We start from the raw sequence: 57,671 nt of genomic DNA, 5'->3' as shown, positions 1-57,671 counted from the left end.
CTGCTGGTTCGGGCTCAGGGAAATCAAGCCGCCGACGCCGTCCGTGCTGGTGGCGTACTGGCCGTAGAACGAAGTGTCCGGTGTCAGCGCAAACACCAACCCGGCCTTCCAGTTGTTGCCGGTCAGGGTCTTGTCGCTTTGGCTGCCGTCCACCAGATTGTCGCGATCCACGTGCACGTAATCGCGACGCACACCGGTCACCAACGACCAGCGCTCGCTCAGTTGCGTGCGGTTTTCCGCGAACACAGACATTTGTTTGGTCGTGGACTGGAACTGACTGCGATACGGGTCGGCACTTTCAAAGCGCCCCGGTTGCGGGTGATACAGGTCCAGCGGTTGCCCGTTCGGCAGTACGTCGTTGAACGGCGAGTTGCTGTCGAGCTGGAAGCGGATGCGGTTGTAATCGACGCCGGTCACGGTCTGGCTGTCGAGGCCGAACAGAGTGTGCTTGAAGGTGAAGGTCTGGCGATCACCGATCTGTTCCTGGGTGTGGTCGATGCCGAAATAACCGCTGCGGCTGAGTTGCTGGGTGTCGCGGTTGAAGTTGTAGTTCTCGGCGTTCTGCCAGCGGCGCTGGGCCTTGAGGTAATACAGCTCGTTGCTCGAACTGACGTTGTCGGAGATCTGCCAGTCGCTGGTCAGGCGCGTCCACTGGTCGTTGTAGTGCTGCTTGTCGTTGCTGACGTTGTAGTTCTTATCCCGCAGGCTGTCCTTGAAGTGGCCATTGATCAGCGGTGTGCCGAAATAATTCATCGGCTTTTGATCGCCGTAATCGTGAGCCAGGGTGAACGCCAGATCATCGGTCGCCTGCCAGCGCAGGGCAGCGCTGATGAAGTCGCTGGCGGAATCGCCGCGATCCACCCAGCCATTGCTGCGCAGGCGATTGAGGTTCAAGCGATAGCTCAGCGTGTCGGTCAGCGAACCGCCGCTGTCGAAGGCTTGCTGCTGACTGTCGTAGGAACCGTAGCCGACGCGCAGGTGGTTTTCGATCTCGCCGTCGAAGGGCTTTTTCGGGATCACGTTGACCACCGCACCGGTCGCGCCCTCGCCGTACAACACCGACGCCGGGCCGCGCAGCACATCGACGCGCTCCGCCGACCAGGTGTCCACCGGGAACGTCGCCGTGCCCATGCCGGTGTACATGCGATTGCCGTCAAACAACTGCATCACCGAACCCTGCCCGGTAAACCCCCGCGCCGACAACGACGTGCCGCCATCGCCGGGCGAGCCAGTGCGGCTGATTCCGGTGCTGCGCGATACCGCGTCCTGCACGCCGCGATCACCACGGGCGCGAATCTGTTCCCCAGTCAGGCTTTCGACACTGGCCGGGGTTTCCATCGCTGTGAGGTTCAGGCGCGAACCGGCGGTGGTCGGCGTATTCAGGCTGACGATTTCATCGTCAACGGCGGTTGCGGTGATGGTGCCGGTGGGCAAGGTCAGCGCTTGCGCCTGGGCATTGTTGTTCAAGGCGAGCAGGCAAAGGCTGGACAAGAGGTACTTGTTCATCGGGGCGGTGAATCACTTCTGCAAAGAAAACCCGCAACATTCCTGTTGCGGGCAGGGCGGCTCATTCGCGTTATACAGTAACACTAAAAATGACCGGGAGATAAGCGCGCGAAGTCTACAGATCCCTCTAATGCGCGCATCTCGCCTGATTCATGATGAAGGTGAGGCGGATTCAGCTTGTCGGTTGAAACGCGACAGCAGCAGCCGATCCAGCACCCACATGACAATCAGCGAAGCCCCCACCAACGGAAAAATCACCGCCAGCGCGAGCATGATTGCCACCCCGGTTTTCCATTTCGGCAGGTCATGGCGCAGCGGCGGAACGCCGAACTTGCCCTGCGGACGACGCTTCCACCAGATCACCACGCCACTCACGGCACTGAGCAAAATCATCAGGCAAATCAGCAGCACCACAATCTGATTGAACGCTCCAAACATCTTGCCTTCATGCAGCATCACGCCGATTTCCGTGGCGCGGGCGACGCTGCCGTATTGCTCGAAACGCACATCGGCGAGGACATCGCCCGTGTACTGATCGACGTGCAGAGTCGCGTCGTTGCGCGGGTCATCGGCGAACACCGCGATGGTGAACACGCCGGTGGCAGTGGTCGGCAAGGTGATGCTGTAGCCCGGTTCGACCTTGCGTTGCGTGGCGATGTTTTGCACGTCTTGCAGGCTGATGGTCGGCGCGGCGGGACCGGCCGGTGCGGCGCCGTGGGCCATGTGTTCGGCGTGGTCGCCGGACATCGGCATCGGCGTGTTTTCCATCGCCCAAGGCACGGTCTGGCGCGTGGCAGTGTTGAGGCTGCGGGCCTCGACGTCGGACTTCGGCACGTTGTCCCACATCGCTGCCGGGAAGGTGTTCCAGACCTCGGCGTATTGTTTGCCCCAGAACCCGGTCCAAGTCATGCCGCTGAGTAGCATCACCAGCAGAAATGCCGCGCCCCAGAACCCGGTGACCGCGTGCAAATCACGCCACAGCACACGACCACGACTGTTCAAGCGCGGCCATAGCACGCCGGCAAACTGACCCCGCGGCCACCACAGGAACACGCCGGACACCACCAGCACCACGCCCCAGCCAGCTGCGAGTTCCACCAGCCGATCACCGACGGTGCCGATCATCAACTCGCCATGGATCGCCCGGGCAAGGGCTTGCAGGTTTTTCTTGGCGTCTTGCTCGCCGAGGATGTCGCCGTGGTACGGGTCGATGAAGACGTTGAGCTCGTGACCGGCATTGATCACGACAAACTGCGCGCTGCGTTCGGCGTTGAGCGGTGGCAGGTACTGTTTGATCTGGCCCTGTGGATACGCCGCTTTCACCCGCTTGAGCAGGTCATCGGCGGACACCGCGTGATGCCCGGCCGGAACGTTCATCAGGCTGCCGTACATCAACGGATCGAGTTGTGGTTTGAACAGGTAAATCAGGCCGGTCAGGGCCAACATCACCATGAATGGCGCGACGAATAACCCGGCATAGAAATGCCAGCGCCAGGCCAGGTTGTAGAAATTCGGTTTGGGCTGTTTCATCGGTTGTGCTCCGCTTTGGCATGGATCTGTTTTAGTTGTTGATGTGCGGTTCCTTCGCAACCTATCGCGAGCAGCTCACTCCTCCAGGTATTGCGCTGTCCCTGTGGGAGCGAGCCTGCTCGCGAAGCTTTTAAAAACTCATATCCACCTTGGTCCAGAGCGTGCGCCCCGGTTCGTTGATGGCTTGTGGATCATTGGCCGGGTAGCCGAAACCGGCGTTCCCCGCCAGGTTCAAGTGCTCGGCGTAAGCTTTGCCGAACAAATTGTCGACGCCCGTGCTGACCTTCCAGTTCTTGTTGATGCGGTACGCGCCGTTCAGCGAGAACACGCCGAAACCCGAACTCTTGTCGAAGTCCTTGCCGACCACGTTGCCCTTGTTCTGGTCGATGCGGTTTTGCGCCGCGACCACGCGCCACAACGCCCCGGCGCTCCAGTTGTCTTCGCTGTAGGTCAGGCCGAAACGCGCATCCAGCGGCGGCATCTGCGGCAGTGCCTTGCCGTCGCTGCTGTTCTTGCCCCAGGCGTAGGCCAGGGTCGCGTCGGCTTTCCAGTTGGAGGTCAATTTGTAAGCAGCACCGAGTTCACCGCCCATGATTCGTGCGTCGATGTTCTGCGCTTGCGAAGTGGTGCCCATCATTCCAGGCGTGTAGTTGAACAGGATGTAATCGCGCACCTGGCCGACGTAACCCGAGGCCCAGGCTTCGAGGTCTTCGGTCTTGTATTGCAGGCCGAAGTCGAGCTGAGTGGTTTTTTCAGGCTTGATCGAATCGAAGGCATTCACCGAACCGGCGGGCCCTGCATCGGGTGAAAACAACTCCCAGTAATCCGGGAAACGCTGGGCATGACCGAGGCCGGCGTAGAGCGTGGTCGCGCTGTCGGCCAGGTCGTGCTCGTAGCGCACGAAGCCGCTGGGTAAGGTGTCCGCGCGGGTGTTGTCGGCGGTCGGGTTCGGCATACTCATCATGCCGACGTCGACGGTCTGCCGATAATCCTTGGCCGAGGCGCGGTCCACCCGCGCACCGGTGATCACCCGATCACGGTCGGCGGCGTACCAGGTCAATTCGCTGAACACGCCGTAGTTATGGAAGTCGGCGTCCTTGGTGTACGGCAGGTCTTTATAAGTGTCGATGCCCATGCTGCTGCGCTGGCGGTGTTCGTTGGTCTGCGCGTCGAGGCCACTGATCAACTGCACATCGGCCCAGCGCCACGTGGCCTTGATCCGCGCGCCGAGTGTGCGGCGGTCGACGTTGGAGGCCATCGGCCCCGCCATCATCCCGGTGCCGGACGGCGTGCGCAGGGTGTAGTTGTCCATCACGTGGTCGGCGTAGTTGTAGTAGACCTGCGCCTCGACCTTATCCAGCACGTCGCCGATGTTGGACTTCTCGAAGCGCAACCCGAGGCTTTCGCGCTTGAACTGCGAACCGTCCATGCCACGCCCCGCGTAACGTGCTTCACCATCGCCCTTGCCGGCGGTCAGTTCCAGCAACGTGTCGGCGTCCGGGGTCCAGCCGACCGCGACATCGCCGTTCCACTTGTCGTAGCGCGACGCCACGGTGTCGTTGTTGCCGTCCTTGTAGTCGTCGGAATGCGCGGTGTTGCCGATCACCCGCACATAGCCCAAAGTCCCGCCCGCAGCGGCGTCCACCACTTTGTCGAAGCGACCGTTGGAACCGGCCAGGACGCTGGCGTTGACCCGGGTGCCGAGTTCGCCGAAGTGCTCCGGTTCGCGATCGAACAGGATCGTGCCGGCGGACGCGCCCGGTCCCCAGAGTACGGTTTGCGGGCCTTTGATCACGGTGAGTTTGTCGTAGGTTTCCGGGGAAATGTACGAAGTCGGCGCGTCCATCCGGCCGGGGCAAGCGCCGAGCATCATGCTGCCGTTGGTGAGGATATTCAGGCGCGAACCGAACATGCCGCGCAGCACCGGATCGCCGTTGGTGCCGCCATTGCGCACCAGGGCGAAGCCGGGAATGGTCTTCAGATAATCGCCACCGTCACTGGCCGGCACCGGTTGGCGCGGGTCCTTGGGGTTGGTGAAGATGGTCAACGGCGAACTCGGGGCGATGGCGGTGATCACCGTCGGGCTCAGTTCTTCGGTGTGCCCGGCTTGTTCATCGGCCAGCACCATCGGGGACAGCAAAATTCCGCACAGGACAGCGGTGGTATGGGTACAACTCAAGCGTGTGTCAGCAGAAAACCTGGACATGACAATTTCCATCGAACAGTCGTAAACGACACGGCCGACAGCCCCCCTGTGGGAGCGGGCTTGCTCGCGAAGGCGTCGTGTCAGGCGATATGGATGCTGACTGACACTCCCTCTTCGCGAGCAAGCCCGCTCCCACAGGTTGCGAGGGCTATCTTCTAAACCGTGTGAAATCGGGGAGGGTGTTTACGAAACGATGGGCGGAGCGCGGGTTCGAGCCCCGGGGAAGAACGCTTGCCGGGCATGGCCCAAGCGCGGGGAGGGGGTGGTGAAGGTGCTGGTGGGCGGTGTATCGAAGGCGACGAAAGTCTGCCCGCCGGTGAGCGCCGGGCAGTTGAACAGCAAGCTGCAATAGCCGCATTTTTCCCAGAGCGCGTGGTGTTCTGCTTGCGGTGGGCAGTGTTCTTTGGCCTGTTCGCCATGCCCGTCCATGCTCATGTCCATCGACATGCTCATGCTCATGGACATCGAGGCGCGTTGATCCATCGGCATCGACTGAGAAATCAGCGGACCGATAAAGATCATCAGCATGGCGAACAGGCTGATCCAGCTGCCGCGGGTCAGTCTCTGGGACGGACGGCGGGGCCTGGATGACCTGGCGCTAAGCGGGCGCATGGCGGTTGCGGCTCAGGTAATTACTGGGCGTGGGCGTGCATCTGCATGTCTTCCGGCGGCTTTTTCTGCACCGAGACTTCAACTGTCACGTCGCCGGATTTTTCGAAATGCATCGTCAGCGGGAAACGCTTGCCGTCGCTCAACAGGCTGCGGTCCTTCAGGTTCAGCAGCATCACGTGATAAGCCATCGGCGCAAATGTGACGTTGCCGCCGGCCGGAATGTCGACGCTCGCCACCTGCTGCATTTTCATCAGGTCGTTCTGCATGACGTGCTCATGCAACTGGGCGAGTTCCGAAATCGGCGAGTCGACACTCAGCAACCGGTCAGCGGTTTTACCGTTATTTTGAATCACGAAGTAAGCCGCCACGGTGGGCGCGTTGGGTGGCAACTCTTGCGACCACGGATGGGCGATTTCCAGCTCCCCGGCCTTGTATTCGTGGGCATTGGCAAAGCAGGCAGGCAGCAGCAACGCGGCCAGGACGATGAGTTTGTTCAACATGGCAGTTCTCCAGAACGATTCAAAACGCAGGTCAATTGCGAGAAGGAATCACACCAGAGGGGAAGCGCGGGGGTTGAGGCTCGGCCATTGCTGGCGCGGCGTGGGTGTATCGAGAGACGCGGCGGGCAGGCTGTGATTGGCCTCGAACCGCGCGAAATACAGCTGCGGCACATGCCCCGGCAACGCCACCAGGGGCGCGGAACCCGAGCAACACCAGCAATGCTGCATGTTGGAATGATCGTCGTTCTGCGGGGCTTTCTGCTCAATTTTGCCCAGGGAAATCGCCACCATCTTCGTGCCGCTGGACGTGCAGAAAGAGCCCCACAACAACTGTTCGGCAGGTGACTTCGCCGACTGCGCCATCGCACCGGTCATCGGCATGGCGAGCATATTGAACAGCACTGCAAAGCAGGCGATCCAGGCAAATGCGAGCCGTTGTCGGGACATGGGACAGATCCGGTTGGGTGGGCGATCAGGCGCGGCTATTTAGCCTGATCAGGGCCGATAAGTAAAAAAGCGGCGTGCGGTGTGGTGTCGCAGTGCCTCAATCAATAGAAGCAACAACCTGCGAGCAGTTTCCGGCTCACCGTTATGAAAGAGTGTAGCGACTTCAATTTGGAGTGCCTGGGCAAATTGCGGGTCACTTTGGATTCTTGCCTGGATGGTTTGTGTGACGTCCTTGACCGCTGCACGATTGAGGCTCCCATCGCCTGGGTCTTCGTCTTCACAGGCCTTGATGTAATTGCATAGATCGGCAGGTGTCTGGAGAAATTCGGTGATATCGAAACGAGTGAATTTTTCTGACATTTAGCTCTCTGGGAAGGTTGCTCTGGGTGCTCAGGAACATAGAACAGGGCCTGAAATACTACCAGTCAGTCGATTAGGACGATTTTGTGTATAAGGTCCGATAGAGAGGTAGGGCGTTTCGCATCCCTGTAGCAGCTGCCGAAGGCTGCGTTCGGCTGCGCAGCAGTCGCCAATCCTGTCGCTGAGGTTTACCTGAACACCGCGTTGCCAGAATTACGACTGCTGCGCAGCCGAACGCAGGCTTCGCCAGCTGCTACAGATATGGGGGGGACTCGACTCTGAGGGCAGTCAGTACCGCCGCCACCGACCCAAACTCCCGCCCAACCTTTGCCAACACCGGCCGCTTCAACACCAACACCGGCACCCCGCGCTCCCGCGCCACTTCCAGTTTCGGTTCAGTCGCGGTGCTGCCGCTGTTTTTGCTGATCAGTACGTCGATCTGCCGACGTTCGAACAGCTCACGTTCATCCTCGATCACGAACGGCCCGCGTGCGCCGATGACTTCGCAGCGTTGGTTGCCGGGGTAAACATCGAGGGCGCGCAGGGTCCAGAATTGCTCGGGCGGGATTTCGTGCAGGTGTTGCAGTGGCTCGCGGCCGAGGGTGAACAGCGGTCGGTGGAACGGTTTCAGGGCTTCGATCAGTTCCGCCCAATCGCTGACTTCGCGCCAGTCATCCTCAGGCTGTGGTTGCCAGGCCGGGCGTCGCAGGGCCCAGCACGGGATGCCGCACAACTGCGCGGCAGTAGCGGCGTTCTGGCTGATTTGCGCGGCATAGGGGTGGGTCGCGTCGAGCAACAGTTCAATGCCTTCATCGCGAATGAACTGCGCCAGGCCTTCCGCGCCGCCATAACCGCCGACACGCACCTGACAGGTCAAATCCGTCGGCACGCGACCGACGCCGGCCAGGCTGTAAATGTGTTCCGGCCCCAGCGTCCGGGCGATGGCCAGGGCTTCGGTCACACCACCGAGCAGCAACACGCGCTTCATTGAAAAGCTCCCGCATGACCAACAATCCCGCCCTGGCGATCAATCGCAAACACTTCGACCTGAACCTGCGCCGGCACTACGCTGCGGGCGAACTCCAGCGCATGCCGACACACTTCATCCCCCAACGCGATGCCGGCCGCACTGGCCATGGCCAGCGCCTGCTGACTGGTATTGGCCTCGCGAATCGATTGCTGCAACGCCACATCAGCGCCGATCGCTGCTGCCCATTCCGCCAGTTGCGGCAGGTCGATACTCGAATGCCGACTGTGCAGATCCATGTGCCCGGCCGCCAGTTTGCTGATTTTGCCGAAGCCGCCGCACAGGCTGAGTTTATCCACAGGCACTCGGCGCAAATGCTTGAGCACCGCGCCGACGAAATCGCCCATTTCGATCAGGGCGATTTCCGGCAGGTCGTAGACCCGGCGCATGGTGTCTTCACTGGCGTTGCCGGTGCAGGCGGCGATGTGCAGGTAGCCGTTGGTTTTGGCGACGTCGATGCCTTGGTGGATCGAGGCGATGTACGCCGCGCAGGAAAACGGCCGGACGATGCCGCTGGTGCCGAGGATCGACAAGCCGCCGAGAATCCCCAGGCGCGGGTTCATGGTTTTCAGCGCCAGGGCTTCGCCACCCTCGACGTTGACCGTGACTTCGAAACCGCCGCTGTAGCGCAGCTCTTCGGCGAGCAAGGTCAGGTGATCGCTGATCATCTTGCGCGGTACTGGATTGATCGCCGGTTCGCCGACGCCCAGCACCAGACCCGGCCGGGTGACGGTGCCAACGCCTCGGCCAGCAACAAATCGAACCCCCGGCTCGGCGCCCAGGCGCACGCGGGAATAAAGTAACGCACCGTGGGTCACGTCCGGGTCGTCACCGGCGTCCTTGATCGTCCCGGCCTCAGCGCCATCGTCGAGCAAACGGCAAAACTCCAAGCGCATCTGCACCCGTTTACCTTTGGGCAGGACGATTTCCACTGCGTCCGCCGAGATGCCGCTAAGCAACAGGCGTGCAGCGGCGAGGCTGGTGGCCGTGGCGCAGCTGCCGGTGGTCAGGCCGCTGCGCAATGGCGCAGGTTGTTCAGCGGTTTCGTCACGCATCGAACGGTTTCGTCACATCGAGCAAGGTAATCGGCAGCGCCTGGCGCCAGGTATCGAACTCGCCCAACGGTTGCGCCTGGGCAATGTGGATGCGGGTCAACTCACCGCCGTGTTGTTCGCGCCAGGCCATCAGGGTCATTTCGCTTTGCAGGGTCACGGCGTTGGCGATCAAGCGGCCACCGGGTTTCAGCGCAGCCCAGCAAGCATCGAGTACGCCGACGCGGGTGACGCCGCCGCCGATAAAAATTGCGTCTGGACGTTCGAGACCGGCCAAGGCGTGCGGCGCGCTGCCACGAATCAGTTGCAGTCCCGGAACGCCCAGGGCATCGCGGTTGTGTTCGATCAACAACTGCCGACCGTCATCCGCCTCGATGGCCAGCGCCCGGCAGCTCGGGTGCGCGCGCATCCATTCGATGCCGATCGAACCGCTGCCCGCGCCGACATCCCACAACAGTTCGCCGGGTGTCGGCGCGAGGCGGGCGAGGGTGATGGCGCGTACGTCGCGTTTGGTCAGTTGGCCGTCGTGCTGGAAGGCGGAATCGGGCAAACCGGCCAATCGAGACAGGCGCGGTGTGTGCGGTTCGGCGACGCATTCGATGGCGACCAGATTCAAGTCAGCGATTTCGACCGGGTTCCAATCACTGGCAACGCCTTCGATTCGCCGTTCTGCTTCGCCGCCCAAGTGTTCCAGGACGGTCAGCCGGCTCGGCCCAAAACCCCGCTCACACAGCAACGCTGCGATGGCCGCCGGACTCTGCCCGTCATTGCTCAAGACCAACAAGCGCACGCCGCTGAACAGGTGCGCATTAAGTGCAGCCACGGGGCGAGCCACCACGGAAAGCGTCACCACGTCCTGCAACGGCCAGCCCATGCGCGCCGCCGCGAGGGAACAGGAGGAAGGGGCGGGCAAGACCAGCATCTGCTCCGCAGGCACTTGCCGCGCGAGGCTGGCGCCGACGCCAAAGAACATCGGATCGCCGCTGGCCAGCACACACACCGGCTCGCCATGGCGCTCAAGCACCGGGGCCAGGGAAAACGGGCTTGGCCACAACTGCCGCTCGCCACGAATACACACCGGCAGCAAATCCAGTTGGCGCTGGCCGCCAATGATCCGCGAAGCGCCCAGCAGCGCCCGTCGGGCGTTTTTGCCCAGGCCCTTGAAGCCGTCTTCACCGATACCTACTACTGTCAGCCAGGGTGACATCTACCGTCCTCAAAAAAAGTCCGCAAACGGACTGTTCCGACGGGCAGGCTTTTCATGCCGTCGAACAAAGCAGGCATAATACCGCGCCTTCGCCCGCGAAGCGCCTTTCCCACATTGCCGGTCGCCCCCCTTGAACGAACACCCGATGTCCAACGCCTTACGCCCCTCGGCCTGCCCGGGGTTGCTGCGTATTGTCCAGGCGCTGGATGGCGGGATCTGCCGGATCAAGTTGAATGGCGGATCGATCAGTGCCGAACAGGCCGAAGCGGTGGCCGATGCTGCCGAGCGCTACGCCGGTGGGGTGATCGAGGCGACCAACCGCGCCAACCTGCAGATTCGCGGGATTGGCAGCGAAGAGTCGGCATTGATCGAGAGCCTGTTGGCCGCCGGATTGGGGCCGCGCACCGCTGCGGGCGACGATGTGCGCAACCTGATGCTCAGCCCGAGCGCCGGGATCGATTCGCGGATGCTGCTCGATACACGCCCGTTGGCCGAACAGATCCTCACCAGTCTGCAAAGCCACGGACGTTTCCACGAATTGAGCGCCAAGTTCGCCGTGCAACTCGATGGCGGCGAAGCGCTGGCGATGCTCGAACATCATCATGACCTGTGGTTGAGCGCCGTTGAGCGAGATGGCGAATGCTTGTTGGCTTTCGGTCTGGCCGGTTGTCCGACGGAGACACCGATCGGTGCGGTGCGGCTGGAACACGGTCACGCACTGGTGATCGCGGTGCTTGAATTGTTCCTCGACCTGGCGCGTCCCGAGCAGACGCGCATGCGTCATCTGCTGGCCGAGCAACCGGTGGCCGGGTTTGTTGTGCAACTGGCCGAGCGTGTGCCGCTATTACCCATCACCAGCGTGCCGCGTGACTCAAGCATGCCGCCGATCGGTGCTTATCCACAGCGTGAATCCGACCGGGTCTACGTTGGCGCAGTTCCGCCATTGGGCCGACTCGACGCCGCCATGCTCCGGGGCGCCGCCAAACTCGCCCGTTTACACGGCGATGGCAGCCTGCGCTTCACGCCATGGCAAAACCTGCTGCTGCCCAATATCCACGAAGACGATGCCGCTCAAGTTATCCACAACCTGGAAAACCTGGGCCTGCGCTGTTCGGCGGACGATGCCCTGGCGCATCTGATTGCCTGCACCGGTTCCGCTGGTTGCGGCAAAGGCCTGGCCGACACCAAGGGCGATGCGCTGCAACTGGCGGCGCTGCTGCAACGTCACGGTCAAATTCAGAATGTGCACCTGTCCGGTTGCTCGCGTTCCTGCGCGGCGGCGCACGTTGCGCCAGTCACGTTGCTGGCAGTGTCACCCGGTCACTACGACCTCTATTTTCGCGATGCAGCCCAGCCCGGTTTCGGCGCGCTGCACGCACGCAACCTTACTATTGAAGCGGTCGCGACCCTGCTCGACGCCCGCTCACGGAGCCCCCTAGATGCTTGATTACATCCGCGACGGTCAGGAGATCTATCGCAACTCCTTCGCGATCATTCGCGCCGAGGCCAACCTCTCGCGCATCCCGGCCGACCTGGAAAAACTCGCCGTGCGGGTGATCCACGCCTGCGGCATGGTCGAGGCCATCGACGGTCTGCAATTCTCTGAAGGCGCCGGCAAGGCCGGGCGCGATGCACTGGCGGCCGGTGCGTCGATCCTGTGCGACGCGCGGATGGTCAGCGAAGGCGTGACCCGCGCGCGCCTCCCCGCGAACAATCAGGTGATCTGCACCCTGCGCGATGAAAGCGTTCCGGAGCTGGCCCGCGAGCTGGGCAACACCCGCTCCGCCGCCGCGCTGGAACTGTGGCGCCCGTACCTGGAAGGTAGCGTCGTGGTGATCGGCAACGCACCGACCGCGCTGTTTTACCTGCTGGAGATGATCGACGCCGGCGCCCCGAAACCGGCGCTGATCCTTGGCTTCCCGGTGGGCTTCGTCGGCGCCGCTGAATCCAAGGCCATGCTCGCGGCGGACAGTCGCGGTGTGCCGTTTGTGATCATGCAAGGTCGGCTGGGCGGTAGTGCCATGGCCGCCGCCGCTGTCAACGCCCTCGCGACGGAGATCGAATGATGCAGCAACCTGGACGCTTGATCGGCCTGGGCGTGGGCCCCGGTGATCCGGAACTGATTACCGTCAAAGCCCTGCGCCTGCTGCGCGAATCGCCAGTGGTGGCGTACTTCGTGGCCAAGGGCAAGAAGGGCAATGCGTTCGGCATCATCGAAGCGCATCTGGTTGATGCGCAAAACCTGCTGCCGCTGGTGTACCCGGTGACCACTGAAGCGTTGCCGGCACCGTTGTCCTACGAGCAAGTGATCAGCGATTTCTACGACACCGCCGCCGAGCAGCTCGCCGAACACCTGGACGCGGGCCGTGATGTGGCGGTGATCTGCGAAGGCGATCCGTTCTTCTACGGCTCCTACATGTACCTGCATGATCGCCTGGCCGAACGCTACGTCGCCGAAGTGGTGCCGGGTGTGTGCTCGATGCTCGGCGGCGCGTCGGTGCTGGGTGCGCCGCTGGTGTATCGCAATCAGAGCCTGTCGGTGTTGTCCGGCGTGTTGCCCCATGAAGAACTCAAGCGACGCCTGGCTGATGCCGATGCGGCGGTGATCATGAAGCTGGGGCGCAACTTCCCGAAGGTGCGTCAGGTGTTGCAAGAACTCGGCATGGACGGGCGCGCGCTGTACGTCGAGCGCGCGACCATGGCCAACCAGAAAATCGTCCCGCTGGATGAAGTCGAGCCGATGTCTTCGCCGTACTTTTCGCTGATCATCGTGCCCGGCGAACGGTGGCAAGGGTGATCGGCCGTCGTGCTCCAGCGATTGTCATCCTCGGCAATGGCAGCCTCGCCACGGCGCGCAAGATTCAGCAACGCTACCCGGATGCGGTGATTCACGGTCTGGCCGGGCGGGTTGACGGCGTCGACCGCGAGTATCAAGAGTTCGGCGCGACCCTGCGCGAGCTCTATCAACAGGACACGCCAATCATCGCCCTGTGCGCGGCCGGCATTGTCATCCGCACCCTGGCGCCGCTGTTGCTGGAAAAAGGCGCCGAGCCGCCGGTTCTGGCCGTGGCCGAGGACGGCAGCGCCGTGGTGCCGTTGCTCGGTGGCTTGGGCGGGGTGAATGTGTTGGCGCGGGAAATCGCCGCAGCGCTGGATGTCGCCGCAGCCATCACCACCAGCGGTGAATTGCGTTTTGGCACCTGCCTGCTCAACCCGCCTAGCGGTTATGCCCTCAGCGATCTGGAGTTGGGCAAGCGCTTCGTTTCGGACTTGCTCGCTGGCGAATCCGTGCGCATCGAAGGCCCGGCGCCGTGGCTGGCCGAGGCGCAATTGCCGGAGGATCAGCAGGCACGACTGGCGATCCATGTCGGGCATGCCGAGCGTCAGCCGAGCGTCAATGAACTGTTGATCTATCCGCGCAATGTGCTGGTGGCGGTGACGGCAGTAACGTCGGATTCCATTCGCGCGGCATTGCACGAAGCGAACATTGCCGTGCAATCGCTGGCCTGTTTGTTAGCGGATGAACGCGACATGGCCAACAGCATATTGCGCGAGACCGCGCTGGAACTGGGTGTGCCGCTGCGTTTTGGCGCTCGCTCCGGGACTGCGCTGGAACAGACGCGGGACGCTGTGCCATCGCTGCTCACGGCTATTGAAGTCAACGACTCGATGGCCATCGGGATCGCTGCTGAACCACTCGATCCACTGTTGATTGGCCGCCCTCGCGGTCGTCTGGCCGTGATCGGTCTGGGCCCTGGCGCAGCCGAACTGATGGTGCCAGCGGTGAAAGCCGAACTGGCCCGGGCCAACGATGTACTGGGTTATGAAACCTATGTGCGCATGGCCGGGCCGTTCCGCGCCGATCAAGTGATGCACTGCACCGACAACCGCGAAGAGATGCAGCGTGCCCGCCACGCCTTCGAACTTGCGGCTCAGGGGCGTTCGGTGGTGGTGGTGTCGTCCGGTGATCCCGGTGTGTTCGCCATGGCGGCGGCGGTTATGGAAGCGTTGCACGAATCCAGCGATGCGAGCTGGCACAACGTCGATCTTGAAATCCTGCCCGGCGTTTCCGCATCCCTAGCAACTGCAGCCCAGTCCGGCGCGCCGTTGGGGCATGACTTCTGCGTGATGTCGCTGTCGGACAACCTCAAGCCGTGGTCGATCATCGAGAAGCGCCTTGATCTGGCCTCCCAGGCCGACCTGGCCCTGGCCTTCTACAACCCGATTTCCCGTTCGCGCCCCTGGCAATTGGGCCGCGCACTGGAGATCGTCGCGCAACACCGCACTGCCGAAACGCCGGTGGTGTTGGGGCGTGACATTGGCCGTCCGGGCCAGACGTTGCGCGTGACCACCCTGGGGCAGCTGACCCCGGATCAGGTGGACATGCGCACGATGGTGCTGATTGGCTCGTCCACTACTTGCGTATTCCCGCGCGCCGGGGGAGGCGAGTGGGTTTATACGCCGCGCTGGTATGGCGACAAGCCTGTTAGTTAAATAAAAAACGCCTCTTTTGAGGCGTTTTTTTTATGGGTTCTTTGTTATATCCGGTATGGGTTATTCAATCCGGGATTGTCGGTGCTTGAGTTTCAAGTTGTGTGGACACTAATTGAATATCTTTGCGGTTTGATAAAGTTGGCTTGGATCGTTAGTTTGGCTTTATTCATTTTCTTTTTTCAGTATTGATGCGTGGCCGTTTGTTCGGCTGTGCGGTGTTAATGTGTTTTGTTGAATAAGGATGTTTAACCATGAGTCAGCAGGAAGTGGTAAGTGGTAATGAATATGTCAGCTTTGCCGATCTTTTAAATCGTTCTGATCTGGAGCGCCTTATTCGGCCCTATAAAAAGACTGACCAGTACGATGCCATCCTCCGCTATTACCAAGGCTGTATCGACGCGCAGGATGACGCCGCCCTGCTTCGCCCGTTGGTGTTGCTCAAAGAAGCATTAGGCTCACTGGTCCCACCGGTGCGCCTGCGCCGTGACACGGACGAGCCGCTGTCCGCCGGCAACGGTGCCGAGCCCATCGTCGAGCTTCATCAGAAGATCAGCGATTACGGCAGTCGGGTCGTTCAGAGTGTCGAAGTGCTGAAAGGCGCGATACTTGAAGTTCCAAAGAAGCTGCACTTTGTCTGGCTGGGCGGAGGTGTTGGAGAGATTCAGCGTGACTACATCAATGTCTGGAAACAGATTATGGTCAAGGACGGCCATAAACTGATGCTGTGGTATGACGCCGATGCGCTGCTGGCCCATGAGACAAACCGGATCATTGTTCAAGCCGCAAAGGCTGCCGCCATGGCGGCGGGAGGCGACAAACTTACCGGTCATCTCGATCTTTACAAGTTGTATGCCGAGCGATTGATACCGCTGAAGGAGCAACTTCACGCACATATTCTCAGCGCCAATGAGCAGGGGAAAAGTGCCGATGAGGCGCGAATCGATTTATTGGTTCGCGGCTATGGGCAAGACGAAAAAGCACTCAGGGCATTGCGTGATAAACATGTTCGCAGTCTGGCTGCCCTGGCCAGCGAAGATCTGTTGTTATGCGATTTGCAACAGTTGGAAGCGCCGATGCGCGTCGAGGAGATCTACCAGCGGGAAATAAACCTGCGAGGTAACTTTGCCGCCGCTTCGGATGTTGTGCGTGCAGAAGTCATGTCAATTGAAGGCGGGTTGTATACCGACGTGGATCATCTGCCGCCAATGAAACAGATATTGGGCAGCGTGGATATCAGCACGTTTGGTGACGATGCGCTGCAAGGCGTTTTGCAGTTGCTGCTGGATCACAGCCCCGAATGGATGCCGGGCCGTCAACAAATCGCGAGTCGGTATAAACGGTATTTCGAGTCCATTCCACACGATCGACGTGCCGCACTGGAAACATTCGCCCAAAGCCGTCCAGCGCTGAATGATGTGTTCCACATCCCGGAAAACCGCCGGGTGGGCCTGAATGGCATGCGCGCCGGGGCCATTGATTTATCGGTCACGAACGCCTTTCTGGTGGCGCACCCAGGCTCTGCAGCGGTCGATGCAGTCATCAATCGCTTCCTGCTCAATTACGAGGTGGTCAAGGCTACGGCTCGCAAGGCTGTTGAGCAACATGTCAGCTATTCCGATATGCCGTCCATGGACCGGCTGGCAATGGAAGCCATCGTTGAACAGTTCGGGGCGCTGGAGGAATTGCCGTCCATGGAAGCGTACTCCATCACAAGGGTTGCCGAAGGGGCTGCCGATTACTACGCCGATGGCCTATACCCCGATAGTGAAAACACTATCTTTTTAACCGGGCCGATTGCACTGCTTGAGGGGATCGGCGATTACGAGAAAAGCAACCTGACGCCAAGAGGGGCCGAAGAATTGCGCCGGCTCGTCGGGATCCCGGGTAACGACACGGTCAATCGGCACACCGAAGAAGAACGGGACCATTCCTGGAAGGAGCAGACCCCTTCGCGAGACCAGTGGCTGATCGATGAAAAGAAACGCTGGCAGGACGGTCTGTTCACGGCTCGCTACAAAGGCGACATGGCCGAGTTACTCAAACGCCAGACCCTCGAGTTCGAAGCCGGATGGCCGTTGATCGAAGGTCGGCATGTGCTGTCGATCAGTATTCTCCAGCGCTTGCTCGATCACCTCGGCGAGCCATTCCTGAAGGCAATGAGTCAAGGCAGTGATGCCCGCGTGACGTTCGACAAACTGTTGCCACTGGGTTTTGACGAGCGCCAGGCCATCATCGCTCAAGATGTCAGGGCGTTCCCGCCTGCGGTGATCAGCGACGCCGGGACTCAAGGTCTTTCCATCACTGAAGCGCTTGACCGCCTGGCCAGCGGTGCGTTGCTGGCGGAGCAATTGAGCGCTGCCCAACGCCTGTTTCTCGGTCAACTGCTGGGGCTTGAGTCGCTGGACAATCGCAGCTTCGAAGCGGCGGCGGATGAGCTTGAAAACCTCGCCAGAAAAATCAGCGATAAAGGCGTGGCGGGCCGTTACGCGGTGATCGAGGAACAGTTATTCAAGTACAAGGCTTCTGAGTTCATGGCGGGGTTTGCCCGCCCGGTCGAACACGCGGTGGCCCACTCCGAGACGGCGCTGGCGCTGAAGAAAAACGCCATGGACCAACCCTTGAGCCTGCGCCAATGGGGGCAGCATGTGGCCCGGATCCAGCAAGTGGCAAAAACCGAATTCCGTGAACGGCTTGCCGAGCGCTCCGGTGAACTGCTGGGCAGTTTCAGCGAGGGTGAAGCGCGCTTTGTACCGCAGGATCTGTTGTTCGATGGTTTCGGCGACACCATCGGTCGGCGGTGTTATCCCTTGGTGCTGGCCATGGCGGCAGCGATTTCCAAGGGGGAGGCGGCGGTCACCACCCTGCGTGAGCGGTTCTACGAGAGCGTTCTGGCGCCTGAGGACAGCCATTCGCAAACCTTCGTGCGCACCATCGAATCGTTGCACGGTGTAGAGGTAAGCGAGGTCGGCACTCCCCCGCGGGTCAATCTGCAACAGATGGTGGATGTGCTTAAGGCCCGGACGACCACTAGCACCCTGATGCTCAACTCCGACAACCACGCCATGCTCGTGGGCAAGACCTGGGTGGGTGAGCGCAGCACCTATCACTTCTACGATCCAAACCTCGGTGTTTTCGAGTTTGCGCAGCCCGATGGCATGCTCAGTGACCTGCGGAATTTTTTTGAAAACATGGGCATGGCTGATTACTACAGTGCCTATGGCGAGCGTGGCCGGCCAACGTTTGATCTGGTCGAAGTGCAGAGCGAGCGGATTGCTCAATTGGAGTTGTCCTCGGGCGTGCGGGTAGAGGACGTGCTGTTGCCCGGGGCATTGAAAGAGGTAGAAGTTTTCAGAGACCGAAAACGACTGGCCAGTGCCCGGGGCCAATCCCTGGTGAGCAACCCGCGACTGGGCAAAAGCCTGATGGCGCTGGACAGCCACTGGTGGGGTCAGCAAATCACCCAGGCCAGCCAGGATCTGCAAACCAAAAACCAACTGACCGCCGACTTCATTCCGTTGTTTGAAACCCTGGAAATCAATCCCCAGGGCGACTATCAACTGAGCCTGATCAAACCCGAAAAGCCCGGCGTCCCCGAACAACTGGTGCGTGTCACTACCGACGATCAGCGCTTCCTGCGCATCAAGAATCACCTCACCGAACTCTTCGACAAACTGACCATGCGCCGGGCTGGCGCGCTCGATCCGACCGGCGTTGGCGCCGTGCATACCCTCAACGCCGGTTTTGCGATCCAGGCCTTGATGAACGCGTTGCGTAGTCGCGAAGGGGAAGATCGAAGCCTGACGCTGGCGGTGCGTCTGCACGCGTATGTGAACTACGCGCAGATCGTTCATGGTCTGGTTATCGATATGGCGGGTGTTGTCAGTCTGGTGCGCCAGGGCCTGGCTCAGGAACGGCTGATTGCCCAGACGAGTTCCACAGTGGCGGGCGAGGCACTTGGGCATGTGGCGGGTGAAGGCGTTGGTACGGTGTTGGGCATGGTCAATGTCGGGTTTGATATCTACCAGTTGAGCCAGGCCGACAACGATGTGGACGTCGCTCGTTTCGGTACGCAATTGGCCTTCGACTCGGCCAGTGCCGTACTGGGCGCCGTGAGCATGGGCGCCGGCCTGGCGTCGGCCGCTACGGTGGCCGCGTTCTTCGGCGGAGCGTCAGTGATCGTCGGCGGACTGGCCGTCGGTGTCGGCGCATTGGCCCAGGGCTTTGCCATGGTGGCCGAGCGCTCCAAACAGGTCGGGTTGTTTTTCCATGAATTGGATCAGGCGTATCGCGGCGCACCTTTCAGTTGGAGCCCGCAGCAGAACGCCTGGCAGGCGCATCCGAAGCTGGTGATCCAGCGCCTGGACCTGCGCAACGGCGTGGTGACGTACGACAGTCAGCGGCTGTTCCCGCTGCGTGATCATTTCGGCGTGCCGGATTACGTGGTGGATTACGACCGTGCGATCAATCTGCGTCAAAGCCTCAGGCTACCTGGCTCGGGCACCTTTCGTCCGGCGGCGGGCGAGGTGATTGTCCTGCCGTGTACGCCTCAAACGTTCTACGGCTACGACTATCACACGCTGCCGTTTGCCACCTGGCGGCATGACCAGGGTTTCGATGTCGCACGCCGTTTGGAAACGAAAGACGCGGCGGGACAGTGGCAGTTCCTGTTCACGTTTTATTCGTTCCCGGGCGAATACATTCTGCAGAATATTTACCCATCCTACCGGCCGCATACCACCACAGTGATTCAGGTCGGACTCGACGATGTGCCCCGCACACTGGTAGTGCCGACGCTGCTCAAAAGTTGGCATGGCCGGGTCGCGTATGAGATCGAGGCCAGTGATGCGCCTTGCACATTGATGCTCAACCAGGGGGTGGACGTTCTACTCAAGTCATCAAGTTTCAAGACACTGCAGTGGACGTTGCTGGCAACCTGGGCAGAGGAGAGCGACGTGCAGTTCCTGAGCGGCGGGGCCCTGAGAATCGGCGGGGTCAACCTCAGCTACCGTGGCGAAGCGGTGTTCGATGTCACGTTGCATTTGTCGGGCAACAACCGCTTTCGGGTCGACCATCGCCGGCAGGTGTTGATACCGCTGGAAGTGGAGGCACTGCCGGGTACCGATGCCCAGGCATTGCAATCGCACTTCAAGGCGTTGGCCCGGGAGCACCGACTGGAGCAGCCGTACACGCCTGTGCACAACTTCCTGATCCCGTTCGACGACCCCAAGGACGAGCGTCACACCACCGCTTACTACGATTCGGCGCAGGACCGTTTCCTCTACATTCAGGATGACGACGTCATTGTGCCCACCGATCCGCTGTTGGGCGCGGTGGTGGATGGCTCGGCGTATTTCTATCACCCGCAGAGCGTCGAGGTGTTAAAGACCGATGTGGTCAGCGGCTTGATCAGCCACCGCTATCGACTGATGCTCAAGCGTGGAGAGTTCGCCATCACGCAATGTTCGGCGGTATCCGGCGGGGTCAAGGTTGTCCAGGAAGTGATCGAGGGCGATCAAAGCTACAGCCTGGAATATCTGCTCACCGACGAAGGCGTGTTGCTCACTTCGCTGACGCGCGGTCTTGAAACCACGCTGGAAGATGTTCTGAGCCAGACGCCAACACTGGCAGACTGGAAGCCGTTGTTGGGAGAGTACATCGCGTGGCCCGCAGTGACCGCGAAGGAGCGCTTTGTCACATCGAACTGGCAACTGGGCGCCTTCGTTGCCGTTCACTGGAAACCGGAAGAAGGCCGGTCTGACATGAGTTGGGTTCGCAGCAGCGATGGCTTGATTGTCCGACCGTTGCCCCCGCGGCATCACCTGCGGGGCTGGAAGGATTCGGACAAGGACAAGCACCAATCCAGCCTGCTGGCCCCGGCGGGAACGGATGGGGATGTGTTTGTTGTTTACAAGCACGAGAGCTCGCGTCTGTGCGTGCAGCGCCGTTCTATCGTGAATGAGCAGGTCGAGCTGTCGGTCGAGTGGAAGACACTCAAGGGGCTCAAAAATGTTGCCGTGACGCAGGAAGGTTGCCTGGCCGTGACTGACGACGGGCTGTTCTACGAGCTGACGCCCCAGGGTGAGTTGCAACTGGGAGGAATGACCGAAGTCTGGTTCAAGGACCGGCCGCAATGGTGGACACAATTGCCTGCGCTGGTGGCCGAGGAGCCTTTCACTACGCTGGCCCTGATCGGCCTGAGCAACGCTCGCGGTGATGCGCGCTTGGGCGCCTGGTACCTCGAAGGGCGCCTGGTGCTGGCCGACCTGAGGCATGGCAAGGAAGTACGGTTGCTGGGGGCGACCCCGGATAACGCGGCGGCCTGGTTGTTCGATGTCGTCACGGGCGAGCTCTATCGCCAACCCTTTATCGATGACCGACAACTGCCGAATGCCTTTGGCGACGGAACCCGGTTGCTGGCCGCTGATGCGCTGCCAGCGCTGCAGCCGCTATGGAACCCATGGGCTTTCGCTGATGTGGTGCGCCAAGGTGCCGGCCTGCTGGCCACCACCGCGGAGGGCATTCAGATGGAGCTGAACCATCAGGAGCCCGCGTTGATCACCGGCGTCGACAGCCAGTGGGTACGGGAGCACGCCGATAACCTGGTCGAACATCTCAAGGCGCTGGTCAACAGCACGCAGCGTTGCGCGCCGTTGCTGCGCGTGGCTCATCCGCTGCGCCAACAGTGGTTTGTCAGCAACAGCGGGCGGTTGATCGACGCGGCCAACGTGCCGCGTCCCGAGTCCTCCGTTGCGCTGGGCACTCAGCGACAGACCAACGTCTTGCTGTTCGATGCCGCCGACGGTTTATTGCGCCGCTATCCGCTCACCGGCACCGTCGGGCCGCTGGACTATGTGCAACGCAACGCCGACACCCTGACGGTGGAAAGCAACTTGAAACTCGATGATGTGCTGCCATTGATTCCCGATGATGTCAGTACCCTGGTCCTGCGTCTGGGCCGTGCCGGCGCCAAGTGCCGATTGTCCAAAGCAGCCTGGCGTCGACTGGAATCAGTGATCGTCGATTGCCGACCGCCCCTTGGCAAACAGGCATCTGCACGGGTCAAACTGGACTGGGTGCTGGACTCGCCGGAGCAACTGATCGTCAGCCTGGTGGATGAACACCTGGTGATGCTGGATCCCGTGACGTGTCACAGCCTGATCTTTCGGGAAGCCTGTGCGAAGGATGTCACGCTGCGTGGCGAGGTGTTGTTGTCGATCAAGGGCTATCAGCCCATTGCCATCTCATCGCTGGTGACCAAGCCAGGCGTCACGGCTGGCATACCGCTCAAAACGCTGCTGAAGAACCGGCAGAGTACCGCGGAAAATCAAGTCTGATCCCTCTACGCTGAGCCGCTCAACGGACCCCCTTCACATGGTTTTTAACGTGTGAGGGGGTTTTTATTGGTGGGAGTGTTGACGGTTCAGGGCTTGCGCTGCCTCAGGGCAAATCGCTTCATGACCTGTTCACGGAGTTTGGCTGTCATCAGCTGCCTTTTCGTGTCGAGGACACTTCTGTCCAATTTAAGAAATGCACGTTGCTGAACAATTTTTGCCGACTTGGTCTCCCAGGGCCAAAACAGAAAGCGACTCTGTTCAGTGTGGGCGATCAACTCAAGATTGAAGACAGCCATGTGAAGGTTGCCCCGTGAGTCGTAACGGCTCGGTGCCACTTGAAAGCGACGTCCCTTGAGACTTTCTTCATCCAGTGAAAGCGTTGCGAGCCTGTCTGGCTTCAGGGCGTCGAGGGTGTCGATCATGGCGTTCCCCTGGCGAGGGTCGCCCATGGTTTGTGCGCTTTGCACAAGAAAATCGGCAACACTCCCGGAAATATCGATGCGGGTGCGGGTCGTGATCGCACCTTCATGGAGCGACCAGCCGAAAAACATCAGCGTGCGAATGTATTCGTCCAGCCAGTAGTGTGAGTTGGCAAAGCGATTTTGAATAAGGTCGGCTGAGCGGGTGGCAATGTGGGTACAACTCGTCAAATCATCAAAGTCTTGCAGTGACAGTTCGTCGATGCACGAAATAAGGTTGTGGTTTGTTATCGCGCCAGTGGGTGTTTCATTACTCATGAATCTTCCTTGAATATTAAGCTTAAGTTGCAGTGCCGTTGTGGGTGTTGGTGAGTTGTAAAGACTACAGTGCTGGTGGTGGGCATTTAAATAAATAGAGGTTTTAATGGTTGTTGATGTGTTTCTTGTTTTTAGTGTGGCTGGTTTATGAGGTGTTGGTTGTACATATGTTGAATTTAATAGGGGTTTGTTTGCCGAGTTGCGGTGCGTTAGATTCTTCTGGCGCACAAAGGGGTGCGCATTAATTGATAAATGGATTGTTGGATATGAATACTATGGAAAGTGTTGTTAGTGTTGAGAAAAGTATTGCGTTGATCAAGGCACGCATTAGTAAGCGCCGCACCGTGCAGCCCAGGTTTGCACGCATGCAGGCATTTTCGGTAGAAGACACCAGCAGCCCGACCAAAGAGCTGGACGCCGTGGTGCTGGCCAATACCCTGGTGGGGTATGGCGCCAACATCTCGCTGGAGAACATGGCGATTATTGAAAACCTGATCAAGTTCTCGAAACTTGAAGCCAGCTACGAAGTGCCCGGCGATAACCCGCAAGCCTGGTATCTCGCCTTCTTGCAGTGCATGGACGAGGTCGGATGTTTTGTCGCTGATTCCGGTTATACCGCTTATAGGAAAAGCTCGCGTCAACTGACCATGGATAACATCGTGACCGATATCGTCAAGGCCGGTATCGATGCGGCGAAAGCCGCGATTCCGAGTGCTGCGATACTGGGGGCGATTGCCGATACAACATTGGCTGCCTTGAAAAAAGAGCCGGAAGCGATCAACTTGTTCAACCGCGAAGTGACCGGCAGCAAAGGCGTCAGGCTGGCGGTGATGCCATGTGATGAACTGGCGAACGGAATTATCATGACTTCGTTGGCATCGATCGACAGTGTTGGCGGCAGCAAGGAAACATCGCCGGTGTTCTTCAACTGGAAAACATCCGGCCGCGATATTTTCCGTGGCAGTTCTTATATTACTTTTAACCCAATTCGCTATGCGGCAGTCAAGGATGATCTGGAAGGTTACCTGGGGGAACATTTCAAGGCTGCGCTGAGCAAAAGATTCCAGCGCCGCAAGAAGTGAAGTAAGTAAGGCGAGTCAGAAGAAAACCAGGGCCGAGGGCGATGATTCCCTCGGCCTTGTGCAGTCAGGGCACTAGATAGCCCTTCACCCCGGTAAAGATAATCTGCGCCGCCAGTGCGCAGACAAACAACCCCATCAACCGGCTGACAATCTGCAAACCCTGGTCGCCGAGTATCCGCTCGATGCGGTTGGACAGATAAAGCACCACCCCCACCGTAAAACTGGCCAAGGCAATACTGAGAATCGCCGTGAGCTTGTCATCCCAATGCGGCTGGCTCACACCCATCACCAGCAGCGCACCGATGGTGCCGGGGCCGACTGTCAGGGGAATCGTCAGCGGTACGATGGTGACGTCCTGCTGCACGTTGTCGGTCTGCACCGCCGACTTGCCCTGGGCCATGCCCAGTGCCGAGATGAACAGCACGCTGCCGGCACCGATGCGGAACGCGTCCACGGTGATGCCGAACACACTGAAAATCACGCGTCCGAACAGGTACAGCAAGACACTGGAGACCAGCGTGGCGACCGCCACTTTCCAGGCCAGGCGGCGTTGTTCCTTGCGCGAATAACCGCGGGTCAGACTGATGAAACAGGACAACACGAAGAACGGGCTGTAGAGCACCAGCATCTTCAAGTAAACGCTGAACAACACGTGGAGCATGGGTGCTAGCTCACTGGCGGGGGAAGTCGAGGGGGAGTCTATCAGGCGCTAAGGCGTCTGTCGGCTCAGGACGTTTGCGCCGCCGCCCGGTTCTGCTGATCGCGCTGGGCGACCCAGTGCTCGATCAATTCGCGTAGCTGCGACAACTCGACCGGTTTGGCCATATGCCCGTCCATGCCGGCCTGGCGTGCGCGCTCTTTATGCTCGGCGAGGATATGCGCGGTCAGCGCGACGACAGGGGTGCGAATCCGCTGGTTGCCGACTTCCCACGCGCGCAATTGCTGGGTCGCGGAGAAACCGTCGAGGATCGGCATTTCGCAGTCCATCAGCACCAGGTCGTAGCGTTGGGCTTTCATCGCCTGCAGTGCCTCTTCGCCGTTGCTGGCGGTGTCTGGTTGCAGGTTGAGCTTGCCCAGCATGCCGCGAATCACCTTGGTCGAGATGCTGTTGTCTTCGGCCACCAGGATGCGGAAATCGCTGGGCACCTTGACGGGCAGGGTCGGGCCGACAGGCAGTTGATGCGACACGGCCAGGCCTTTGTTGCGCTGGTTCAGTTCGTCCGCGAGGGTGGTCTTGAGGGTGTAGCCGGCCACCGGTTTGGCGAGGATGCGCTTGATCCCCGAGTTGCGGGCGATGATCTTGCTCGGCGCATTGCTGATGCCCGTGAGCATGATCAGCAGAATGTCGTGATTGAGGCTCGGGTCTTCCTTGATCTTGGCCGCCAGTTGCATGCCGGTCATGCCAGGCATGTTCTGGTCGAGCAGGACCACGTCGAAGTAATCCCGCAGATGCGCCTTGGTGCGCAGCAGGGCCAGGGCTTCCTTGCCGGACGGTACGGCGCTGACATTCAGGCCCCAGGCGCTGCACTGTTGCACCAGCACCTTGCGGCAGGTGTCGTTGTCGTCGACTACGAGCACGCGCGCACCTTGTAACGGGCTGTCGAGATCGGAGGTCGGGTGTTCGAGGCGGTCTGGGTCCAGCGGCAAGGTCAGCCACAGGGTGCTGCCCTGGTTGGTGCCGCTCTTGATCCCGAACTCCCCTTGCATCAGGCGAATCAATTGACGGGCAATCACTAGCCCCAGATTGCCACCCAGGCGAGTGGCCGAGAGGAAATGCTTGCTGTGCAGTTCGGCGTGCATCAGCGCATCACGTTCTTCGGCTTCCATCGGCACACCGCTGTCCTGCACGGCGATGCGCAGGCGCGGTTTGGCGCTGCGGTCGTCGAGGGCGACAACGATCAGGATCTCGCCCTCGTCGGTTTTCTTCAGGGCGTTTTCCAGCAGGCTCAGCAGGGTCTGGCGCAGACGGGTCGGGTCACCGCTGATCACCCGCGGCACTTGCGGCTGGATAAAACTGATCAGCTCGACGTTCTGCTGCTCGGCCTTGGCGCGGAAGATACTCAGGCAATCTTCGATCAGGGCATTGAGGTCGAATTGCACGTCGTCCAGTTCGATCTGACCGGACTCGAGCTTGGAAATGTCGAGAATCTCGTTGATCAGGGTCAGCAGTTCATTGCCGGCGCTGTGGATGGTCTGCACGTAATCCCGCTGCTTGACCGACAGCGGCGTACCCAGCAAAAGCTCGGTCATGCCCAGCACGCCATTCATCGGCGTGCGGATTTCGTGGCTGATCTTGGCCAGGAACTCGGCCTTGGCATTGATCTCGGCGTTGCTGGCGGCCAGGTCGCGGCTGACGCTGAAACGGTCTTCGGTGATGCTGCGCTGACGTTCGCCCAGGGCAATGCTCATGAGCAGGCCGCTGATACAGATGAAGGCCAGCAGGGTGATGATCAGGCCTTGCGGTGCCACCAGGGTCAGCCCCAGCAATGCCGGCAAGATGATCAGCGCACCGATGTTGAACACCACCATCGCCGCCACGAACAATCGGGCCGGGCGATAGCCTTTTTGCCAGTGATAGGCGCTGACGAACAACATGCTCAGGCCCGCGAGAGCGACCAGGGCGTAGGTAATGACGTTCAGCGGCAGGGTGTTGACGAACAACAGCAACAGCCCGGCGACCACGGTGAACAGAATGTCCCCGAGCAGCAGCTTGTTCAGCGGATGCGGGCCCAGTGGCGCAAAGAAACGGTAGGCGAACATCAGGCCGCACGGCGCCGTCAGCAACAAGGCGAGATAGGCACCGGGAGTCTGGACGGCGTGCCAGTTCGGCAGCCATGGCCCGGCCAGGTTCAGCAACAGGATCAGGCTGAGCATCAGCAGGAATTCACACGCGGCAAGCCACAGGCTGCTGCGCGAGCGGGTGTAGGCGTAACGCACGACGTTGTGCAGGATCAGCATGGCGATGCAGCCGAACAGCAGGCCGTAGATCAGCGTGAGGTTCTGATTGGCTGCGGTCATCACCGCCGACTGCAGGGTGATGTAAGGCCGCAACTGGTGCTCGGAAACCAGCCGGACATAGACATCGAGGGTTTTGTCGCTTTGGGGCAGCGGCAACATGAAGTCGCTGCTGGGCAGTGGCCGATCAACCTGGGGTTGTTGGGTGCCGGTGTTCAGTTGTTCGACCAGCGTTTCGCCGTCCAGCACGTATAAATTGAGGTGCGACAGATCAGGGGCGAATACCCGCAGCAATTGTTCGTGTTTGCCGGGGGCCAGCTTGAAACGCAGCCATAACGCACCGTCGGGCTCCGCCGCGGTGAGGCGGTCGAGTTCGATGGGGCTGAATTGATTGGTGAAGCGTGCGGAGCGGATGTCGCTTAACGCCAGGTCGCCCTGTTCGTCGAGCAATACCGACCAGCCACTGCCTTGCGCGGCCTGGGCCGGGAGCATGCAGAGCAAGGTCAACAGAGTGACGGTAAGTCCTATGGCAATCCTGAGCCAGCGCACGGCGAAATCCCTTCGTAGGTTGATGCCAGAATATAACTATGCGCGGCGCCGGAATAGTCCGGCAAGGGCATCACGCCCTTGCCTGGCCGAATGGATGGCTTATTCCTGATTTTCGCCACGCTCGCGGGCAATGGCGCGGTAGCCAATGTCCTTGCGATAGAAGCTGCCTTCCCAGTCGATCTTGGCCGCCACCTTGTAAGCCTGCTGCTGCGCTTCATCAACGCTGGCGCCCATGGCCGTGGCGCACAGCACCCGACCACCGGCCGTCACCACCTGACCGTCCTTCAGCGCAGTCCCGGCGTGGAAGACTTTACCTTCCAGGCCCGCGGCTGCGTCCAGACCGTTGATCGCCACGCCTTTAGCGTAGTCGCCAGGATAGCCGCCCGCCGCCAGCACAATACCGACGCTCGGACGTGGATCCCATTGCGCTTCGACCTTGTCCAGCGCTTGCGCCAGGGCCGCTTCGACCAGCAATACCAGGCTCGACTGCAAGCGCAGCATCACCGGTTGGGTCTCAGGGTCGCCGAAACGGCAGTTGAACTCGATAACTTTTGGGTTACCGGCTTTGTCGATCATCAGGCCAGCGTAGAGGAAACCGGTGTAGACGTTGCCTTCATCGGCCATGCCACGCACGGTCGGCCAGATCACCAGGTCCATGACGCGCTTGTGGACTTCAGCAGTCACGACCGGGGCAGGGGAGTAGGCACCCATGCCGCCGGTGTTCGGACCGGTGTCGCCGTCGCCAACACGTTTGTGATCCTGGCTGGTGGCCATCGGCAGTACGTTCTTGCCGTCGACCATCACGATGAAGCTGGCTTCTTCGCCGTCGAGGAATTCCTCGATCACCACGCGGGAACCGGCGTCGCCGAACGCGTTGCCAGCGAGCATGTCGCGCACGGCGTCTTCGGCTTCAGCCAGGGTCATGGCGACGATCACGCCTTTACCGGCGGCCAGGCCGTCGGCCTTGATCACGATCGGTGCGCCTTTCTCACGCAGATAAGCCAGGGCCGGCTCGATCTCGGTGAAGTTCTGGTAGTCGGCGGTCGGGATCTTGTGGCGTGCCAGGAAATCCTTGGTGAACGCTTTCGAACCTTCCAGCTGGGCAGCGCCAGCGGTCGGACCGAAGCAATCCAGGCCACGGGCGCGGAACAGGTCGACAACGCCGGCAACCAGCGGGACTTCCGGACCGACGATGGTCAGGGAGACGTTTTTCTCGGCGAAATCGGCCAGTTGCTCAAGGGCCAGCACGTCGATGGCGACGTTCTCGCACTTGGCTTCAATGGCGGTGCCGGCGTTGCCCGGAGCAACGAAAACCTTCTGCACACGCGGATCCTGAGCCACTTTCCAGGCCAGGGCGTGTTCACGGCCACCGCTGCCAATGATCAAAACATTCATTTCAAAAAACCTCGGATGACGCTAATTCTTGGTAGCACCGCAGGGTGCTCTTATGTGGGAGCGGGCTTGCTCGCGAAAGCGGTGTATCAGTCACATCATTGCTGAATGTGCCGCCGTCTTCGCGAGCAAGCCCGCTCCCACAGGGATCGCTGTATCAGTGACGGAAGTGGCGCATGCCGGTGAACACCATGGCGATGCCGGCTTCATCAGCCGCTGCAATCACTTCTGCATCACGCATCGAGCCGCCTGGCTGGATCACGGCAGTGACGCCGGCCTTGGCCGCGTTGTCCAAGCCATCGCGGAACGGGAAGAACGCATCCGACGCCATCACCGAACCCTGCACTTGCAGACCAGCGTGTTCAGCCTTGATCGCAGCGATACGCGCGGAGTTCACGCGGCTCATCTGGCCGGCGCCGACACCGATGGTCTGGCGGTTCTTGGCGTAGACGATGGCGTTGGATTTAACGTACTTGGCCACTTTCCAGGCGAAGATCAGGTCGTTGATTTCCTGTTCGGTCGGGGCACGCTTGGTCACGACTTTCAGGTCTTCGCTGCCGATCATGCCGATGTCGCGGCTCTGTACCAGCAAACCGCCGTTGACGCGTTTGTAGTCCCAGGCAGCAGCGCGATCAGCCGACCATTCGCCGCAGGCCAGCAGGCGCACGTTGGCTTTGGCGGCCACGATGGCGCGGGCTTCTTCGCTGACGCTTGGGGCAATGATCACTTCGACGAACTGACGCTCGACGATGGCCTTGGCGGTTTCGGCATCCAGTTCGCGGTTGAACGCGATGATGCCGCCGAATGCGGATTCGGTGTCAGTGGCGTAGGCCAGTTCGTAGGCCTGGCGGATACCGCCTTCGGCGTCCGGGCTCACGGCAACGCCGCACGGGTTGGCGTGCTTGACGATCACGCAGGCTGGCTTGACGAAACTCTTCACGCATTCCAGCGCGGCGTCGGTGTCGGCCACGTTGTTGTACGACAGTTCCTTGCCTTGCAGTTGGGTCGCGGTGGCGATGCCGACTTCGGCAGGCTTGGCTTCCACGTAGAACGCCGCGCTCTGGTGCGGGTTCTCGCCGTAGCGCATTTCCTGAGCCTTGACGAACTGGCTGTTGAAGGTGCGCGGGAACTCGCTGCGACCTTCGGTGCTGAGGGTGTCAGCAGCCTGGTTCACGGTGCCCATGTAGTTGGCGATCATGCCGTCGTAGGCAGCGGTGTGTTCGAAGGCCTTGAGCATCAGGTCGAAACGCTGAGCGTAGGTCAGGCCGCCGGCCTTGAGGCTTTCCAGGACGTTGGCGTAGTCGCTGGCATTCACCACGATGGCCACGTCTTTGTGGTTCTTGGCTGCCGAGCGGACCATGGTCGGGCCGCCGATATCGATGTTTTCGATGGCGGTCGGCAGGTCGCAGCCTGGCTTGTTGATGGTGGCTTCGAACGGGTAGAGGTTGACCGCAACCAGGTCGATCGGCTTGATGCCGTGCTCGTTCATGATGGCGTCGTCGATACCGCGACGACCGAGGATCCCGCCGTGGATTTTCGGGTGCAGGGTCTTGACCCGACCGTCCATCATTTCCGCGAAGCCGGTGTAATCCGCGACTTCCACTGCGGCAACGCCGTTGTCGCGCAGCAGCTTGAACGTCCCGCCGGTGGAGAGGATCTCGACACCCAGGGCTTCAAGCTCCTTGGCGAATTCGAGGATCCCGGTCTTGTCGGAGACGCTGATCAAGGCGCGGCGGATCGGCAGGCGGGTAGTCTGGTCGGTCATTTCAATTTCCATCAAAAGCAAAGGAGTCAGCAAAAAAGGCGACCGGTTTTACGCGGGCGCCTTTCTGGTTTGATTGAATGCTTACAGCAAATCGTACTGCTTGAGTTTCTTGCGCAGCGTGCCTCGGTTCAGCCCGAGCAGCTCGCTGGCCTTGGTCTGGTTGCCCTTGACGTAGTTCATCACGCATTCGAGCAGGGGCGCCTCGACTTCGGAGAGCACCAGGTTGTACACATCCGTGACGGCAGCGCCCTCAAGGTGGGCGAAATAATTGTGCAGCGCCTTCTCGACACTCCCGCGAAGGGTCTGACCTTCTTCGCTTGGCGTATTGAGGTGCTGTTTCAAAGTCACGTGGTCGCTCACGGGTGTTGTTCCACTCACTAAAGTCTCGGTCATCATCGTCATGCGGCCACCCCTTCTCCGTCCCCTGTCAGGCTCTTATAACGCTCGGCGAAGAACTCCCGAACGTTGGCGCATTGTGTTTCCGTACCATCCAAACGATTGAAGTGGGCACGGAACTCCCTGGCGCCCGGCAGGGTTGCGAGGTACCAGCCCACATGCTTGCGAGCAATGCGTACGCCCATCACGTCTCCATAGAAGGCGTGCAGCGCGGCCAGATGCTCAAGCAGAATACGTTCCACCTCGATCAGCTCCGGTGCCGGCAGTTTTTCGCCGGTACGCAGAAAATGGTCGATCTCACGAAAAATCCATGGACGCCCCTGGGCGGCCCGGCCTACCAACAGGCCATCGGCACCGGTCGCGTCGAGCACGTACCGGGCCTTCTCGGGTGAATCAATGTCGCCATTGGCGAAGACCGGAATGGACACCGCCTGCTTGATCGCGGCAATCGTGTCGTACTCGGCTTCGCCGGTGTACAGGTCGGCCCGGGTGCGGCCATGGACCGCCAACGCCGTAATGCCCGCCTGCTCGGCGATCTTTGCCACGGTCAGGCCGTTCTTGTTGTCCCGGTCCCAACCCGTGCGGATCTTCAACGTCACCGGCACATCAACCGCGGCCACCACGGCCTGCAGGATCTCGGTGACCAACGCTTCATCCTTCAACAATGCGGAACCGGCGGCCTTGTTGCAGACCTTCTTGGCCGGACAGCCCATGTTGATATCAATAATCTGTGCGCCCAGTTCCACGTTGGCCCGGGCTGCATCCGCCAGCATCTGCGCATCGCCACCGGCGATCTGTACCGAGCGTGGCTCGGGATCACCTTCGTGGATCATGCGCATCCGCGATTTGCGGGTGTTCCACAAGCTCATGTCGCTGGTGACCATTTCCGAGACTACAAGCCCTGCGCCCAGTCGCTTGCACAGCTGACGAAAGGGCTGGTCGGTGACGCCCGCCATGGGGGCGAGGATCAAGCCGTTGTGCAATGTATATGGACCGATGCGTACCGCCGACATAGGACTTCCCTGTTGTGGGGCCGGATCATGAGAGTTCGAAAAAGGGTTGGCATGATACCCGCTCTCGATGACTGGATAAAGGCTGAATTGAACAAAATCTGAACAGTTATTCTGTTATCGCCAGCGGTTTGGTCCAGGCAGGCAAAGTCAGAAAACCGCCGTCAATCCCGGAACACTGAAGCGTTTCACTCGGGCGAATGGAAGCTCAGGCTGTAGTTCACCGCTTTGGGGCCTGGATCGAGGATGTCCAGAGCGATATGGATCGGCGTTTGTGGTGGCATCTCTGCCATCCCTTCGAGGTCGCCGTTGAGGTACTCGCCGGGTTTGAAGCGACGACTGGCGATCAGATGACCGTTGAGGTCGGCAAAGCGCAGTTCCAGCAACGGGAAAGGCTGGGAGAACGCCGCGCGGTTATAAATGATGGCATCCACCACCAGCGCGCCGCTGAAGTCCGGATGGCTGCGCACCACCAGGTTGCTGCTTTTGACTTTGGCGATGTCGACCTTGGACGGCACCGTGCAGCCGATTTGCGGGCACAGTTGCTGGAACCACGGCCGGTATTGGTCCTGGCGGGCCAGTTCGTCGAAATGGTAGGCCACGTACTGGCCGACGAGGGCGCCGGCGCCGAGCAGGATCAGCACCAGCCAGAAAAACCGGCGGCCCCATGGCGAGCGGCGCTTCTGCCAGTCCAGTTGCAGCGGGTCGTCGCTCAGGTCCTGCAAGGCGTCGACACGTTCCGTCGACTCGCTGCGTTCGTGTCGCTTGCGCAAGGGGGCAATCGGGGGCAGGTCGTCGTCAGGTGCATCGGTTGCCGACAGACGATCGTGGTGCAGGGGCGCGTCGAGCGGATCATTCAGACGCAGTTGCGGCACATGGGGCTCGTCGTCCAGATCAACCGGTTCCAGAGAGAACGAAGGTTCAGTGCGCGAGTGCTTGCTCGATTCTGCCTGCGTTTCCCGTTGGTCGGCTTCGACCGCTTGGGCGCGATCAGCCGCCGATTCGCTGAAGAGGCTGTCGGACCAGGGCTCTTCGTCGTGCTCCACAGAGTCGCGGCGAGCGCTGAGGCCGTTTTCGCGGTGTCGGCCAAACTCCGTGGTCGGCTGGATTTCCCGCTGCTCGAGCCGGGCGAGTTCCTGATCCAGGTCGAGGCTGTCCAGATCCATCTCGGTGGCAGACCACTGCTTTTGGCTGATGGCCCGTACCGGCGGCTCGACGATGGTCGGGGCGACCGGTTTGACCGCGTCCTTGCCGGCGCGCTGCTCAAGCAGTTGCTTGGCGGCGTTGAACACTTGCAGGCAGGAGCCACAGCGAACCACTCCACGGGCCACGCTCAATTGAGCATGGCTGACGCGGAAGCTGGTTTGGCAATGCGGGCACTGGGTGACGAAGCTGTCGGTCATGCGGCGATCCGGATTATGCAGGCGCTCATTCTAGCGCCGACGGCCAGTGATACGCACCCAGCCATCACGATTGGCAATCGGGTCCAGGTCGAAGTCTTGAGCGTAGGCCCTGGCCACTTCTTCACCTTGCTCGGCGAGGATGCCCGACAGCGCCAGACGGCCGCCCGGTTTAACCAGGCTGGACAATTGCGGTGCCAGGGACACCAGCGGGCCGGCCAGGATATTGGCGACCAGCACGTCGGCCTGAACCTGCGGCAGGTCTTCCGGCAGGTACAGCGGGAACAACGCTTCAGCAATGTTGTTGCGCCCGGCGTTGTCGCGGGAGGCTTCCAGGGCTTGCACGTCGATGTCGGTACCGACGGCTTCCTTCGCGCCCAGCAGCAGGGCGGCGATGGCCAGAATCCCCGAGCCACAACCGAAGTCCAGCACATTGCAGTCCTTCAGGTCCTGGCCATCGAGCCATTCCAGGCACAGCGCGGTGGTCGGGTGGGTGCCGGTGCCGAACGCCAGGCCCGGGTCCAGCAGCAGGTTCACCGCATCTGGCTCAGGGGCTGCGTGCCAGCTCGGGACGATCCACAGACGCTCGCCGAAACGCATCGGCTGGAAGCCATCCATCCAGCTGCGTTCCCAGTCCTGGTCTTCGATGATTTCGCTGTGATGCTCGGGCAACGGGCCGCCGGTCAGCAATTCCATGTGGGCCAGCACGCTGGCGGCTTCGGTGCCGTCCTCGAACAGGGCCAGCAGATGGGTGTGGGACCACAGCGGCGTGGTGTTGAGTTCCGGTTCGAAGATCGGCTGATCTTCGGCGTCCATGAACGTCACCGACACGGCGCCCACTTCAAGGAAAGCGTCTTCGTAGGTTTCGGCTTGTTCTGGGCTGATGGCGAGACGGACTTGCAGCCAAGGCATGGCGGGCACCTTTGAAAAATATTGATTGCAGCCTAGCGGGCTGCGAGAAGCGCGCAAGTTTACGCGAGCGCGGAGGTTTTGTGGGAGTGGACAGCTCCGAATGCCGCTCAGTTGAAACACGACACCCCTGTAGCAGCTGGCGAAGCCTGCGTTCGGCTGCGCAGCAGTCGTGAATCCAGGCAGCGCGGTGTTTCAGGAAGACCGCGTTCTCAGGTTTTACGACTGCTGCGCAGCCGAACGCAGGCTTCGCCAGCTGCTACGACGTTATGTTGCAGCCGTATGGAAACCTCCAGAAACAACAAAGCCGCTCGAAAGCGGCTTTGTTGGTCTGGATCACATCTTAATGCTGGTTAGCCAGCTTGTGTTCCAGGTAGTGGATGTTGATTCCACCTTTGCAGAAGCCTTCATCGCGGACCAGGTCGCGGTGCAGCGGGATGTTGGTCTTGATCCCGTCGACAACGATTTCGTCCAGCGCATTGCGCATGCGCGCCAGGGCTTCGTCACGGGTTGCGCCGTAGGTGATCAGCTTGCCGATCAACGAATCGTAGTTCGGCGGAACGGCATAGCCACTGTACAGGTGCGAATCGACGCGAACGCCGTTGCCGCCTGGAGCGTGGAAATGCTTGACCGTGCCTGGGCTTGGCATGAAGGTTTTCGGGTCTTCGGCATTGATCCGGCATTCAAGTGCGTGACCGCGGATGACAACGTCTTCCTGGGTGTACGACAGCTTGTTGCCAGCGGCGATGCTGAGCATCTCCTTGACGATGTCGATGCCGGTGACCATTTCCGATACCGGGTGCTCAACCTGAACGCGGGTGTTCATTTCGATGAAATAGAACGCGCCGTTCTCGTACAGGAACTCGAAAGTGCCTGCGCCGCGGTAGTTGATGTCGATGCACGCCTTGACGCAGCGAGCGAGGACTTCCGCGCGAGCCTTCTCGTCGATGCCCGGTGCCGGCGCTTCTTCGAGAACTTTCTGGTGACGACGTTGCAGCGAGCAATCGCGGTCGCCCAGATGGATCGCGTGACCCTGGCCATCGGAAAGCACCTGGACTTCCACGTGACGTGGGTTGGTCAGGAATTTTTCCAGATAGACCATCGGGTTGCCGAACGCCGCGCCAGCTTCGGAGCGGGTCAGTTTGGCCGAGGAGATCAGGTCTTCTTCTTTATGCACAACGCGCATGCCGCGACCACCACCGCCACCGGCGGCCTTGATGATCACCGGGTAGCCGACTTCACGGCCGATGCGCAGGGCAGTTTCTTCGTCTTCCGGCAGCGGGCCGTCGGAACCTGGAACGGTCGGTACGCCGGCAGCGATCATGGCGTGCTTGGCCGATACCTTGTCGCCCATCAGGCGAATGGTGTCGGCTTTCGGGCCAATGAAGGCGAAGCCGGAATTTTCGACCTGTTCGGCGAAATCGGCGTTTTCCGCGAGGAAACCGTAGCCTGGGTGAATGGCGGTAGCGCCAGTCACTTCAGCGGCGGCGATGATTGCCGGAATATGCAGGTAAGACTTTGCAGCCGATGCCGGACCGATGCAGACGGATTCGTCCGCCAGACCCAGGTGCATCAGCTCTTTGTCAGCCGTGGAATAAACGGCGACGGTCTTGATGCCCATCTCTTTGCAGGCACGCAGGATCCGCAGGGCGATCTCACCGCGGTTGGCGATCAGAACTTTTTCCAACTTCGCAGTCATCAAAGTCTCTCCGCGGTTCAAACGATGGTGAACAGCGGTTGGTCGTACTCAACCGGCTTGCCGTCTTCGACGAGGATGGATTCGATCACACCGCTGGTTTCAGCTTCGATGTGGTTCATCATCTTCATCGCTTCAACGATGCACAGGGTGTCGCCTTTCTTCACGGTCTGGCCGACTTCAACGAAGGACGGCGAGCTTGGCGAGGATTTGCGATAGAAGGTGCCGACCATCGGCGAACGGGCAACGGTGCCGTTCAGCACTGGCGCGGCCGGAGCAGCAGGGGCGGCGGCAGCAACCGGGGCAGCGGCAACAGGTGCCGGGGCCGGAGCGTGCATTGGCGCTGGAGCGTAGTACTGCTGAGCCGGGGTTTTGCTATGACGGCTGATGCGTACGGACTCTTCGCCTTCCTTGATCTCGAGCTCGTCGATGCCGGACTCTTCCAGCAATTCGATCAGTTTCTTAACTTTACGGATATCCATGAATCATCAACTCCCAAGGGTCGGTCAGGGGCGTTCAACGCTTGTTGTTCAAGCCGTTGCCTGTCTTTCAAGCTGCTCTAGTGCGGCCTCCAGGGCCAGTCGATAACCGCTGGCGCCAAGGCCGCAGATCACTCCCACCGCTATATCGGAGAAGTAAGAGTGATGGCGGAAAGGTTCGCGTTTGTGCACGTTAGACAAATGCACTTCGATGAATGGGATGCTCACCGCCAGCAGCGCGTCACGTAATGCGACGCTTGTGTGTGTAAAAGCTGCTGGATTGATCACGATGAAGTCCACACCTTCGCCGCGAGCGGCGTGGATGCGGTCGATCAATTCGTACTCGGCGTTGCTTTGCAGGTGCAGCAAATGATGGCCGGCTTCGCGGGCACGGCGTTCCAGGTCCTGGTTGATCTGCGCCAGTGTCGTAGCGCCGTAGGTGCCCGGTTCGCGGGTGCCGAGCAAGTTCAGGTTGGGTCCGTGCAGAACCAGTAGCGTCGCCATCTGCTGTTCCTTGTTATCTGTGTGCAATTGTCAGAACCCGGCGACTATGCCGCAAAGCCTTTGTGACTGTCCAGTTCTATGCAATAGCCAGCACGATGGCCGATGTTTGCGCGAAATATATGACCGAGTGATTAAATCCGGTCATTCGCTTTCGCAACACGTTCGACGAAGTCTTGCGCATTGATCTCGCCGATCACCCGCACATCGGCGCGTTCGGAGCCGTCCTTGCCGAAAAACATCAACGCGGGTGGGCCGAACAATTTGTAGCGGTCGAGCAGGGTGCGTTGCTCGGCGTTGCTGGCGGTGATGTCGAAGCGAATCAGGCGATAACCCTTCAGCCCTTCGACGACTTTGGCGTCGTTGAGGACTTCGTGCTCGATGACTTTGCAGCTGATGCACCAGTCGGCGTACCAGTCCAGCAGCAGCGGGGCGCCAGACGTTTTGGCTTCGGCGAGGACACGGTCGAGGTCGCCAGGCGTGGTGACGGTTTGCCAGGTGCTAATGTTTGGCGCCTTTGTATTAGCGACAACCGTGCGCGGCTGGCCAATGGGATTGAGTGGGTCAGTCTGGCCGCTGAACGCGCCGTACCAACAGGCCAGGGCATAAAACACCAGGAACATCCCCAGTAATTGCCCGAGGCGTTTTCGAGGAGGTTTGTAGACGAACTCCAGCGCGCCCATGAACAAACCGACGCCACCGGCCAGCAAACCGATCAACAACAAGGTGATCTGGCCCGGTATCACTCGACTGAGCAAACCCACCGCCAACCCCAGCAGCAGCACGCCAATCGCATTCTTCACGTAAACCAGCCATGGCCCGCTTTTCGGCAACCAGGCCGCGCCGCCTGTGGCCACCAGCAACAGCGGCGCGCCCATGCCCAGGCCAAGCACAAACAGTTTCAAGCCGCCGCCCAAGGCATCGCCGCTGGCGCTGATGTACAGCAACGCACCGGCCAGTGGCGCCGAAACGCAAGGTGAAACCAGCAGGCTGGAAACCACCCCCAGCACCGCCGCGCCCCACAACGAGCCGCCTTCGGTGCGGCCGGCAATCCGGTCCAGTCGGCTGCTGATGAAGTGCGGCAGCTTCAGTTCGAAGACGCCGAACATCGCCAGCGCAAACACTGCAAAGAACGTCGCGAACGGCACCAGCACCCAGGCCGATTGCAGTCGCGCCTGAAGATTAAGCTGCGCGCCGAACATGCCCATCAACGCGCCGAGCAAGGCGAAACACGCGGCCATCGGCAGCACATACGCCAACGACAGATTGAAACCGCGCAGCCCACCAACCTGGCCGCGCAACACCACGCCGGAAAGAATCGGCAGCATCGGCAGTACACAAGGCGTAAACGTCAGGCCCAGGCCGGCGAGGAAGAACAGCGCCAGTTCGCGCCAGCTCCAGCTCACCGTGGTGATAGCGACCTTGTCGGTAACCACCGCGCCGCTGCCATCAATGCTCAACCGCTCGGTTTCCGGCGGATAGCACAGGCCTTTGTCGGCGCAGCCCTGATAAGTCACCGCCAGGGTGAACGCCCGTTGATCGGTACGCGGCAGCTCTACATCGAGAATCCCGTGGTACACCTCGACGTCGCCGAAGTACTCATCGTGCTTCTTTTCCCCGCTGGGCAGTTGCGCAGCGCCCAGGGCGACATCCGCCGGATCGGCGCGAAACTGGAAGCGATGGCGGTAGAGGTAATAACCCTCGGTGGCGACGAAGCGCAGCTTGATCGATTGCGGCGTGCTGTCTACCAGGCTCAGTTGAAAGGCTTCGCGCACCGGCAGGAAATCGGCGCTGTTGTTGATCGAGCCCAGGGTCGAACTGGGTCGATTGTCCAGTAACCCCGTGGCGGAGGCCGGCAGGGCGAGCACAACAAGCAGCAGGCAGAGCAAACGGCGCATGACAATCTCGCGTATCGGAAGTGGGGGCATGATAGCGGACAGTCGGCGGGTGTGCAGGGCCTGGAATTTTGTGGTGTTTGTTCTGGCGCTTTCGCGAGCAAGCCCGCTCCCACAGGGGAACGCATTCCAAGTGTGGGAGCGGGCTTGCTCGCGAAAGCGGTGTATCAGACGCGAAATGCCTGAACGGCCGTATGCAACCTTCCGCCCAGCACCAAAAGATTCTCCCCTTGCTCACGCCCTTGACCGATCCTCAGCAAGTTATCCCCACCCAACTGGTGAATCCGCTCGCTGTGATCGCGGATCTCGCTGACCGCACCACTCTGTTGCGCCGTGACATCGGCAATGCGCACCGCCGTGTCGGCAATGGTCTGGATCGCCCCGACGATTTTATCCAGCGCGCCGTCTGCCGCTTGCGCCTGGTTGGCGGTGGCTTCGGCGTGTTCGACCTGGGCGCGCATACCTTCCACCGATTGCCGCGCCGCAGTTTGCAGGCCGGCGATCAAGGTCTGGATCTCCGCTGTGGCGCCGGCGGTACGTTGTGCCAGCGAGCGCACTTCTTCGGCGACCACCGCAAAACCACGGCCCATTTCCCCGGCGCGCGCCGCTTCAATCGCCGCGTTCAGCGCCAGCAGGTTGGTCTGGTCGGCGATCGAACGGATCACCGTCAATACGCCGCCGATGGTCGCCGATTCTTCGGCCAGGTGTTCGATCATCTGCGCGTTGCCTTGCACTTCGCCCACCAGCGCATGTAACCCGGTGAGGCTCAGGCCGATGACTTTCTGCCCTTGTTCCACCGCCAGCCCGGCATTGCGACTGGCGTCGGCAGCGTGGCTGGCATCGCCGGCCACTTGCTGGATGGTGGCTTCCAGTTCGCCGAGAGAGTCGCGGATCAGTGCCGTGTCGCCGGCCTGATGTTCGGCGCCGCTGTGCAGGTCGTTGCTCAGCTCGGCCAGGGTGCGACTGCTGCCGGCGACCTGCTCGGCGTTGAGGCGAATGGTCCCCACCAGATCCACCAGATAGGCGCGCAAGCGGTTAAGCGAAGCCTGGATGTCATGCAATTCGCGGTTGGTCTTGCCCAGTTGAATGTCCTGGCTGAAATCGCCCTCGGCCCAGGTCGACAGCGCGGGCGCCAGGTTGGTCAGGGTTCGGGCCAGGCGTCGTTGCAAGGTGTCGATCAACAGCGCGATCAGCAAAATCAGGCCGATCATCACCCCTTGCATCAAGCGAACTTCGCCCTGGATCTGCCCGTGTTGGGCGCGCACCACCGGTTCCAGGCCAGCAATGGCTTGTTGCACGGCGGTGATTTTGGTGTGCGTCGCGGCACTCAGATCGGCACGTTTTTGAATCTGATCCCGGGTGCGTGCCAGCTCCGCCGGGTAACGGGTGAGCAGGCTGTTGAGTTCGCGCTTGAGGCCGACACCGGCATCTTCGGCCACGACTTTCTCAGTGTTCTCCAGACCCATCAGCGAGGCGAAGTCATCGGTGCTCGATTCGCTGCTGGTGGTCACGCCGAGCAACGGCAAGGCGTCCAGTTTTTCGGCCTGGGTGCGGATGTTGGCGACTTCGCGCTCGACGTCGGCGGCCAGTTCACTGCGCCCGCTGCTGACCAGTTTGTCCCGAGCCAGGGACAGCTTGCCCAAGTGCTGGGAGGCGGCGAGCAACGGCGCCAGATACGTCGCGTTGGCGCTGGCGTATTGGCTGAGCTGGTCGAGGCTGGCGCCCAATTCCCGTTCCGCCTGCAGCAACAGCGCTTGCGGATCGCCCGCGAGTTTGCCGGCGGCCAGCAGGTCGGTCTTGCTGAATTCTTCCAGGCTCGACAGGCTTGGACGCAAGGTTTCGGCCAGGGCCGGGGGCAGTTCGGTAAGTTCTTTTTGCAGACCGTCGATGGCCTGGCTGGCGCTGCTCAGGCGCAAGGCATCGCCGCTGGACAGGTAATCCTCGACGTTGCGCGCCACTTCATTTTGAAATTGCTGGGACAGGCCCAAGTAGCGCTCCATCAATAGATAGGGGCGTTCCAGGGCTTTTTGCGACCACCACAGCGTGGCGCCGAGGGCGACACACACGGCGACAAGCAGGAGGGTATTGAGATTGGTCAGCAGCTTCAGGCGCATGGCGGGTCTACCAACGGCAGAATGGTAAGCGCCTGAATTTATTGCGTTTGTGTTACAGGGTTATGACCGACTCGGTGGTTTCCGATGAAAAAGTGGCACTTTGCTTTGACGCCCGCGCTGCTTGCACACGATTGCGTCCGGCGTCCTTGGCGCGGTACAGCGCCTCGTCAGCCTGGCTGGCCATCATCAGACTGTCGGAATCTTCCCGCAACTCGACTACTCCGGCGCTGAAGGTGCACCAAAGGTCCTGCGGCTGGGCCGGGTAATGAATTTCGGCAAAGCGCTGACGGATTTCATCCAGCACCTTGTGGGCCGATTCGACATCGGTGTCCGGCATGACAATGGCGAATTCTTCGCCGCCGTAACGGCCAATGAAATCAGTCTTGCGCAGCCTCTGCTTGAGGAACAGCGCTAGGCTCTTGATCACCCGGTCGCCCATGGGATGGCCGTGGCTGTCGTTGACCCGTTTGAAGTGGTCGATGTCGAGCATCGCAAAGCTCAGCGGCTTGTTCTCGCGGCGGGCGCGGAACGAGCAGTCTTCGAGCAATTGCAGAATGTGGGTGTGGTTGTACAAACCGGTGAGGCTGTCGCGGACCATCCGCGCCTTCAAGTTGCGCGCACGGGCCGCGCGGTTGCGCACGGTGGTGATCAGGTGCCGGGGCTTGATCGGTTTGGTCAGAAAGTCATCGCCGCCCTCGCTCATGGCGTCGAGTTGCTTGTCCAGGTCGTCTTCGGCGGACAGGTAAATGATCGGCACGCTGACATAACGGTCGTTGTGGCGGATCACCTTGGCCAGTTCCGTACCCGTGCAGGCCGGCATGTACATGTCGAGGATGATCAGGTCGGGCTGGAAATCCGCCAGTTCGGCCATGGCCTGGATCGGTTCGATCAAGGTCCGCGTGACGATCCCGGCGCTATTGAGCAGGCGCTCGGTGTGCAAGGCCTGGGCGCGGGAGTCGTCGATGATCAGCACTTTATACGGTTCGTACTGGGCGACGCAGGTCAGGACTTCGATCTTCTCCAGCAGGCTCGACGCTTCGAGGGTGCCTGTGAGAAATTCCTGGCCGCCGGCGCGCACGGCGGCGAGTCGGGTCGGGGTGTCGGTTTCGTGCAGGCTGAAGAACAACAGCGGCAAGGGTTCGTCGAGACCGACCTGGGCTTCGGCGGCCAGTTTCAGGCCGATGCCGGGACCGCTGAAGTCCACGTCCATGACAATCGCCGCCGGCAATCGCTCGACCATCGAGGAACGGAACGCCGACACGCTGTCCAGGGACTGGGCGCTGAGCCCGAAGAATTCCAGTTGTTTGGCCAGCCGCTCGGCGCGATCGTGATCTTGCAGCATCACGTAGATCGGCTTGCGCAGGGGTGGCAGGAACGTCTGGTCCAGTTGATCGCCGTGACGCAGTCCGGTGCGGGACAGGCGCTGCATCAAACGGTTGAGGTCAGTGATCAGGCCGCTGCTCAGGCGTCCGCGATTGGCGTCCACGGCTTCCAGCGACTGGCCGATATAGCGCGCCAGCTGCGAGTGTTCCGGTTGTTCGAAGCGCTCGGCAAAACGCAGCAGGCGCAGGTTGGCCTCGCTCAGCTCGGACAAATCGGTTGTGGACCACTCGCTGCGTTGCAGGCGCTGCCATATCTCAAGAATCTGACGTGCCTGATGAATTACCCGCTGGGCAAAGTGGTGCTTGAGGCGCTCACGGCTGGGGTCTTCTGGCTCGGTCATATCCTGACTACTAGTTAGGGTGCATGCTGAGATCGACTGGTGGCTCTATGCTAGCACCTCTTTTCCGTAACATGAGTGTCGTACGTCAATAATCTGCAAAGCGACCGCATTCAGTTCCTGACCATTCGGTCGCGCAGGCTTCATGTAGCAGCTGACGAAGCCTGCGTTCGGCGGCGAAGCCGTCGTGAAATCAGGCCGCTCGGTGTTTCAGGAAGACCTCGCACTCAGGGTTTACGACGGCTTCGCCGCCGAACGCAGGCTTCGCCAGCTGCTACAAGGCCCGTCCTTCATTTATAGTGGCGCCTCGATCAATGCGATTGTAGGGCTCGCTGTTTCCCGCAGGATTCAGGTGCGGTAAAAAGCGGCACGATGGCGTAGGGTTGTGGTCGAACCGATGAACTCAAGTGATTGAAAGGATATCGCCATGCTGGACTGGAAGAACCGCGCGGGCAGCGCACCTGAACGTGCCGCTGAACCGAAATCGGCCACCCGCAGCTACGTCAGCGGCCTGTTGTTCAGCCGGGCGCTGGCCACTCTGATTGCCATTTACCTGTTGGTGACCATCGGCCTGGGCTGGTACTGGAGCGAAGAGCCTGCGCTGTTTCCGGTCCAGCAAAATGCCCAGGTCGCGGCCGAGAAGGATGGCCGGCAGATGGTCGTCGGCTACACCACGGTGGAAACCCTCAAGTCTGTTGCCGGTACGTTGCTGAACAAACCGGGCGGCTACATTTCCAACGACCGCTTCCCGCCGGGCCTGTGGATGGACAACATGCCGAGCTGGGAATATGGCGTGCTGGTCCAGGTCCGCGACCTGACACGCGCCCTGCGTAAAGACTTTGCGCGCTCGCAATCGCAATCGGCGGAAGACTCCGATCTGGCCAAGGCCGAGCCGCGCTTCAACTTCGATAACAAGAGCTGGGTGCTGCCATCCAGTGAGTCGGAATATCAGGAAGGCATCAACTCCCTGAGCCGCTATCAGGCGCGCCTGTCCGATCCGGCGCAGAAAAACGCGCTGTTCTATGCCCGCGCCGACAACCTGAACAACTGGCTGGGCGATGTCGGTACCCGTCTGGGTTCGCTGTCGCAACGCCTGTCGGCCAGCGTTGGCCGGGTCAAGCTCAACACTTCGCTGAAAACCGAAGTGGTGGTGCCGGGTCAGGTACCGCAGGTTGACGAAGAAATCGTCGAAACCCCGTGGATGCAGATCGACAACGTGTTCTATGAAGCGCGCGGTCAGGCCTGGGCCTTGTCCCACCTGCTGCGAGCCATCGAAGTCGACTTCGCCGACGTGCTGGCGAAGAAAAACGCCACGGTGAGCGTACGTCAGATCATTCGTGAGCTGGAGGCTTCGCAAGAGCCGGTCTGGAGCCCGATGATCCTCAACGGCAGCGGTTTCGGGGTGCTGGCCAACCACTCGCTGGTCATGGCCAACTATATTTCCCGGGCCAACGCGGCCGTGATCGATCTGCGTCAACTGCTCAATCAGGGCTGAGTCATGGTCGATAACGCCAATGAGGCCGCCCATCGCGCGGCCTCGGATGCCGAACAGATCGCCTGGGTCGACGAGCAGGACAACCTGCTCGGCGCCCTGGTCCGCAGCGATTTGCGCGAACGCGGGCTGATCGGGCGCGGTACCTACATCATGCTGTTCAACTCGGCCGGTGAACTCTGCGTGCATCGCCGCACCCTGAGCAAAGCCATTTATCCCGGTTACTGGGACGTGGCGGCGGGGGGCATGGTGCAGGCGAACGAGAGTTACGCCGAGTCCGCCGCCCGTGAGCTGGAAGAAGAGTTGGGCGTGAGCGGCGTGGAGCTGACCGCCCATGATCACTTTTTCTTCGAAGACACCGGCAATCGACTGTGGTGTTCGGCGTTTTCGGCGGTGTGGGACGGTCCTTTGATTTTGCAGCCGGAAGAAGTGCTCGAAGCACGCTTTATCCCGATCGATCAGGTGATGCTGGAAATCCAGCAAAAGCCTTATTGCCCGGACTCTTTGGCGGCGTTGAAGCGTTATCTGAAGGCTCAGCAAACCGGCGTCGCAAAAGAGGCATAAATTGGCGCCGATTGGCTCTTAGCAAGTCGGCTTTTTGCCGTTACACTGCGCGACCTTTTCAAGCTGAACCTGCTGTGCCTTTGTAGGAGCTGCCGCAGGCTGCGATCTTTTGACTTTGCTTTTGAATCAAAATCAAAAGATCGCAGCCTCGTTGCACTCGTCAGCTTCTACAGAGGATTTCTGGTTCAGTAGCGCTGCCCCTGCCTGAGTGGGGCTTCGCGGTCGATGGCACCTGCCCAGGTTGCCGCGGCCAGTCTTTGTCCTCCCAAGAGGATTGCCGGTGGCCAAAAAAGCCGCATCCTTCGCCGCCCTTGGTGGCCTGGTATTTTCCACCGACGCAGGTCGTCATTGCCCGGATTGCAGCAAACCGGTGGACGCCTGTATCTGCAAACAAACCGTGATCCCGGCCGGCGACGGCATTGCGCGCGTGCGTCGCGAAAGCAAGGGCCGTGGCGGCAAGACGGTGACCACCATCACCGGCGTGCCGTTGGCCCTCGACGAGCTCACGGCCCTGGCGACCACGTTGAAGAAACGTTGCGGCACCGGCGGTGCGTTGAAAGACGGCATCATCGAAATCCAGGGCGATCATGTCGAGCTACTCTTGACCGAACTGATCAAGCTGGGTTTCAAGGCAAAGAAGTCCGGCGGCTAGCAGCCTCTGTGAAAACCACCCTCGGCTTGATCCGGTCCTGACAGCAGGCCTGGCGTCGCCCACATGGTTTTCACAGAGCCTGTTCTGACTGGTTTCTAAACTCACTGCGGTCAACGAGGTCTATCCCTCGTTGACGAACCGTCATTTTCATACTTTAGACTGCGCCGGCCTGAACCCAGGCGACGCTCTATGACTTCTTTATAGGGGACTTCAATGTCCGTAAGACGCACACGCAAAGACGATGGCAGCCAATGGACAGTTGCGGACAGCCGCAGTGTTTACGGGATCCGCCATTGGGGGGCCGGATATTTCGCGATCAATGACGCCGGTCGCGTCGAAGTTCGTCCGAACGGTCCGACCAGTTCGCCTATCGACCTGTTCGAGCAAGTCGACCAGCTGCGCAAAAGCGGTTTGTCCTTGCCATTGCTGGTGCGTTTCCCGGATATCCTGCAAGACCGCGTGCGTCAGCTGACCGGCGCCTTCGATTCCAACATCGAACGCCTGGAATACCAGAGCAAGTACACCGCGCTGTACCCGATCAAGGTCAACCAGCAAGAAGCGGTGATCGAGAACATCATCGCCACCCAGGACGTCTCCATCGGCCTGGAAGCCGGCTCCAAGCCTGAGCTGCTGGCCGTATTGGCCCTGGCGCCGAAGGGCGGCACCATCGTCTGCAACGGCTACAAGGACCGCGAGTTCATCCGTCTGGCACTGATGGGCCAGAAACTCGGCCACAACGTGTTCATCGTGATCGAGAAAGAATCCGAAGTTGAGCTGGTGATCGAAGAAGCCGCCTCGCTGAAGGTCAAGCCACAAGTCGGCCTGCGCGTGCGCTTGTCGTCCCTGGCATCGTCCAAGTGGGCGGACACCGGTGGCGAGAAGTCCAAGTTCGGTCTGTCGGCGGCGCAACTGCTGTCGGTGGTCGAGCGATTCCGCGCTGCTGGCCTGGATCAAGGCATTCGCCTGCTGCACTTCCACATGGGCTCGCAGATCGCCAACCTGGCGGACTACCAGCACGGCTTCAAGGAAGCGATCCGCTACTACGGCGAACTGCGCAACCTCGGCCTGCCGGTGGACCACATCGACGTTGGCGGCGGCTTGGGCGTGGACTACGACGGTACGCACTCGCGTAACGCCAGTTCGATTAACTACGACATGGACGATTACGCCGGTGTCGTGGTCGGGATGCTCAAGGAATTCTGCGACGCGCAGAGCCTGCCGCACCCGAACATCTTCTCCGAGAGCGGCCGTTCCCTGACCGCCCACCACGCCATGCTGGTGGTGCAGGTGACCGACGTCGAGAAACACAACGACGACGTGCCGGTCATCGACAACAAGGAAGCGCTGCCGGAAACCGTGCAATGGCTGGTTGACCTGCTGGGCCCGACCGACATCGAGATGGTCACCGAAACCTACTGGCGCGCCACGCACTACATGAGTGACATCGCGACCCAGTACGCCGATGGCAAGCTGACCCTGGCGGAAAAAGCCCTGGCCGAGCAATGCTACTTTGCCGTGTGCCGCCGCCTGCACAACTCGTTGAAGGCCCGTCAGCGTTCGCACCGTCAGGTGCTCGACGAACTCAACGACAAGCTCGCCGACAAGTACATCTGCAACTTCTCGGTGTTCCAGAGCCTGCCGGACACCTGGGCCATCGGCCAGGTCCTGCCGATCCTGCCGCTGCACCGTCTCGACGAAGAGCCGATGCGCCGTGCGGTGCTGCAAGACCTGACCTGCGACTCCGACGGCAAGATCAAGCAATACGTCGACGAGCAGAGCATCGAAACCAGCCTGCCGGTCCACGGCTTGAACGAAGGTGAGGACTACCTGCTGGGGATCTTCCTGGTCGGCGCCTACCAGGAGATTCTCGGTGACATGCACAACCTGTTCGGTGACACCGACTCGGTGAACATCTACCAGAACGCGGATGGCAGCGTGTACCACGCCGGTATCGAAACCCACGACACCATCGAAGACATGCTGCGCTACGTGCACTTGTCGCCGGAGGAGTTGATGACTCACTACCGTGACAAGTGCGCCAGCGCGCGCATCACCGCGGCCGAGCGCACCCAGTTCCTCGACGCACTGCGCCTGGGCCTGACCCGTTCGTCTTACCTGTCTTCTTGAGGTAAGGCACCGTTCCCATCAGGTTGTCTGAAAATGTTCCGCACGCTGCGGAAATTTCAGATGACCTGGTGAGACACCTCTCTCTTTCCAAGCGAAATGACTGACATCAACGGCTATTAAAGCGATGTGGTCTTCTTTTCGCGTAGGTCATTTCCTAAGTTGTACTTCGGCACTCTACTCGGCCATGTCTCTCGGCGAGAATCCCCGGCCGCCCCTCCTGTAGAGAATCGCCGATGTTCGATCCAGTCAACGAGCCGTCCTTTCGGCTGGATGTAGCGGGCCTGCCCGACGCCTTTGAGGTCCTGGCCTTTACCGGCAGTGAAGCCATTAGCGAGCCGTTTGAGTTCGAGGTGGATCTGCTGATCGATGACCCGAGCCTGGACCTTGCCAGCCTGTTGTATCGTTCGGCGTTCTTGCAGTTTGAAGACTCCGGAAATGGTATCCACGGGCAATTGCATCAACTCGTCCAGCGTGAGCATGGTGTGTTGTCCCGGCTGTGCCGTGTGCGTCTGCGGCCGAAACTGGCGTGCTTGGCCCAGCGCTTCAGCCAGCGCATTTTCAGTGCGCGTTCGGTGCCGCAGATTCTTGGTCAAGTGCTCAAGGAGCACGGCATTGCCGGCAAGGATTGGCGGCTGGAGTTGAGTGGTGATTACCCGGCCCGTGATTACTGCACGCAATACCGCGAATCGGATTTGCAGTTTTTCCAGCGCTTGTGCGCCGAGGAACGCCTTCACTACCATTTCGAGCATTCCCGTCGTGGGCATTGCCTGGTTGTCAGTGACGATCACAGGTTGTCACGCCGGGCTGAGACGCTGGTGTTCCAGGACGAAACCCTGTGTCGGTTCGAGGTGCAACTCGGCGTGAAAGCGGTGCCGGTGGCTGAGGGCCGAACAGACCTGACGACCTTGCGCGCCGGTCAGTTGCTGCCACTGGCCGGGCATCCGGTCAGCGAGTGGAATGACCTGTGGCGACTGATCAAGGTCGAGCATCAGGGCGGACAGGAATCGCTGTTTTCCTATTCCAACACGATCCGCGCCGTGCCCTGGGAGGCACCCTGGGTGGCGACCAAAGGGCCTGCGAAACCGCGGATGCTCAGCTTGCAAAGGGCCTGGGTCGTCGATGTCGAAGAGGTGCATCCCGATCCGTCGCGGCCGGTGGCAGTGCAATTCGACTGGCTCTATCAGGGCGAAGGGGCAAAACCCGGTCACTGTTGGTTGCCGTTGGCCCCGGAGCTCAAAGGCACGGCGCAATGGCGAGCGGGGGCCGAGGTGGTGGTCAGTTTCATCGAAGGCGACCCGGACCAACCGCTGATCACCGGGCTGCTTCAGCGCCCGCCAGCCGTTGAAGTCATTGAAGTGCCACCTCCTGAGTCTCAAGGCCCCGACGGCTTGCTGGCCTTGCTGCAATCCAGCGAGCCCTTGGTGCTGCTTTGCCTGCTGCCCGGCGGCGGAAGTTTCAGCCATTGCCGGGAGCAGGTCTGCACCTGTCGGGCGGCGATGTTGTTTGGTCAGAGCGGTGCGGCATGATCGGCGTACAGACGCCTGACCCGACCCCGCAATGGCTGTTGCTGGATGTGCCCGGTGCACCCCAGGCGGCGGCAACGTTGTTGCAGCAATTCAGCGATGTCCGCTGGTTCTGGTTGTTCGAAGGGACGGAGGTGCACAGCTTGCGTGAGCAGGGCCCCGTGCTGGTGGAGTTGCGGGATTACCCGGCGCTGCTCGAGTTTTGCTACAGCGAGCCGCATACCTGGCAAGGCCTGTTGTTGGTCAGCGAGGCGCCGGCGGCGCAGCTGCTGGCGCACTTGCGACGCATGCTCACGGTGACGTTCGGCCTGCATCACCGGGCGTTGCTGAGCTATTACAACCCGCAATGCGCCAGTTACTTCTTCGATGCCTGTGATGCCGAGGAACTGAGTCGCTGGCTCGGCCCGATCAGCCAGTTGCGCTGGTTCGGTGGCACCTGGGCTGACCGGGCGATTGGCAGTCAGGGCTGGCAGCAACTGCTTAATCCCGGGCTGGCCGTCACCCCGTTGGCGGTCGAACAAACCCTCAGCCTTCGCCAGCGGGAAAAACTGCAAACCTGCCTGTTGGAGCAACACACCTGGCGCTGGAGTCGATCCACCGGCACTGATTACAACCGCTTGTGGTCCCATGTGCAGGAAGGCCTGGCGCTGGGTTTCAGCGAGCGCCCGGTGCTGGATGGCTGGTTGTGGCTACGCTTGCAGCATCCCGGCGCATTGCCCGCGCAGACATTGCAGGGGCTGACCCAGCAGGAACGGCTCGATCACCTGCGCAACCTGTGGCAGGGCGATCAACCCTGATCAAGAGGATTCATCCGCATGGCGAGCGCAATCCGCAGGTTGTTCAGCGTTTTGATGGGCGGTGTTTTGCTGGCGGCGATCAGCGCGTGCTCGCCGCTGAAAATGCTCAATGCCCTGACACCCGACGGCAGTTTCGACAAGACCGAAGGCATTGCCTATGGCAGTGATCCACGGCAGAAACTCGATGTGTATGTGCCCCGGCATCCCGTGGAAAACGCCCCGGTGGTGGTGTTTTTCTATGGCGGCAGCTGGAACAGCGGTTCGCGCAGCGACTACAGCTTTGTCGGCGAGGCGCTGGCGTCCCGAGGGATCGTCGCGGTGCTGGCGGACTATCGGCTGTATCCGCAGGTGCGCTATCCGTTGTTTCTCGAGGATGGCGCCAAAGCCGTGGCCTGGACCCATGAACACATTCGCCAGTTCTCCGGTGACCCGAAACGGTTGTACCTGATGGGCCACAGTTCCGGGGCCTACAACGTGGCGATGCTGGCGCTGGACCCGCAGTTGCTGGGGGCGGTGGGCATGTCGCCGGGGGATCTCAGCGGTTGGATCGGCCTGGCCGGGCCGTATGATTTCCTGCCGATCCAGAATCCCGAGGTGCGCCCGGTGTTTTTCTGGCCGGACTCACCGCCGCAATCCCAGCCGATCAATCACGTCAGTCACGGTGCACCGCCGGCCTTGTTGATCGCTTCGAGGGACGATGACGTGGTCAACCCGACCCGCAACACCGGTGGTCTGGCGAGCAAACTGCGCGCGGCTGGGGTGCCGGTTCAGGATCGGTATTACTCCCGTACCGGCCACGCCACGCTGGTGGCGACGCTGTCCCGGCCCATGCGCGGTTTGGCGCCGGTGCTGGACGAGGTCACCGCCTTCATCAAGGCTACGCCGACTCAGTGAGCACGGCCGGTAAACCAGCCATCGTTCTTGCGCAAATACCAGGCAAATGCACCGAGGGTCAGGCTGCGCAGCAACATGAACAGCAGGAAGGTTATCCACAGCCCATGATTGCCCAGGCCTTGCAGCGCCCAGGCGAAGGGCAGCAACAGCAGCACCGTCAACAGCATACCGTTGCGCATTTCCCGGGCGCGGGTGGCACCGATAAACAGGCCGTCGAGCAAATAGCTCCAGACCGCAAGCAGCGGCAGGGCGGCGAGGTAGGGCAGGTAGATGAACGCGGTGTCGCGCACGGTCTGGATGTTGGTTTGCATCTCGATAAACAAGTGCCCGGCGAACAGGAACAACGTGGCAAAGCCCAGGCTGGCGATCAATGACCAACCGGCGGCCACCACCAATGAACGGCGCAACGACTCGCGATCCCGGGCGCCGATAGCGTGGCCGCACAAGGCTTCCACAGCGTGGGCCAGGCCATCGAGGGCGTGGGCGGTCAGCAACAATCCGTTGAGCAGCAGCGCGTTGGCGGCGACCGTGGCATCACCCAGTCGCGCGCCTTGCACGGTGATCAGGAAAAACACCGATTGCAGCGCGAGGCTGCGGATGAAGATGTCGCGGTTGACCGCCAGCAACGGGCGCCAGCTCTGCCACAGCGCCAGGGCGGCCCAGGCGATATGGCCGGGATAGGCGCGCAGGGCTTTGCGGGTCATGAGCAGGCCGATGAGTGCGCCGGTCCACTCGGCGATCACTGATGCACGCGCCGCGCCGACCACGCCCCAGTCCAGTCCGAGGACAAACCACAGGTTCAGTGCGATGTTCACCAGGTTGGTGCCCAGCAGAATCGCCAGCGGCGCCCGGGCATTCTGGGTGCCGAGGAACCAGCCGACCAACGCATAACTGGCCAGCGCGGCGGGCAGGCCAAATAATCGGGTGTGGAAAAACTCCCGGGTCAGTTGATCCAGCTCTGCCGAGGGCTGCATGAAATGCAGCGCGACGCCGCTCAACGGAATCCCCGCCGCCCCCAGCACGATGGCCAGTCCCATCGCCAACAACAGACCCTGCAACAAAATCTGCCGCAACGCCGCGCCATCCTCGCGCCCTGCTGCTTGGGCGGCGAAACCCGTCGTGCCCATGCGCAGAAAACCCATGCCCCAGGCCAGAAAGGTATACAGGCTGGCGCCCATCGCGACGGCGCCCAATTGATGGGCGTGGGGCAAGTGACCGATGACGGTGCTGTCGACCAGCGCCACCAGCGGTACGGAAATATTCGAAAGGATCATGGGCGCGGCGAGTGCCCAGACCTTGCGGTGGGTCGGGCGGTCGCGCCAGTCGGCGATCAGGTTGGACATGCGGGCTCCTTGGGGGAGCGGGCATTGTAGCGATACATCTGATTCCGCAGGGATCCATTGTGGGAGCGGGCTTGCTCGCGAAGGCTGACTGACATCCGACATTTAAGTCGCCTGGCACACCGCTTTCGCGAGCAAGCCCGCTCCCACAGGGGAGATTGGCGGTGTTAGTGGATTATCCAGCTAAGCAACCAAAGCCCCAGCAACAACCAGATAATCCCCATGATGATCGACGCATTCATGAACGCCCGGATCGCCGACCACAACAGCATCAGCCCGAGGATCAGCGCGATGATGCTGATGATCGACGTGTCCATGCCCAGTGCCCGGGACAGCCCTTCGACAAAGTTGCCGCCGGCGTGGCTCAGGATGTTGAACAGGCCACTGAGGCCGTCGACGATAAAGCGGATGACCGAACCGAGTGCCTGGCCGAGCCATTCGAAAAAACTTTCTACCTGCATGTGGGCGTCCTGATGAAAGTGGTGGCAAGTTTGCCGCGCCAGACTTGGGCCATGGATCGCGGTGCCGAGTTCCCTTCTAGCATAGAGGGTTTGCCTTGCACCTGTGGGGGCGGGCTTGCTCGCGAAGGCGGCACATCCAACATCGATGTGACTGACCAACCGCTTTCGCGAGCAAGCCCGCTTCCACAGGAAAAGCCTTCAATCTGTGCCGCTTGCCTTCATTGCCCATCCCCCCGAAGCTATACGCCTTCAGGAGAGCCCGATGAACCTTGTTGAACTGACCGAACGCCTGCACGCCATTCGTGACCGCAATGATTGGCGGCAATTTCACAGCCCGAAAAACCTGGCCATGGCCGCGAGCGTGGAAATGTCCGAGCTGGTGGAAATCTTCCAGTGGCTGACCGAAGACCAGTCGCGCCAGTTGTCGGCGGACAAACTGGCGCATGCCGGGCAGGAAGTCGGCGACATCGTGCTCTATCTATTACTGTTGTGCAGCGAGCTGGGGTTGGACATGAACGAAGTGGTGCGCAGCAAACTCGCGGACAGCGAACGGCGGTTCAGCTGATGAGCGACCGTCATTTCGATCAGTTGGCGACCCGCTTCGCCGAGAAAATCTACGGCGGGGCCAAAGGCGCGATCCGCCTGGCGGTGCTGCAAGCCGACCTCGCCGAAACCCTGCCTGACCGCCCGCTGCGGGTGCTGGACATCGGCGCTGGCCTGGGCCACATGTCGTTGTGGCTGGCCCAGCGCGGGCATGACGTTACCCTCGCCGAACCGGCCGCGCCGATGCTCGAAGGCGCTCGCCAGCGTTTCGCTGACGCTGGGCAGCACGCGACCTTCATCCAGGCGCCGTGGCAGGATTTGCTCGGCCAGCTCACCGAACCCTACGACCTGGTGCTGTGCCACGCCGTGCTGGAATGGCTGGCCGAACCTCACGCGATCCTGCCGGTGTTGCATCAGCTCACCACCAAGGATGGCTGGTTGTCCCTGGCCTTCTACAACCGCGACGCGCTGATCTACCGCAACCTGCTCAAGGGCCACTTCCGCAAGATGCGCAAGAACGACATGGCTGGCGAGAAGCAGAGCCTGACCCCACAGCAGCCACTTGATCCACGAGAACTGGCGGCGCAACTTGAAGGTATGTGGCAGGTCGAAACCCAGAGCGGGGTGCGGGTTTTTCACGACTACATGCCGGTGGAATTCCAGGCCCGCGCCGAACTGGTGGACTTGCTGGAAATGGAGCTGGCCCACCGTCGTCACCCAAGCTTTGCCGGGCTTGGGCGCTATTTGCACTGGATCTGCCGGCCGATCTGATCGGAGAACGAAATGAAAGCGCGTTCAGGGTTATTGCTGATGTGTCTGGGGTTGGCGGCCTGCCAAGGCAGCAACCCGTATGTGGCGACATCCAACCCCTTGCCTCCGGCGCCACCGCAAGCGGCGAATACCTTTGACCGCAGCGCTTATCCGGCGCCACCCCGGGATTACGGGCGCTACCGCAGTTGGGCCTGGCTTAACGGGCAACTGCCGCCGGGCTCGGCCTGGGCGGATTCGGCGCAGGTGGCTGAAGCGGTGAGCAATGCCCTCGATCAGCGCGGCTTGCGCCCATTGCACGACAATCGCCCGGCGGACCTGTTTGTCAGCGCCAACCTGCACCTGGAAACCCGCTTGCGCCAGGTTCAGGATGACTACGGTTATTACGGCGGCGGTTATGGCGGCTACAACCGTTACGGCGGTGGTTACGGCATGTACAACAGCGTGCCGATCGTCCGTACTTATCAGGAACAGGTTGTGGTGGTGCGGGTCGATCTGTTCGACGCGGGCACTGGCCAGCCGGTCTGGAGCGCCAGTGCCGAAACCGCCAGCCAGGGCAATCAAAGTCAGCGCGCCGATGCGATTCGGGAGGCTGTGGAAAAGGCAATGTCGGCGTATCCTCCCAGTTAGCTTCTTGTAGATAAGAAGCATTCCCATGGTTCTTGTCTTCCAACGGAGAATTATCATGTTCCGCCCCCTCGCTTTACTGGTCGTGGCCGTGCTGCTCAGTGCCTGTGCGGCCCACCAGGTCAATCATGACTTCGATGCCAGCCGCGACTTCGCCGCCTATCGCAGCTGGAGCTGGAAAGAACCCGCCCTGCAATACCGCCCCGATGACCCACGGATCAAGAGCGATCTCACCGAACAACGGATTCGCCAGGCCGTGGCCGATCAACTGGATCAACGCGGCTTGCGCCCGGCCGCTGCGGGCGGTAAGGGTGACGTGAGCGTGCAGGCCTACCTGATTGTCGAAGACCGCCAGCAACAAGTGACCACCAATTACGGCGGCGGTTGGGGCGGTCCGTGGAATGGTTATTGGGGCGGGCCGATGTACAACGAAACCCGCAACATCAGCTACAAAGTGGCGACCATCCAGATCGACCTGCTCGACGGCAAGGACGGCAAACTGGTGTGGCGCGGCAGCGATGAGCAAATGCTCAGCAGCACCCCCAACCCGACGGACCGCAGCAATGCCGTGCGCGAAACCGTAAGCCGGATCCTGGCCAACTACCCACCGCGCTAAACACCGCCATTCAATGTGGGATCTGTGGTGACTGACAAACCGCTTTCGCGAGCAAGCCCGCTCCCACAGGGGATTTGCGCCGTACGCTGATTCCGTGTCCACCAAGATCCAATGTGGGAGCGGGCTTGCTCGCGAAGACGGCAGCACATTCAACAGGGATGTGACTGACAAACCGCTTTCGCGAGCAAGCCCGCTCCCACAGGGGATTTGCGCCGTACGCTGATTCCGTGTCCATGACGATCCAATGTGGGAGCGAGCCTGCTCGCGAAGAAGGCAGCACATTCAACGAGGATGTGACTGACAAACCGCTTTCGCGAGCAAGCCCGCTCCCACAGGGGATTTGCGCCGTACGCTGATTCCGTGCCCATGAAGATCCAATGTGGGAGCGAGCCTGCTCGCGAAGAAGGCAGCACATTCAACGAGGATGTGACTGACAAACCGCCTTCGCGAGCAGGCTCGCTCCCACAGGGGAGTGCTGCCAAACATAATTTTAGTGTTCACCAAAGACCCAATGTGGTCTGCGCTGGCGTGTGGCCAGCAACCTCGCCAACCCTTGTCTACACTGCATTTCACCAATGGAGGCGGCACGAATCAGTGCGCCGGCAAAGGAGTGCGCGATGTCGCAGTTTCGCGGCCCGGCCCGGCAACGGGGGGCTATCGGGTTAATGGCGGCGGTGACCCTAGGGTTGGCGCTGTTGTTGATGCTATTGGTGGTCGACACCGGCCGGCTCTACATGGAGCAACGCAAACTGCAGCGGGTGGTCGACACCGCCGCGCTGGAAGCCGTCAGCCGTGGCGGCACCTGCTTGCCGGGGCTCACTGCCGCCAGTTATGCCAACCAAAGTGCGACCCGCAACGGCTTCACCCTCGACGCCAGCAACACCCTCGCCACCACCTGCGGCACGTTGCTGACGGCGGCTACTGGGTTGCGCACTTTCACCGTGGATGCCACCCAGGCCGCAGCGATCAGAGTCGTTGCCAGCCGCACCGTCACCACCAGTTTCGCCGGCGGTGTGCAGGCCCTGGTCAGCGGTACGTCGGTCAACCTGACCACGCAGCTCAACGCCACGGCCGTAGCCGCGCTGCCGGTGCCGCCGGTGGCCCAATTGACGATTCGCAGCACCTTGGTCGACGTCAACCTGTTGAACGGAATCAGCTCCGCCACCGGGGGAGTACCGATCAACCTGACCGTCGCCAGTTGGAACGGTTTGCTCGCCGCCAACATCAACCTGCTCAACTTCATGGATCAGCTCGCCATCGACCTGCACGTCACGGCAGGCAACTACACCCAACTGCTCGGCGCCGATGCCACCGTGGGCCAATTGCTGCAGGCCGCCGCCACCGTGGCTCGCCTCAATGGCGCGACTGCGGATGTACAACTCGGTCTGAATTCATTAGTCAGCGCGGTGGTCAGTCCGGCCAAGGTGCACTTGGGTGATATCTTGAATCTGCAGACCGGCACCACGTCTGCCGCCCTGAATGCCAGCGTGAACGCGCTGCAACTGGTCCAGGCCTTTCTCGAACTCGGCAACAGCAAGAGTGCCGTCGCAGGCACCATCCCCGTAAATTTACTGGGATTGGGCCTCGGCGCTACCGCGAGGCTGAAAGTTATCGAGCCCTCGCAGTTTTCGGTGGTCGGCAATCCCGCCCTGGCAAAACTGGCGCCATTGGGCGCCAATCGAATCTATGTGCGGACCGCCCAGGTCCGGGTGCTGGTGTCTTTGGATTTGTCCCTGGTCACCAACCTGATCGGTGTCGTAACCAGTACCTTGTCGGTGGTCACCGGACTGCTGGGGTTGGACCTGTACGTCCTGCCCAATCCCATTCTGGACGTCAGTCTTGAAGCAGGTGGCGGCAACAGTTACGTCACCGATTACACTTGCGTCAGCGACACCAATAAAAGCCTGACCGCCAACACCACCACCGCCGTGGCTGAGTTGCGCGTTGGGCGGATCAATTCGGACTGGGCTTCATCGACCTCGCCCATGAGTGTCAGCCCCGTGACCTTGCTCGATCTACGCTATGCCGGCGTTCCCTTCTCGGGCGGTGGCGCGGAGCTGCGGATCGACAGTCCGGCCTTGCAGACCAGCGCCAGCACCACGTTTATCAACCCGCCAAAAGTCGGGCTGGCTCCCTCGGATCCGCCTTACACCCTGACCGCCTCCAACGCGATTGCCGGTTTGTCGCAAGCGGTCAATGGTGTGCAATTGATCCTGCACACACCGACGTTCAACCCAGGTCCACTGTTGGCGATTGTTTTCAATACCCTGAACACGCTGCTCAACGGGGTGATATCGCTGCTGACCACGACTCTGAATTCAATCCTGAGTCCGCTGCTGGACAACCTGCTGAACAATGTCCTGAAAGTCCTGGGCATCGAAGTCGGGAAAAT

General features: G+C 60.9%; 45 protein-coding genes (2 of these 45 only partly in view). 18 read left to right on the top strand and 27 right to left on the bottom strand.

Features of this window, described 5'->3' with window-relative positions:
• From ACIQY3_RS15100 to cbiE, 10 genes are all read right to left on the bottom strand, one after another.
• A protein-coding gene (locus ACIQY3_RS15100; protein WP_403020689.1) for a TonB-dependent receptor crosses the window boundary here: on the bottom strand, positions 1-1,506 show its 5' portion. Its footprint begins 615 nt before the window's first position; 1,506 of the gene's 2,121 nt are visible here — the first part of the coding sequence; the start codon lies at positions 1,504-1,506; its stop codon lies off the left edge, out of view.
• A 150-nt stretch (positions 1,507-1,656) separates the two neighbouring features.
• The gene (locus ACIQY3_RS15095; RefSeq protein ID WP_403020687.1) at positions 1,657-3,036 is read right to left on the bottom strand and encodes a PepSY-associated TM helix domain-containing protein; all 1,380 of its coding nucleotides are present in this window, start codon (positions 3,034-3,036) and stop codon (positions 1,657-1,659) included.
• A 130-nt stretch (positions 3,037-3,166) separates the two neighbouring features.
• On the bottom strand, positions 3,167-5,242 hold the full coding sequence (locus ACIQY3_RS15090; protein ID WP_403020684.1) for a TonB-dependent copper receptor: 2,076 nt from the start codon (positions 5,240-5,242) through the stop codon (positions 3,167-3,169).
• Between the two features lie 183 nt (positions 5,243-5,425).
• Positions 5,426-5,854 (bottom strand): DUF2946 domain-containing protein, encoded by a 429-nt coding sequence (locus tag ACIQY3_RS15085; protein ID WP_403020682.1) that lies wholly within the window; start codon positions 5,852-5,854, stop codon positions 5,426-5,428.
• A gap of 20 nt (positions 5,855-5,874) precedes the next feature.
• Positions 5,875-6,354 carry a copper chaperone PCu(A)C gene (locus ACIQY3_RS15080; RefSeq protein ID WP_403020680.1) on the bottom strand — a complete coding sequence of 160 codons (480 nt, stop codon included), beginning with the start codon at positions 6,352-6,354 and terminating at the stop codon, positions 5,875-5,877.
• A 48-nt stretch (positions 6,355-6,402) separates the two neighbouring features.
• Positions 6,403-6,801 (bottom strand): DUF2946 domain-containing protein, encoded by a 399-nt coding sequence (locus tag ACIQY3_RS15075; RefSeq protein ID WP_123599699.1) that lies wholly within the window; start codon positions 6,799-6,801, stop codon positions 6,403-6,405.
• Positions 6,802-6,849: 48 nt separating this feature from the next.
• The gene (locus tag ACIQY3_RS15070; protein WP_403020677.1) at positions 6,850-7,161 is read right to left on the bottom strand and encodes a hypothetical protein; all 312 of its coding nucleotides are present in this window, start codon (positions 7,159-7,161) and stop codon (positions 6,850-6,852) included.
• A 253-nt stretch (positions 7,162-7,414) separates the two neighbouring features.
• Positions 7,415-8,149: a cobalt-precorrin-6A reductase gene (locus ACIQY3_RS15065; protein ID WP_403020675.1), complete on the bottom strand. Its 735-nt coding sequence runs from the start codon at positions 8,147-8,149 to the stop codon at positions 7,415-7,417.
• On the bottom strand, positions 8,146-9,243 hold the full coding sequence (locus ACIQY3_RS15060; protein WP_403020672.1) for a cobalt-precorrin-5B (C(1))-methyltransferase: 1,098 nt from the start codon (positions 9,241-9,243) through the stop codon (positions 8,146-8,148). Before ACIQY3_RS15060 ends, ACIQY3_RS15065 begins: the two co-directional genes overlap by 4 nt.
• Positions 9,236-10,447, bottom strand: a complete 1,212-nt coding sequence (gene cbiE, locus ACIQY3_RS15055) for a precorrin-6y C5,15-methyltransferase (decarboxylating) subunit CbiE (protein WP_403020670.1) — start codon at positions 10,445-10,447, stop codon at positions 9,236-9,238. The genes ACIQY3_RS15060 and cbiE overlap by 8 nt, the downstream gene beginning before the upstream one ends.
• A 145-nt stretch (positions 10,448-10,592) precedes the next feature.
• On the opposite strand from cbiE, the gene cobG reads away from it, so the two are divergent.
• The 5 genes from cobG (at position 10,593) to ACIQY3_RS15030 (ending at position 22,275) form a co-directional block, all read left to right on the top strand.
• Positions 10,593-11,894 (top strand): precorrin-3B synthase, encoded by a 1,302-nt coding sequence (gene cobG / locus ACIQY3_RS15050; protein ID WP_403020667.1) that lies wholly within the window; start codon positions 10,593-10,595, stop codon positions 11,892-11,894.
• Entirely contained in the window at positions 11,887-12,513 is a 627-nt protein-coding gene (locus ACIQY3_RS15045) for a precorrin-8X methylmutase (protein WP_403020664.1), read from the top strand. Before cobG ends, ACIQY3_RS15045 begins: the two co-directional genes overlap by 8 nt.
• Positions 12,513-13,244, top strand: coding sequence for a precorrin-2 C(20)-methyltransferase (locus tag ACIQY3_RS15040; protein WP_403020904.1), 732 nt, complete (start codon positions 12,513-12,515; stop codon positions 13,242-13,244). Before ACIQY3_RS15045 ends, ACIQY3_RS15040 begins: the two co-directional genes overlap by 1 nt.
• On the top strand, positions 13,244-14,941 hold the full coding sequence (cobJ, locus tag ACIQY3_RS15035; RefSeq protein WP_403020902.1) for a precorrin-3B C(17)-methyltransferase: 1,698 nt from the start codon (positions 13,244-13,246) through the stop codon (positions 14,939-14,941). Before ACIQY3_RS15040 ends, cobJ begins: the two co-directional genes overlap by 1 nt.
• 251 nt (positions 14,942-15,192) lie before the next feature.
• Positions 15,193-22,275 (top strand): TcdA/TcdB pore-forming domain-containing protein, encoded by a 7,083-nt coding sequence (locus tag ACIQY3_RS15030; protein WP_403020661.1) that lies wholly within the window; start codon positions 15,193-15,195, stop codon positions 22,273-22,275.
• Positions 22,276-22,361: 86 nt separating this feature from the next.
• On the opposite strand, the gene ACIQY3_RS15025 is transcribed toward ACIQY3_RS15030, so the two are convergent.
• On the bottom strand, positions 22,362-23,012 hold the full coding sequence (locus ACIQY3_RS15025) for a hypothetical protein (RefSeq protein WP_403020658.1): 651 nt from the start codon (positions 23,010-23,012) through the stop codon (positions 22,362-22,364).
• Between the two features lie 266 nt (positions 23,013-23,278).
• Here ACIQY3_RS15025 and ACIQY3_RS15020 point away from each other — a divergent pair, with 266 nt between their 5' ends.
• Positions 23,279-24,094 (top strand): hypothetical protein, encoded by an 816-nt coding sequence (locus ACIQY3_RS15020; RefSeq protein WP_403020655.1) that lies wholly within the window; start codon positions 23,279-23,281, stop codon positions 24,092-24,094.
• A 64-nt stretch (positions 24,095-24,158) separates the two neighbouring features.
• Here ACIQY3_RS15020 and ACIQY3_RS15015 read toward each other — a convergent pair whose 3' ends face one another.
• The 14 genes from ACIQY3_RS15015 to gcbA form a co-directional block, all read right to left on the bottom strand.
• Positions 24,159-24,755: a MarC family protein gene (locus tag ACIQY3_RS15015; RefSeq protein WP_054044032.1), complete on the bottom strand. Its 597-nt coding sequence runs from the start codon at positions 24,753-24,755 to the stop codon at positions 24,159-24,161.
• A 65-nt stretch (positions 24,756-24,820) separates the two neighbouring features.
• Complete coding sequence (locus ACIQY3_RS15010) at positions 24,821-27,598, bottom strand: response regulator (protein WP_403020652.1); 2,778 nt, start codon at positions 27,596-27,598, stop codon at positions 24,821-24,823.
• A gap of 99 nt (positions 27,599-27,697) precedes the next feature.
• On the bottom strand, positions 27,698-28,993 hold the full coding sequence (gene purD, locus ACIQY3_RS15005) for a phosphoribosylamine--glycine ligase (protein WP_403020649.1): 1,296 nt from the start codon (positions 28,991-28,993) through the stop codon (positions 27,698-27,700).
• Between the two features lie 154 nt (positions 28,994-29,147).
• Entirely contained in the window at positions 29,148-30,755 is a 1,608-nt protein-coding gene (gene purH / locus ACIQY3_RS15000; protein ID WP_403020647.1) for a bifunctional phosphoribosylaminoimidazolecarboxamide formyltransferase/IMP cyclohydrolase, read from the bottom strand.
• 81 nt (positions 30,756-30,836) lie between these two features.
• Entirely contained in the window at positions 30,837-31,157 is a 321-nt protein-coding gene (fis, locus tag ACIQY3_RS14995) for a DNA-binding transcriptional regulator Fis (protein ID WP_403020645.1), read from the bottom strand.
• A complete protein-coding gene (dusB, locus tag ACIQY3_RS14990; protein WP_123510800.1) occupies positions 31,154-32,164 on the bottom strand; it encodes a tRNA dihydrouridine synthase DusB in 1,011 nt (336 codons plus the stop codon). The genes fis and dusB overlap by 4 nt, the downstream gene beginning before the upstream one ends.
• Before the next feature lie 185 nt (positions 32,165-32,349).
• Entirely contained in the window at positions 32,350-33,564 is a 1,215-nt protein-coding gene (locus ACIQY3_RS14985) for a DUF3426 domain-containing protein (RefSeq protein ID WP_403020642.1), read from the bottom strand.
• A gap of 30 nt (positions 33,565-33,594) precedes the next feature.
• Positions 33,595-34,473 carry a 50S ribosomal protein L11 methyltransferase gene (gene prmA / locus ACIQY3_RS14980; RefSeq protein WP_213941029.1) on the bottom strand — a complete coding sequence of 293 codons (879 nt, stop codon included), beginning with the start codon at positions 34,471-34,473 and terminating at the stop codon, positions 33,595-33,597.
• A 340-nt stretch (positions 34,474-34,813) separates the two neighbouring features.
• On the bottom strand, positions 34,814-36,169 hold the full coding sequence (gene accC / locus ACIQY3_RS14975; protein WP_054044025.1) for an acetyl-CoA carboxylase biotin carboxylase subunit: 1,356 nt from the start codon (positions 36,167-36,169) through the stop codon (positions 34,814-34,816).
• Between the two features lie 17 nt (positions 36,170-36,186).
• A complete protein-coding gene (gene accB, locus ACIQY3_RS14970; protein WP_403020638.1) occupies positions 36,187-36,648 on the bottom strand; it encodes an acetyl-CoA carboxylase biotin carboxyl carrier protein in 462 nt (153 codons plus the stop codon).
• 48 nt (positions 36,649-36,696) lie between these two features.
• The gene (gene aroQ / locus ACIQY3_RS14965; RefSeq protein WP_054044023.1) at positions 36,697-37,149 is read right to left on the bottom strand and encodes a type II 3-dehydroquinate dehydratase; all 453 of its coding nucleotides are present in this window, start codon (positions 37,147-37,149) and stop codon (positions 36,697-36,699) included.
• Positions 37,150-37,280: 131 nt separating this feature from the next.
• Positions 37,281-39,044 carry a protein-disulfide reductase DsbD gene (locus ACIQY3_RS14960; protein WP_403020635.1) on the bottom strand — a complete coding sequence of 588 codons (1,764 nt, stop codon included), beginning with the start codon at positions 39,042-39,044 and terminating at the stop codon, positions 37,281-37,283.
• Between the two features lie 164 nt (positions 39,045-39,208).
• Positions 39,209-40,252 carry a methyl-accepting chemotaxis protein gene (locus tag ACIQY3_RS14955; RefSeq protein WP_403020899.1) on the bottom strand — a complete coding sequence of 348 codons (1,044 nt, stop codon included), beginning with the start codon at positions 40,250-40,252 and terminating at the stop codon, positions 39,209-39,211.
• 955 nt (positions 40,253-41,207) lie between these two features.
• Entirely contained in the window at positions 41,208-42,878 is a 1,671-nt protein-coding gene (gene gcbA / locus ACIQY3_RS14950; RefSeq protein ID WP_403020632.1) for a diguanylate cyclase GcbA, read from the bottom strand.
• A gap of 424 nt (positions 42,879-43,302) precedes the next feature.
• On the opposite strand from gcbA, the gene ACIQY3_RS14945 reads away from it, so the two are divergent.
• From ACIQY3_RS14945 to ACIQY3_RS14915, 7 genes are all read left to right on the top strand, one after another.
• Positions 43,303-44,370: a DUF2333 family protein gene (locus tag ACIQY3_RS14945; protein WP_123402342.1), complete on the top strand. Its 1,068-nt coding sequence runs from the start codon at positions 43,303-43,305 to the stop codon at positions 44,368-44,370.
• Positions 44,371-44,373: 3 nt separating this feature from the next.
• Entirely contained in the window at positions 44,374-44,931 is a 558-nt protein-coding gene (locus ACIQY3_RS14940; RefSeq protein ID WP_403020628.1) for an NUDIX hydrolase, read from the top strand.
• A 280-nt stretch (positions 44,932-45,211) separates the two neighbouring features.
• Positions 45,212-45,583, top strand: a complete 372-nt coding sequence (locus tag ACIQY3_RS14935) for a translation initiation factor Sui1 (protein ID WP_403020626.1) — start codon at positions 45,212-45,214, stop codon at positions 45,581-45,583.
• Positions 45,584-45,796: 213 nt separating this feature from the next.
• Positions 45,797-47,710, top strand: coding sequence for an arginine decarboxylase (gene speA, locus ACIQY3_RS14930; protein WP_403020624.1), 1,914 nt, complete (start codon positions 45,797-45,799; stop codon positions 47,708-47,710).
• 233 nt (positions 47,711-47,943) lie between these two features.
• Entirely contained in the window at positions 47,944-49,236 is a 1,293-nt protein-coding gene (locus ACIQY3_RS14925; protein ID WP_403020621.1) for a contractile injection system protein, VgrG/Pvc8 family, read from the top strand.
• Positions 49,233-50,030, top strand: coding sequence for a DUF4123 domain-containing protein (locus ACIQY3_RS14920; RefSeq protein WP_403020619.1), 798 nt, complete (start codon positions 49,233-49,235; stop codon positions 50,028-50,030). Before ACIQY3_RS14925 ends, ACIQY3_RS14920 begins: the two co-directional genes overlap by 4 nt.
• An 18-nt stretch (positions 50,031-50,048) precedes the next feature.
• On the top strand, positions 50,049-50,924 hold the full coding sequence (locus ACIQY3_RS14915; RefSeq protein WP_403020617.1) for an alpha/beta hydrolase: 876 nt from the start codon (positions 50,049-50,051) through the stop codon (positions 50,922-50,924).
• Here the strand turns inward: ACIQY3_RS14915 and ACIQY3_RS14910 are convergent.
• Both ACIQY3_RS14910 and ACIQY3_RS14905 read right to left on the bottom strand, forming a co-directional pair.
• Positions 50,918-52,267, bottom strand: coding sequence for an MATE family efflux transporter (locus ACIQY3_RS14910; RefSeq protein WP_403020613.1), 1,350 nt, complete (start codon positions 52,265-52,267; stop codon positions 50,918-50,920). The genes ACIQY3_RS14915 and ACIQY3_RS14910 overlap by 7 nt on opposite strands.
• 164 nt (positions 52,268-52,431) lie before the next feature.
• Entirely contained in the window at positions 52,432-52,725 is a 294-nt protein-coding gene (locus ACIQY3_RS14905) for a hypothetical protein (RefSeq protein ID WP_123402334.1), read from the bottom strand.
• A gap of 262 nt (positions 52,726-52,987) precedes the next feature.
• Between ACIQY3_RS14905 and ACIQY3_RS14900 the strand changes: the two genes are divergently transcribed.
• The 5 genes from ACIQY3_RS14900 to ACIQY3_RS14880 form a co-directional block, all read left to right on the top strand.
• Entirely contained in the window at positions 52,988-53,290 is a 303-nt protein-coding gene (locus ACIQY3_RS14900; protein ID WP_223449972.1) for a MazG-like family protein, read from the top strand.
• A complete protein-coding gene (locus ACIQY3_RS14895; RefSeq protein WP_403020610.1) occupies positions 53,290-54,039 on the top strand; it encodes a methyltransferase domain-containing protein in 750 nt (249 codons plus the stop codon). The genes ACIQY3_RS14900 and ACIQY3_RS14895 overlap by 1 nt, the downstream gene beginning before the upstream one ends.
• Before the next feature lie 12 nt (positions 54,040-54,051).
• Positions 54,052-54,666, top strand: coding sequence for a DUF4136 domain-containing protein (locus ACIQY3_RS14890; protein WP_403020608.1), 615 nt, complete (start codon positions 54,052-54,054; stop codon positions 54,664-54,666).
• A gap of 55 nt (positions 54,667-54,721) precedes the next feature.
• Positions 54,722-55,279, top strand: coding sequence for a DUF4136 domain-containing protein (locus tag ACIQY3_RS14885; RefSeq protein ID WP_403020605.1), 558 nt, complete (start codon positions 54,722-54,724; stop codon positions 55,277-55,279).
• 617 nt (positions 55,280-55,896) lie between these two features.
• Positions 55,897-57,671 carry the 5' portion of a pilus assembly protein TadG-related protein gene (locus tag ACIQY3_RS14880; RefSeq protein ID WP_403020603.1) on the top strand. The gene runs 58 nt beyond the window's last position, so the window shows 1,775 of its 1,833 coding nt (coding positions 1-1,775); its start codon is at positions 55,897-55,899; its stop codon lies beyond the right edge, outside the window.

Source organism: Pseudomonas sp. NPDC096950 (assembly GCF_044762525.1).
GTDB lineage: Bacteria > Pseudomonadota > Gammaproteobacteria > Pseudomonadales > Pseudomonadaceae > Aquipseudomonas.
This window is presented reverse-complemented; position numbering and strand designations above follow the sequence as displayed.

What these genes read in the sequence shown, in the direction of transcription:
- ACIQY3_RS15085 (WP_403020682.1), bottom strand. Translation starts at nt 5,854, where the DNA reads ATGCGCCCGCTTAGCGCCAGGTCATCCAGGCCCCGCCGTCCGTCCCAG.
- cbiE (WP_403020670.1), bottom strand. Translation starts at nt 10,447, where the DNA reads ATGTCACCCTGGCTGACAGTAGTAGGTATCGGTGAAGACGGCTTCAAG.
- cobG (WP_403020667.1), top strand. Translation starts at nt 10,593, where the DNA reads ATGTCCAACGCCTTACGCCCCTCGGCCTGCCCGGGGTTGCTGCGTATT.
- ACIQY3_RS14940 (WP_403020628.1), top strand. Translation starts at nt 44,374, where the DNA reads ATGGTCGATAACGCCAATGAGGCCGCCCATCGCGCGGCCTCGGATGCC.
- ACIQY3_RS15080 (WP_403020680.1), bottom strand. Translation starts at nt 6,354, where the DNA reads ATGTTGAACAAACTCATCGTCCTGGCCGCGTTGCTGCTGCCTGCCTGC.
- ACIQY3_RS15095 (WP_403020687.1), bottom strand. Translation starts at nt 3,036, where the DNA reads ATGAAACAGCCCAAACCGAATTTCTACAACCTGGCCTGGCGCTGGCAT.
- dusB (WP_123510800.1), bottom strand. Translation starts at nt 32,164, where the DNA reads ATGTCGGCGGTACGCATCGGTCCATATACATTGCACAACGGCTTGATC.
- ACIQY3_RS14915 (WP_403020617.1), top strand. Translation starts at nt 50,049, where the DNA reads ATGGCGAGCGCAATCCGCAGGTTGTTCAGCGTTTTGATGGGCGGTGTT.
- ACIQY3_RS15065 (WP_403020675.1), bottom strand. Translation starts at nt 8,149, where the DNA reads ATGAAGCGCGTGTTGCTGCTCGGTGGTGTGACCGAAGCCCTGGCCATC.
- ACIQY3_RS15020 (WP_403020655.1), top strand. Translation starts at nt 23,279, where the DNA reads ATGAATACTATGGAAAGTGTTGTTAGTGTTGAGAAAAGTATTGCGTTG.
- ACIQY3_RS15060 (WP_403020672.1), bottom strand. Translation starts at nt 9,243, where the DNA reads ATGCGTGACGAAACCGCTGAACAACCTGCGCCATTGCGCAGCGGCCTG.
- ACIQY3_RS15075 (WP_123599699.1), bottom strand. Translation starts at nt 6,801, where the DNA reads ATGTCCCGACAACGGCTCGCATTTGCCTGGATCGCCTGCTTTGCAGTG.
- ACIQY3_RS14960 (WP_403020635.1), bottom strand. Translation starts at nt 39,044, where the DNA reads ATGCGCCGTTTGCTCTGCCTGCTGCTTGTTGTGCTCGCCCTGCCGGCC.
- ACIQY3_RS14895 (WP_403020610.1), top strand. Translation starts at nt 53,290, where the DNA reads ATGAGCGACCGTCATTTCGATCAGTTGGCGACCCGCTTCGCCGAGAAA.
- purD (WP_403020649.1), bottom strand. Translation starts at nt 28,993, where the DNA reads ATGAATGTTTTGATCATTGGCAGCGGTGGCCGTGAACACGCCCTGGCC.
- ACIQY3_RS14890 (WP_403020608.1), top strand. Translation starts at nt 54,052, where the DNA reads ATGAAAGCGCGTTCAGGGTTATTGCTGATGTGTCTGGGGTTGGCGGCC.
- aroQ (WP_054044023.1), bottom strand. Translation starts at nt 37,149, where the DNA reads ATGGCGACGCTACTGGTTCTGCACGGACCCAACCTGAACTTGCTCGGC.
- speA (WP_403020624.1), top strand. Translation starts at nt 45,797, where the DNA reads ATGTCCGTAAGACGCACACGCAAAGACGATGGCAGCCAATGGACAGTT.
- fis (WP_403020645.1), bottom strand. Translation starts at nt 31,157, where the DNA reads ATGACGATGATGACCGAGACTTTAGTGAGTGGAACAACACCCGTGAGC.
- ACIQY3_RS15045 (WP_403020664.1), top strand. Translation starts at nt 11,887, where the DNA reads ATGCTTGATTACATCCGCGACGGTCAGGAGATCTATCGCAACTCCTTC.
- ACIQY3_RS15030 (WP_403020661.1), top strand. Translation starts at nt 15,193, where the DNA reads ATGAGTCAGCAGGAAGTGGTAAGTGGTAATGAATATGTCAGCTTTGCC.
- ACIQY3_RS14925 (WP_403020621.1), top strand. Translation starts at nt 47,944, where the DNA reads ATGTTCGATCCAGTCAACGAGCCGTCCTTTCGGCTGGATGTAGCGGGC.
- ACIQY3_RS14920 (WP_403020619.1), top strand. Translation starts at nt 49,233, where the DNA reads ATGATCGGCGTACAGACGCCTGACCCGACCCCGCAATGGCTGTTGCTG.
- ACIQY3_RS15070 (WP_403020677.1), bottom strand. Translation starts at nt 7,161, where the DNA reads ATGTCAGAAAAATTCACTCGTTTCGATATCACCGAATTTCTCCAGACA.
- ACIQY3_RS14900 (WP_223449972.1), top strand. Translation starts at nt 52,988, where the DNA reads ATGAACCTTGTTGAACTGACCGAACGCCTGCACGCCATTCGTGACCGC.
- accB (WP_403020638.1), bottom strand. Translation starts at nt 36,648, where the DNA reads ATGGATATCCGTAAAGTTAAGAAACTGATCGAATTGCTGGAAGAGTCC.
- ACIQY3_RS14945 (WP_123402342.1), top strand. Translation starts at nt 43,303, where the DNA reads ATGCTGGACTGGAAGAACCGCGCGGGCAGCGCACCTGAACGTGCCGCT.
- gcbA (WP_403020632.1), bottom strand. Translation starts at nt 42,878, where the DNA reads ATGACCGAGCCAGAAGACCCCAGCCGTGAGCGCCTCAAGCACCACTTT.
- ACIQY3_RS14985 (WP_403020642.1), bottom strand. Translation starts at nt 33,564, where the DNA reads ATGACCGACAGCTTCGTCACCCAGTGCCCGCATTGCCAAACCAGCTTC.
- ACIQY3_RS14905 (WP_123402334.1), bottom strand. Translation starts at nt 52,725, where the DNA reads ATGCAGGTAGAAAGTTTTTTCGAATGGCTCGGCCAGGCACTCGGTTCG.
- prmA (WP_213941029.1), bottom strand. Translation starts at nt 34,473, where the DNA reads ATGCCTTGGCTGCAAGTCCGTCTCGCCATCAGCCCAGAACAAGCCGAA.
- ACIQY3_RS15025 (WP_403020658.1), bottom strand. Translation starts at nt 23,012, where the DNA reads ATGAGTAATGAAACACCCACTGGCGCGATAACAAACCACAACCTTATT.
- ACIQY3_RS15090 (WP_403020684.1), bottom strand. Translation starts at nt 5,242, where the DNA reads ATGTCCAGGTTTTCTGCTGACACACGCTTGAGTTGTACCCATACCACC.
- ACIQY3_RS14955 (WP_403020899.1), bottom strand. Translation starts at nt 40,252, where the DNA reads ATGATCGGCCTGATTTTGCTGATCGCGCTGTTGATCGACACCTTGCAA.
- accC (WP_054044025.1), bottom strand. Translation starts at nt 36,169, where the DNA reads ATGACTGCGAAGTTGGAAAAAGTTCTGATCGCCAACCGCGGTGAGATC.
- ACIQY3_RS15015 (WP_054044032.1), bottom strand. Translation starts at nt 24,755, where the DNA reads ATGCTCCACGTGTTGTTCAGCGTTTACTTGAAGATGCTGGTGCTCTAC.
- purH (WP_403020647.1), bottom strand. Translation starts at nt 30,755, where the DNA reads ATGACCGACCAGACTACCCGCCTGCCGATCCGCCGCGCCTTGATCAGC.
- ACIQY3_RS14910 (WP_403020613.1), bottom strand. Translation starts at nt 52,267, where the DNA reads ATGTCCAACCTGATCGCCGACTGGCGCGACCGCCCGACCCACCGCAAG.
- ACIQY3_RS15040 (WP_403020904.1), top strand. Translation starts at nt 12,513, where the DNA reads ATGCAGCAACCTGGACGCTTGATCGGCCTGGGCGTGGGCCCCGGTGAT.
- ACIQY3_RS14885 (WP_403020605.1), top strand. Translation starts at nt 54,722, where the DNA reads ATGTTCCGCCCCCTCGCTTTACTGGTCGTGGCCGTGCTGCTCAGTGCC.